Consider the following 57,671-nt stretch of genomic DNA (forward strand, 5'->3'; position numbering starts at 1 on the left):
ATGAAAAGTGTCAAACACTTTTTTACATTATTTCGTCTTACCGATTTGACCTACTGATTGGCTGCCTAATTAGGCTTGAACCCTTACTAGCTGTGCCGTGTCAGTGAGGCGGCATTATAGGGAGAACGAAGATGAGTGCAAGCGGTTTTTAATAAAAAATAAGAAAAACATCTATTTTGTTTAAATAGCAGCCACAAAGCGTCAAAAGAGAGCATTTCGCTCTCTTTTGATAGGCTTTAATCTCTCTCGATCTTAAATAAAAGCGTAGGCATCAGCAAACATGTGATCGCTTTTTGCATTTTTGTATTGGGTAAACTGTTCTCTTGCTGCTCCAGCCATATCAAAACGACCTGCAATATAAATGTCGTACGCTTCTAACGACTCGAAATCATCATTGATCGCTTGGAGTACATTGCCAACCTTACCATTCCAACTTTCATCAGCCGTTTCAACAACAGGTACAAAGTGGATGTTCTCAAATTGCTGAGCAATCTCACTCAGTTCTGTTTTTGCATAGAGTTGGTAAACGTCTTTTGCTCCCCAGTACAAATAGATAGCGTTACTTTTCTTTTGGCTAATACAGTGATCTAAAATCGAGCGTACATAGCTAAAGCCTGTTCCTCCAGCAATGAGTAGTAGAGGGCGCTCATTTTCTTTTACCCACGCATCACCGTGAGGTGCATCTATATTGACTAAACCCTTGTTGCTTAATGCCGTTCTCATTTTCTCAACCACTTCCTGTGCATAAGCATTGTGCTCGGCGGCACCAATGTGCAACTCTAGTTCACCAGAACGGCAAGGGCTGCTTGCGATAGAAAATGGACGTTTATCTTTCTCACCCATTTCTACCATGAGATATTGCCCAGCTTTAAATGCAAGAACGCTTTCAGGTTGGAGGATGATTTTATAAGTATTAGAGGCTAATGGCTCAATTGACTTTACTTTACATTGGGTGGTCATGTTTTTCCTCTGACTTACTCTGCAAAAGTAAGTACTAAGTTACTTGTTGCAAAGGCTTGGCAAGGGAATATCCAACCTTGTCGCTGCTCTTCGTCAGTCAACATCGGTTCTAAGTTATATTCCACTACACCTTCTAATTTTCTGCACATACACATAGCGCATGCACCTATTTGACAACGGTGTGGAAAAGAGATGTTCTTGTTGAGCGCAGCTTCCAACACCGTTGTACCGTCTTGCACTTCAAAAGTATCGCCTTTCGGCAGCAAGATCACCGTATAAGTCATAAAATACCTAGCTCATCCCAGAGCGAGTCTATTTTGGTGACGACCTCGTGATCTTTTTGGATTGGCGTCCCCCACTCTCGCTGAACTTCACCAGAGAGTTTGTTGGTTGCATCCAGTAGGAGCTTGGAACATTGCCCTTCATTAGTTTCTATACGATCAGTATCTCGAGACGGATCCATGCGCGTGGTTATCGCCCAAATCACATCATTCCAATCTCGGATATTCACATCATCATCACAGAGCACAACAAACTTCAGGTTTGAAAATGTCTCTAAAAATGCCCATATCTTTTTTAACAACTCTTGAGATTGACCAGCGAACGCTTTGTTCATGGATACCATCAAGAAACCATCATTAGAAAATGGCACTAAATAGATATCAACAATCTCAGAATGCTGAGCTCTAAGCTGATCCAAATGCTCAGCTTTGATCTGAGGAGCCGTTGATGGGGATGACTGTTGTCTTGTACCGTCACTCTCAACATCCCATTTAATGGTAGCATCTAAGCCCATTTTGGAGCCTAGCCCCACCACTGGAGAGGCAAAATCAAGTGAATCAATCGGTGTATGTTCGATGAATAAAGTGTCTCGGACTGGGTCCATATGTGTTGTCATTGCATTGATAACTGAATTCCAATCACGAGCATCGACTGATTCATCGCACACCACCACATATTTAGTGTACATAAACTGGCGAAGGAACGACCAAACTCCCATCATGACTCGCTTTGCATGACCAGGGTATTGCTTTTTCATCGTCACCACCGCCATTCGATAAGAACAACCTTCCGGCGGCAAATAGAAATCGACGATTTCAGGGAACTGTTTTTGGAGTATAGGTACAAACACTTCATTTAACGCAACACCAAGCACAGCTGGTTCATCAGGTGGGCGTCCGGTATAAGTGCTATGGTAGATAGGATTGCTGCGCATTGTGATATGCGTAACCGTAAAGACACGATGCTTTTCAACTTCATTATAGTAACCCGTGTGATCACCATAAGGCCCTTCGTCAGCATATTCGTTTGGATCTATGTAGCCTTCCAGCACAATTTCCGCACTAGCAGGCACATCTAGATCATTACTGAGCGATTTAACCACTTCTGTTTTACTGCCTCGTAGCAATCCAGCAAAAGCATATTCAGAAAGCGTATCTGGCACTGGTGTCACCGCGCCTAGAATGGTTGCAGGATCAGCACCAAAAGCCACTGAAACTGGGAAATTCTCTCCGGGGTGAGTGTCCATCCAATCTCTTAAATCTAGAGCACCACCACGATGCGCCAGCCAACGCATGATGACTTTGTTTTTACTGAGTTTCTGTTGGCGATAAATCCCGAGATTTTGTCGCTTCTTGTTTGGCCCTTTAGTGATCGTCAGCCCCCAAGTCAGAAGAGGAGCAACATCATCGGCCCAACAACTCATCACTGGGATTTTGTCTAAGTCAACATCGTTGCCCTGCCAAACAATCTCCTGGCAAGGAGCCTTGCGTAGTCGTTTGGTTGGCATGTTGAGCACTTGCTTAAATAAAGGCAATTTATCGATAGCATCTTTGAAGCCCTGTGGTGGCTCGGGCTCTTTGAGATAAGCCAGTAATTTGCCGACTTCCCTTAACTCTTGGACCTCTTTACGCCCCATGCCGATCGCGACGCGTTTTGCGGTGCCAAACAAGTTAGTGAGCACGGGAACCGTATAACCGATCGGGTTTTCAAATAGCAAAGCAGGACCTGCGGCACGCAAAGTGCGGTCGCTAATTTCCGTCATTTCATAATGAGGATCAATCGGGCAAGTAATGCGTTTTAGTTGGCCTGTTTTTTCCAGATGGTCAACAAATTCACGTAAATCCTTAAAGCTCATAGGCCTACTACATCGCTGATTAAACTGCAGGCAGTATAACAAAAACAACCCATTAACGATCCCCAAATTTCATAGGGTTATTGAGAGAGGGCTTGCAAAATACCACGACTTTTCACCTGAGAATTACTCACCAGTAAATCCTTTAGCCAGCGGCTGTGTCCTTGCTCGACCAAAGCAGTGGCCACTAAATTGACCTCTTCATTGATTGACATTTTGGCTATCAGAAAGTCGCGGATATCAGGACGCATGGGGCTGATGCGAACTAATGCCTTAATCGCTTGTACTTTTAAACTTGGATTTTCACTGGCGGCCATGATCTGTTTTATCGCAAATTCATCGCTTACGCCGGCTAATCGTGTGAGTTCCTGCTGAATGGAGAAATCGACCCGCATCAGCCACAGGAGTTTATAGATTTTAGGATCTTCACTAACTTGAGCTAATCGAACCATCACTTGTGTGGAAGGCAACCACCCGGTCACTGGCTCTGATGTCAGTTGCTCAGTGAGCACAGCTAAAGCACTTGGGGATAGTGTATCTAACTCGCGGATCAGTAACGTTTCGCGAATTTTTACTTGATACTGAGTCCCTGACAACCATGTTTTCAGTACTAGCTCTTGGCGCTCCGCCTTCACCAAGAAATCGAGAATGGTTTGTTCCTGCCGCCAACGCTTTAATAAACGGCTGGCTATCGCAGAAGAGTCAAAAGCTGGAGTTGAGAATTCATAGCCTTGTTCTTTTTCAACAACTTGGTAAGTGGGTGCAAGCGCTTGCTGTTCTTCAATGAAGATCACCATATTCGGCGTTAGCGCAAGATCCAACTGCTCGATTTTTTGCAGCAACAGAAAACGTGCAGCTTCTTGCGGTAATAGCGCTAAACGTTGTAATGAAAAACGCAAAGAATCAAATTCATCATGTACCGCGTACTGCAATAGCTCTGCACTTTTATGGCGAATTTGTTCTTCCTGAAGCCATTTCTGAGCTGTATCAGACGTTATTTCTATAGAGGCAGCACTTGGCCACGCACAAAATAAAAATAGCGAGAGGAGAAGCGACGACAACATTCCTTGTTGCATTTTAACCTCCTTGTAACATTTGGCCTATTGTGGAAGGTTAATGGGTCAAATGCAAACAAAAACGCCACCGATAAACGGTGGCGTTGGTCATACTAAACTTAGCGTCTATTATTGACGGCGCATCGCATCAAAAAACTCATCATTAGTTTTCGTCATCGCGAGCTTATCAATTAAGAATTCCATTGCGTCACTTTCACTCATTGGGTGAACGATCTTACGCAGAATCCACATTTTTTGTAACTCATCAGGTTTAGTAAGCAACTCTTCACGACGAGTACCGCTGCGGTTGAAGTCGATAGCAGGGAAGACACGTTTTTCCGCAATTTTACGGTTAAGGTGCAATTCCATGTTACCTGTACCTTTAAACTCTTCGTAGATAACTTCATCCATTTTAGAGCCAGTATCAACCAGTGCCGTCGCAATAATCGTTAAACTACCGCCTTCTTCTACATTACGAGCCGCACCAAAAAAGCGCTTAGGACGTTGCAATGCGTTGGCATCCACACCACCAGTCAACACTTTGCCAGATGACGGGATCACAGTGTTGTAGGCGCGAGCTAAACGTGTGATGGAATCAAGCAGGATAACGACATCTTTCTTATGCTCAACCAAACGTTTTGCTTTTTCGATCACCATTTCTGCCACTTGTACGTGGCGTGAAGCTGGCTCATCAAACGTAGAAGCAACCACTTCACCTTTCACAAGGCGTTGCATTTCCGTTACTTCTTCAGGACGTTCGTCAATCAGTAGCACCATCAACACGCAATCAGGATGGTTGTTAGCAATACTTTGCGCGATATTTTGTAGCAACATGGTTTTGCCCGCTTTTGGCGGAGCAACAATCAAACCACGCTGGCCTTTACCAATCGGAGAGGCAAGGTCTAGAACTCGTGCCGTAATGTCTTCTGTCGAGCCATTACCACGCTCCATGATCATACGTTCATTGGCATGCAGTGGAGTTAAGTTCTCAAATAAAATCTTGTTACGTGCATTATCCGGTTTGTCGTGGTTAACGGTGTTAACTTTTAACAATGCGAAATAACGTTCGCCTTCTTTTGGTGGGCGAATTTTGCCGGATACTGAGTCACCGGTGCGTAAGTTGAAACGGCGAATTTGGCTTGGTGATACGTAGATATCATCAGGGCCAGCTAAATATGAACAGTCGGCGCTACGTAAGAAACCAAAACCGTCTTGAAGAATTTCCAAGACCCCATCACCAAATATATCTTCACCACTTTTTGCGTGCGCTTTTAGGATGGAGAAGATGATGTCTTGTTTTCTTAGACGCGCTAGGTTTTCGAGGCCTAGGCTCTCACCAAGTTTCACAAGATCAGACACAGGTCTGTTCTTCAATTCTGTTAGATTCATTGTGGTGGATACTTGTTTAGTCAAAATAGGATCTATTTTCTAGTTAAGATGGATTTTGGTCTCAGGATCGACCAAGAAGTGAACACTTGTCTAATTAACGTGCGATAAACTAGCACTAAATAATAGCCTAGTCTAGAGTTTGTTTCTTTTCAAAAAAACAAAGCCGTGCATCAGAAAATGTACGGCTTTGCGATACCTGTTATAGGTTTGCGTCCAAAAACTCTTTCAATTGAGTTTTTGATAACGCACCAACTTTCGTTGCAGCGACGTTGCCATTTTTGAACAGCAGCAAGGTTGGGATGCCACGAATACCAAACTTAGGTGGAGTACCTGCGTTGTGGTCGATATTTAATTTACCGATAGTCAGTTTGCCTTCGTACTCGCTAGCGATTTCATCCAAAATTGGCGCAATCATCTTACAAGGACCACACCATTCTGCCCAAAAATCAACAAGAACAGGGCCTGCAGCTTTGATTACATCGTTCTCAAAACCATCATCTGTAAGCTGCAAAATCTTATCGCTCATCTTCCACTCCAATATGTTTTTCTGCACTGATTATAAGCTAACCAGTAAATAGATGCTCTATTGGAATGTATTTACTTTCGTATTGCAAGCTTAAGCTGATATTCTATGGCGATGAAAAAGACACATATCACAGAGCAAAAGTTCGCCGATTTGGGATTACATCCTCAAGTTGTTGAAGGATTGGAAAAAAAAGGGTTCGATTACTGTACCCCGATCCAAGCCTTGGCGTTGCCGGTACTGCTCACCGGCCAAGACATTGCAGGCCAGGCCCAAACAGGGACTGGTAAAACGCTTGCGTTTCTCGCTGCTACTTTTAACCACTTACTAACAACCCCTGAACATGAAGGGCGAAAACCGACGCAGCCGCGTGCCATTATTATGGCTCCGACTCGTGAGTTAGCGATTCAAATTTATAACGACGCCGAACCTCTGATTGCCAGTACTGGCATCAAAGCCGCGCTGGCTTACGGTGGTGAAAGCTACGATAAGCAGTTGTCTAAACTGCAAGATGGTGTCGACATATTGATCGGTACAACAGGACGTATCATCGATTTCTACAAACAACACGTGTTTAACTTGAATAATATTCAAGCAGTTGTGCTAGATGAAGCTGATCGCATGTTTGACCTTGGTTTTATCAAGGACATTCGTTTTCTGTTTCGCCGTATGCCAGAACCTAAAGAGCGCCTGAACATGCTGTTTTCAGCCACGCTTTCTTATCGCGTTCAAGAGTTGGCGTTCGAGCACATGCATAACCCTGAGCACGTGGTTGTTGAACCAGAACAAAAAACTGGCCATCGCATCCAAGAAGAGCTGTTCTACCCGTCTAACGAACATAAGATGGCGCTATTACAGACACTGATAGAACAAGACTGGCCAGATCGCGCCATCATTTTTGCCAACACAAAACACCGCTGCGACTCTATTTGGGGTCATTTAGCTGCAGATGGGCACCGTGTCGGCCTGCTAACGGGTGATGTACCGCAGAAGAAACGTGAAAAGATCCTTGAGCAATTTACTACCGGTGATGTCGACATTCTTGTTGCAACCGACGTGGCAGCGCGAGGCTTACACATTCCTCAAGTCACACACGTATTCAACTACGACTTACCTGATGACTGTGAAGACTACGTGCACCGCATTGGTCGTACAGGTCGCGCAGGAGAGAGTGGTCACTCGATTAGTTTTGCCTGTGAAGAGTACGCCATTAACCTAACCGCGATTGAAGAGTACACCGGGCACGCAGTTCCTGTTTCTGATTACGATGCATCGGCGTTGATTGAAGACTTACCACCGCCAATTCGTCTGCGTTCTCGTAATCCTCAGCAGCGCCGCACTAATAACAATGGCCCTCGTACTGGCAACCGTAAGCCACAAAGTCGTCGCCCACGTCAACCGCATCAAAGTAATAAGGGTTCGTAATCCATTTATGAGTAAAGCCGTCTCCTCGCCGCTCTACGCTGCCATCGACCTTGGGTCGAACAGTTTTCATATGCTCATCGTGCGTCATATTGATGGCAGTGTACAAACGATGGCCAAAATAAAGCGCAAAGTACGCTTGGCCGCCGGGTTAGATGATAACAACGCTCTTAGCCAAGAAGCGATGCAGCGAGGATGGGACTGCCTCAGTTTATTTGCGGAACGACTGCAAGATGTACCCGCCAGCAATATCCGTATTGTTGGCACTGCCACACTGCGTACAGCCACCAACGTTGAACTGTTTTTAACTCAAGCCAACCAAATACTCGGCCACCCCATTCAGGTTATTTCCGGTGAAGAAGAGGCGGCTACTATCTATAAAGGAGTGGCGCACACTTCAGGTGGCTTAGGACGACGCTTGGTTGTCGATATTGGTGGGGCCAGTACTGAACTCATCATTGGTGAAGGGTTCGATGCCAAAGCGTTAACCAGTTTAAAAATGGGCTGCGTCACTTGGCTTGAGCGCCATTTTAAAGACAGACAACTTAACGCGGCTAACTTTAATCGAGCGATCGATGCGGCAAAACAGACGTTAGCGCCTATCCTTGAACAATACTCACAGTTAGGTTGGGATGTGTGCGTGGGTGCCAGTGGCACAGTACAAGCGTTGCAAGAAATTATGCTAGCGCAAGGGATGGATGAGGTGATCACTCATACCAAACTAAAACGCTTGCAAAAACAAGCGATGCTCGCCGATCACTTGGAAGAGCTTGATATTGAAGGCTTAACTTTAGAGCGAGCGTTAGTTTTCCCAAGTGGCCTCTCGATTTTAATTGCCATCTTTGAACTGCTCGAGATTGAATCGATGACTTTAGCTGGCGGCGCATTGCGTGAAGGCTTAGTGTATGAAATGGTCGAAGAGCTGCGCCAAGATGACATTCGAACGCGTACCATCAATAGCGTTCAGGTGCGATATCAAATTGATGTTGACTACGCCAAGCAAGTGGCTCAACTTGCCCAATCGCTGCTCAAACAGTGTGGGGGGGAAGATTGGATTGCGGAACCGCAAGCTGAAATGCTGCTCACTACCGCTGCACAATTGCATGAAATAGGGTTAGCGATTGATTTAAAAAAAGGCGGTGAACACAGCGCCTACCTGTTACAAAACCTCGACTTACCCGGCTATACCCGTGCACAGAAACACTTTCTAGGCGAAATTGCTCGTCGTTATCGCGAGCAGCTCTCTTCATTGCCAGAGCAGTACGCTCTGTCGGGCAACAGCGCCAAACGGGTGTTACGTTTACTGCGCCTTGCCGTATTGCTCAGCCATCGTCGTAACGAGGCACTACAGCCTAAATTTACACTGCAAGCTCAAGGTGACCAACTGACTCTTCGGTTATCCGCCAAATGGTTAGCGGCCAATCCTCTCACCACCGCCGAGCTGGATATTGAAGCAAACCGTCAAAGCGACATTGGTTGGCCACTCATTATCGACCCATCATAGTTATAAGATGCAGACACATAAAAAAGCCCGAGCAGCACTTGCTCGGGCTTTGATTTTCTATCTTCCTAGTATAATAGCTTGCTACTCCACTACTGAACATTTCAACTACTGAGCATTGATCCTAACGGTTCGAAAATCAGGGTTGACCGCTGTCAGCTTCCGGATCAAGTAATTGAGCAGCACACCGTACATCGGCACAAACAGGCCTAAACTGATCACCAGTTTAAAACCATAATCGACCAAGGCAATTTCGGTCCAATGTTCAGCCATGAATGGATCGGGGCTTTGATAGAAAGCAATCGCAAAAAAAGCGACCGTGTCTAATGCATTACCAAATAACGTAGAACATGTTGGCGCAACCCACCATTGCTTCATCTGGCGCAGACGATTAAACACATGCACATCCATAATTTGCCCTAGCAAATACGCCATAAAACTGGCAATCGCAATACGCGCAACAAACAGATTAAACTCATGAAGCTGAGCAAGCCCTTGGAATTGACCTTCAAAAAATAGCACCGAGAGTGCATAAGAAACAATCAAAGCCGGTAACATCACTAAGAAAATGATTTTACGAGCCAACGCTGCACCAAAAATGCGTACAGTGAGATCCGTTGCCAGAAAAATGAATGGGAAAGTAAATGCGCCCCAAGTGGTATGTAAACCGAATACAGTAAAGGGCAACTGAACCAGATAATTGCTTGATGCGATAATGATCAAATGAAATAGCACTAAAAGTGCCAAAGCTTTGCGCTGCTGCGCAAGGGTAAAGTAACTCATTGTGTACCTTTTTAGTTTGTTTTGGGGGCGAGGGAACCCAAATCGAAGAATTAGTCTTGCATTAATTTATAGGCTTACCACGCGATCATATTCAAATCACGAGCTCAGCGGCGGGCGATTATACAGCAATAAACCCCCTCGACAAGCCTTGAAATAAGAGCAAACGTTTACCCATTGAAGAAAATATCACCGTTTTAAAATTCCCCTTTCACAGCTAAAGGCCGACCTTTTTGTTGTAGACATCCATGGGAACGTGCTACTCTTCGCCTCCATTTTTTCTGGCCTTATTTTCATTTTCTAGGATGAAACTCTCTGGGTCAGTGCTATCTTTTAACATGCTGATAGACGCAAATATCAGCATTCAATCCTAACCTAACGTGGAACAGAACAGATGGGCAAAGGTACTCTTTATATCGTCTCTGCACCCAGTGGTGCAGGCAAATCAAGCTTGATCTCTGCGATGTTGGAAACCAACCCAACCTATGCGATGAAAGTCTCTGTTTCACATACCACACGCGGCATGCGTCCGGGCGAACAAGATGGTGTTCATTACCATTTTGTACAAAAAGAGCTGTTTGAAGAGTTGATTACTAAAGGTGAATTTCTCGAACATGCTGAAGTATTTGGCAACTACTACGGCACCTCTAAGGTATGGATTGAAAATAACCTCAACAAAGGCATTGACGTTTTTCTTGATATTGACTGGCAAGGCGCGCGTCAAATACGCGACAAAATGCCGGATGCAAAAAGTGTGTTTATCCTTCCTCCTTCAAAAGAAGAATTGGAACGCCGCTTGAATGCTCGTGGTCAAGACAGTGAAGCCGTCATTGCTAAACGTATGAATGAAGCTCAAGCTGAAATCTCGCATTACACCGAATACGACTATGTCATCATAAATGATGATTTCGATGTGGCATTAATGGATTTCAGAGCTATTTTACGTGCTGAACGATTGAAGCAAGACAAGCAAGCTGCTAAATATAACAGCATGCTCAACGCGCTACTGGCGGAATAATCACCCGCTCAAACAAGGCAAAGTCTATCGCTAGTATAAACAAAGATTAGACTGTATACTTTCTCGTCATTTAAAAATTTTTAGTTAACTATTTGGAGTTCTCATGGCACGCGTAACTGTTCAAGACGCTGTTGAAAAAGTGGGCAATCGTTTCGACCTAGTTCTGATTGCGGCTCGCCGCGCTCGTCAAATGCAAACTGGCGGTAAAGATTCATTGGTGCCAGAAGAGAACGATAAGCCAACCGTTATCGCTCTGCGCGAAATCGAAGAAGGTCTTATCACGAAAGATGTGCTTGATGCTCGTGAGCGCCAAGAGCAGAAAGAGCAAGAAGCCGCAGAATTGGCCGCCGTAAGCAGCATCGCTCACAACCGTTAATTCTGCCATTCAAATTCAACAACCTTCCGGGCCTATAATTTGTATCTATTTGATAGCCTTAAAGACGTTGTCCAAGAATACCTAACAGAGCCTCAAATTGAGGCTCTGCGTCAATCTTATGTGGTCGCACGTGAAGCCCATGAAGGGCAAACCCGTTCTAGCGGCGAACCTTACATCATTCACCCTGTTGCGGTTTCTCGAATTTTGGCTGATATGCGCCTTGATTTGGAAACGCTACAAGCAGCGTTATTACATGATGTCATCGAAGATTGCGATGTCACTAAAGACGATCTTGAAGCGCAATTTGGTCACGCCGTGGCGGAATTGGTAGACGGGGTTTCTAAACTCGACAAGTTGAAATTTCGTGATCGTAAAGAAGCTCAAGCCGAGAACTTTCGTAAGATGGTGCTGGCAATGGTGCAAGACATTCGCGTTATTCTCATCAAACTTGCTGACCGCACACACAATATGCGTACCCTTGGCGCATTGCGCCCGGATAAAAAGCGTCGTATTGCCCGTGAAACGTTAGAGATTTACGCGCCTCTTGCTCACCGCTTAGGGATTCATAACATCAAGACTGAGCTAGAAGAGCTTGGCTTTGAAGCATTGTACCCAAATCGTTATCGCGTATTGAAAGAAGTGGTAAGATCCGCTCGCGGTAACCGCAAAGAGATGATCCAACGCATCCACAGTGAAATTGAAGGCCGCTTGCAAGATTTCGGTTTGAAAGCACGCGTGGTCGGCCGTGAAAAGAACCTGTTCTCCATCTATAACAAGATGAAAACCAAAGAGCAGCGCTTTCATACCATTATGGACATCTACGCTTTTCGAGTCGTGGTCGACACTGCAGATACTTGTTATCGTGCATTAGGCCAAGTTCATAGCTTGTACAAACCTCGCCCGGGGCGCATGAAAGATTACATCGCCGTGCCCAAAGCGAACGGCTACCAATCTTTGCATACCTCGATGGTCGGCCCACACGGCGTCCCAGTTGAAGTGCAGATCCGCACTGAAGACATGGAACAGATGGCCGACAAAGGTGTTGCTGCTCATTGGTCTTACAAAGGTAATGGCGAACGCACTGGCACCACCGCGCAAATTAAAGCACAGCGCTGGATGCAAAGCCTACTTGAGCTACAACAAAGCGCTGGCAACTCGTTTGAGTTTATTGAGAACGTTAAGTCGGATCTTTTCCCTGATGAAATCTACGTCTTCACCCCCAAAGGCCGCATCGTTGAGCTGCCTGTCGGGGCAACTGCGGTTGATTTTGCCTACGCGGTACACACCGATGTCGGTAATACCTGTGTTGGAGCTCGTGTTGATCGAAACCCTTATCCGTTAAGTAAATCACTGAAAAACGGCCAAACGATTGAAATCATCAGCGCACCTGGGGCTCGTCCTAATGCCGCTTGGCTCAACTATGTGGTCACGTCTCGCGCTCGTACTAAGATACGTCAAGTACTTAAAACCATGCGCCGTGAGGAATCGATCACACTTGGTAGACGTTTGCTCAATCACGCGCTGGGTGATCTTTCACTCAGTGACATCAGTGACGAGAACATTAAGCATGTGATTGGTGAGCTTAAAATGGCCACGGTCGATGATCTGCTGGCCGCGATTGGTTTAGGCGAACTGATGAGTATTGTCATTGCGCGTCGTCTGCTTGGCGATGCTGATGAGCTGACCGAAGTGGAAAGCAATGATGGCAAACCGAAAAAGAAACTGCCGATCCGCGGCGCTGAAGGTATTTTGCTCACGTTTGCTAACTGCTGCCACCCCATCCCAGACGATCACATCATTGCGCATGTATCTCCGGGTCGTGGTTTAGTGGTGCATCGTGAAACCTGCCCTAATGTTCGTGGCTACCAAAAAGAGCCGGATCGTTACATGGCGGTTGAGTGGTCTAAAGATTACGACCAAGAGTTCATCACCGAACTGAAAGTGGACATGCAAAACCACCAAGGTGCGTTAGCGGAACTGACGAATGTAATCTCGAAAACAGGTTCCAACATTCATGGCCTCTCCACCGAGGAGCGTGATGGACGTTTGTATACTGTCACTGTGCTGCTGACCACCAAAGATCGCATTCACTTAGCAAACATCATGAAAAAAATTCGTGTGATGCCTCATGCACTGAAAGTGCGACGCCGGAAAAATTAAACTATCCAAATAAATAAAACCCCTTGCGGCTAACCACTCATGGGGTTTTTTATTTTCTGACACCCTACCCCCATCTTGCATTTTAGGCGTCACTATTCAAATTAGCCGATGGCCTGCCGCTTATCGACCATTACATGATTTTATGCTGTACAAAAAAACAGTTCGATGGTTGAATAATACATAACGATACTGTTAATGAGCCCTGTTATGTCACAGCTACTGTCCGCGATTCCTCTCACCTCACTCTCTGGCGTGGGCGCTAAAGTGGCTGAAAAACTGGAAAAGGTTGGCTTAATCAGTGTGCAAGATCTGCTGTTCCATCTCCCTTTACGTTATGAAGACCGAACACGGATCTACCCTATCGCTAAATTGCATCCCGGGCTTTGGGCCGCTGTGCAAGGTAAAGTCATGGCGGTGGATACGGTTTTTGGCAAACGCAAAATGCTCACAGTAAAAATAAGCGATGGTAACGGCACCATTACGCTGCGTTTTTTTAACTTTACGGCTGGGATGAAAAACAATTTTTCTGAAGGTAAGTTAGTGCACGCTTACGGTGAAATTAAACGTGGTGGATTCGGCCTTGAAATTGTTCATCCTGATTATAAATTTTATGCTCCTCAGCAACAGCCAGATGTCGAAGCTAACTTAACACCCGTTTACCCAACAACCGATGGCCTGCGCCAACTCACGCTACGCACACTCACTGATCAGGCATTAAGTTTACTCGACAAAGCCGCCGTACAAGAATTGCTACCTGCCGGGTTGTATGATCACCAAATTACGCTCTCTGAAGCGCTGCACATCATTCACCGGCCGCCGCCGGGCATTAACCTGCAACTGTTTGATGAAGGGAAACACCCGGCGCAGGTTCGCTTAATTATGGAAGAGCTGTTGGCACAAAACCTCTCCATGTTGGCTGTACGCCATCAAGGCCAGCAAGACATCGCATTGCCACTGGCTGGGTCTGGCAAACTCAAACAACAACTGCTTGCACAACTGCCTTTCTCTCCCACTAAAGCACAAACACGTGTTGTGACAGAGATCGAAGCCGATCTGGCACAAGCTCACCCCATGATGCGTTTAGTACAAGGTGATGTGGGCTCAGGGAAAACCTTGGTCGCAGCATTAGCCGCCGCACATGCTATCGAACATGGCTATCAAGTAGCATTAATGGCACCGACGGAATTGCTGGCCGAGCAGCACGCAATTAATTTTGCCAACTGGTTTGAAGCAATGGGCATCCAAGTCGGCTGGCTGGCGGGAAAATTAAAAGGCAAAGCGAAAGAAACAGAACTGGCTCGCATTGCCAGCGGTGAGGCAAAAATGATAGTGGGTACTCACGCTCTTTTTCAAGAACAAGTTGAATTTCATCACCTTGCGCTCGTCATCATTGATGAACAACACCGCTTTGGCGTCCACCAGCGTTTAGAACTGCGTGAGAAAGGAGCGAAGCAAGGCGCGTATCCGCACCAGTTGATCATGACCGCAACGCCGATCCCACGAACTTTAGCGATGACTGCTTACGCTGATTTAGAAACCTCCGTTATTGATGAACTGCCACCGGGACGAACGCCCATTCAAACTGTCGCAATCCCAGATACAAAGCGTGATGATATCGTCGAGCGCGTACGTCATGCCTGTTTGAGTGAAGGAAAACAGGCTTATTGGGTCTGTACTTTGATTGATGAGTCTGAGGTGCTAGAAGCGCAAGCCGCCGCCGACACAGCGCAAGAACTACAACGCACTCTGCCCGATGTCAAAATCGGTTTGGTGCATGGCCGAATGAAGCCGAGCGAAAAACAAGCGGTGATGCAAGCCTTTAAAAACAATGAACTGCACTTGCTGGTTGCCACAACGGTGATTGAGGTTGGCGTTGACGTGCCGAATGCGAGCTTGATGATCATCGAAAACCCTGAGCGTTTGGGCTTAGCACAGTTGCACCAATTACGCGGCCGCGTAGGGCGAGGCTCTGTCGCCAGTCATTGCGTATTGCTTTACCATGCACCACTATCGAAAACCGCGCAAAAACGCTTGGGTGTACTGCGTGAGAGCAATGACGGTTTTGTGATTGCCCAACGAGACTTAGAAATTCGCGGTCCGGGTGAGCTGCTTGGTACCAAACAGACCGGCCTCGCGGATTTCAAAATTGCGGATTTAGTCCGTGACCAACGTTTAATTCCTGAAGTACAGCGCATTGCTCGCTACTTACACGACCATTATCCAAGCCACGCGACCGCCATTATCGATCGCTGGTTAGGAGAGAAGGACATCTACGCCAAAGCATAAGATTGTTCGTTCTGTATTCCCCTCTCCACTTACACAGCAAAGCAAACGTTTGCTTTCTTGCGTAAACCCTCTATAATTTCGCCAATTTTTTTAGTGAACTACTCACTTATCCAGTCCGAGCAGATTCTGATTAACAGCAATCACAGATGACGTGTCTGCTCCACTTAGTGCTCCCACTCAGCGAACGCTAAGACAATAACGCACCATTAGGAAAACAGTATGACTATCCACAACGCTTCGCGTAAGTCTGATTTGGTTTATCAACTCAACGATAGGCCACCGCTACCCCAAACCATTTTCGCCGCTTTACAACATTTGCTAGCCATGTTTGTTGCGGTCATCACCCCTTCGCTCATTATTTGTCAAACACTTGGTGTTTCTGCCGAACAGACCAACACCATCATCAGCATGTCGCTGTTTGCATCTGGCTTATCCTCCTTTATCCAGATCCGTACCATTGGCCCGATTGGCTCCGGTTTACTTTCTATCCAAGGCACCAGTTTTAACTTTCTTGGGCCAATTATTGGCGCAGGCTTGTCATTAAAAGCAGGTGGTGCAGATATAAGCACTATGATGGCGGCGATCTTTGGCACCATTTTAGTCGCCTCTTTTGCTGAAATCCTATTATCACGAGTGCTGCAATACGCGCGCCGCGTGATCACGCCGCTGGTGTCGGGCATTGTGGTTACCCTGATAGGCTTAACACTGGTACAAGTTGGTTTAGTTTCTATGGGTGGCGGCTATGCTGCGCTCAGCGATGGCACTTTTGGCAGCTTAGACAAACTGGCGCTGGCGGGAACCGTGCTTGGACTTATCGTGCTGCTCAACCGCTCAAGTAACCCATACATTCGCGTAGCATCGATTGTGATTGCGATGTTCGTCGGTTATATCATGGCCTACTTGATGGGGATGGTGAACACTGATTCACTGAGTGAAACTGCCCTGATTGCACTACCAATACCTATGCAGTTTGGTTTGGGTTTTGATTGGTCACTCTTTATTCCTCTGGTACTGATTTTCTTGATCACCGCATTGGAAGCGATTGGTGATATCACCGCCACTTCTGAAGTGTCGGGCGAGCCTGTCAAAGGGCCGATTTACATGAAGCGTATTAAAGGTGGTGTACTGGCTGATGGTTTGAACTCCGCGCTGGCGGCGGTCTTTAACAGTTTTCCCAACTCGACCTTTAGCCAAAACAATGGCGTAATTATGCTCACCGGGGTTGCCAGCCGTTATGTGGGTTACTTTATTTCCGCCATGCTGGTGTTGCTCGGCCTATTCCCAGGCGTGGCAAGCTTTGTACAATTGATTCCTGAACCGGTACTTGGCGGTGCAACCATCGTCATGTTCGGCACCATCGCAGCCGCGGGTGTGCGTATTATTTCCCGTGTGGATCTCGACCGCCGCGCGATTTTAATCATGGCACTGTCGTTTTCGATGGGGTTAGGCATTGCGCAAAAGCCAGAGATTCTGCAATTTATGCCCGAGTTCATTAAGAGCATTTTTTCATCCGGCGTAGCGGCTGGCGGCATCACCGCCATTTTGCTCAACTTGCTACTGCCAGAAAAATTGCCACGCGAAGAAGAAGAACTCGAAGAGCTCAAAACCAACTGATTGCATGGATGTGCCCAAAAACTTCGGTCAGCAGCCGAAAAGGCATAAACCGTAAACACAATGGGCTCAACTGAGCCCATTGTGTTATTTAGTGAATAAGCCCCTATTTGGTCGGGAAGCTCAGTTGCGCTTTGAGTCCACCTTCACTGCGGTTACTCACCACAACGCTGCCATGATGCTGGCTAACAATCCGTTTCACTATCGCCAAACCAAGTCCAGTGCCTTCACTGCCGCGCGCCGTATCACCACGCGTAAAAGGTTCAAACACTTTACTCACTTGGCTAGGATCAATACCCGGGCCATTATCCTCCACACAAACCCAAGCCATTTTGTTATCTGCGGTACTGCCCGTGCTCACCTTAACCCAACCATTGCCATAACGAATGGCGTTCACCACTAAGTTGCTCACCGCGCGTTTAATGGCGATCGCATTGCCAAAGGCTGGCTGCATTGGTAAATGCAGCGCGACATCGATTTTGATCTCGTAGCCCCCTTCGGCAGTGGCGACATCATTGGCGATCTCATTGAGATCAACGGCGGTAAAGGTCTGTTTATTGACGGGTTTAAGGTAGTCCATAAACTGACTGATGATCTCGTTACACTCTTCCGTATCACTGATGATCCCTTCGGCGAGATAACTCTCTTCTGGAGACATCATTTCCGTGGCTAAGCGAATACGAGTCAGCGGCGTACGTAAGTCGTGGCTGATCCCCGCCATCAATAATGAGCGATCCTCTTCAAGCGCTTGGATCCCTTTCGACATTTGATTAAACGCCAACGTCACCGCACGAATTTCAGAAGCGCCTTTGAGCGGCAATGGCGGCGGGTTCTCACCTCGGCCAACGGCTTTGGCGGCTTTTTCTAAGGCAATTAAGGGACGATTTTGCAGACGAATAAACAGCCATCCTCCTAAGACGATCAGTAACGCCATCACCAAACTATTGTGAAATAGTGGCGCAAAATCCTCTTTTTGCAGCTCAGAGAGAGGGATGCGTATTAATGATCCCGGAAAAGAGTCCACTTTCATCCATAAAATATAACTCTCTTTACCCAAAATCATCCGCACATCGGTCGGCGAGCCGAGCTCATTGCTCATCTCCTCGCTCATCAAATCAATGCTGATGGCATCGTGATACTCTTGGGCCATCTCACTCTCTTCACTATGAATGGTGACGCCCAACTGTTCTAACACTCGGCGGCGCTGTAAGGCGTCCATTCCCAGCTTCGATGTATTGTTCGCCGCATCGTCCAGCATTAGGTTGATCTCATGGCCCAAAATCTTATTGAACTGCTGCAAACTGGGCATCAAAGCATAGTTAAATACGGCGTAATAAGAATACACTTGGCTGGCGATCAGCAATGAAAAGAAGAGCAAAATCGATTGAGTAAAGGAACTGCGAATGCGCATAGGAAAACCCGCTATGAACGTACTATCAAAAAGGCGACAAAAAAGCTCCTGTGGGTTAACCGACAGGAGCTGATTGAAATTTAAGACTCTTTACCATCTGGAACGAAGACGTAACCTAAGCCCCACACCGTTTGTATGTAGCGTGGTTTGCTTGGATCCACTTCAAGCATGCGACGTAAACGCGAGATTTGCACATCAATCGAGCGCTCCATTGCGGAGTATTCACGCCCTCTTGCCATATTCATCAACTTATCGCGCGACATTGGCTCACGCGCATTGGTGACTAAGGTCTTCAATACGGCAAATTCACCGGAAGTGAGCGGCATCGGCTCATCGCCACGGAACATTTCGCGGGTACCTAAATTCAGGCGAAACTCACCAAATTCAACCACCGATTCTTCAGCACTTGGCGCGCCGGGGGCTTCAATCACTTGGCGACGTAGCACGGCTTTGATTCGCGCCAGTAGTTCACGCGGGTTAAACGGTTTGGGCAGGTAATCATCCGCACCCACCTCCAAGCCAACAATACGATCCACTTCGTCGCCTTTAGCGGTCAGCATTAAAATCGGCAACATGTTATTGGCGTTACGCAAGCGGCGGCAAATAGACAAACCATCTTCACCCGGTAACATCAAATCAAGCACCATTAAGTGGAAGTTTTCACGAGTGAGCAGGCGATCCATCTGTTCGCTATTGGCGACACTACGCACCAGAAAACCTTGCTCTGACAAGTAACGCTCAAGCAATGCACGTAAACGCGCATCATCATCCACCACTAAAATTTTATAGTTTTCTTGCATTTATTCGTCCACCGATGATCTAACCTTACCAGTAAACTGGCTTTGGCAAAATGTAGCACTGATTCCCCTACCGTGAGCTAAAGAATTGTTACGCTTTATTACTTTCTTAGTCGATCACTAACAATCTAATCGATAACAGAAAACGCGGCCATGCCCTTTGTCACAACGTTGGTATCATAAGTTGAGTCGATGGTGTAACGAAGGGGAGTGAGTGAGTTACTACATTTCGCACGCGCTTCAATGGATGAGTTAGAGGCTTACGCACTGAACCGCTCTTAAATATAATGAAGCCCCAGAAATCATTCTGGGGCAGTTTTAGTTTATCTACGGAGATTAAAAACCTCCGATATTTGTCACCATTGAGGCCACAATAGTTATTGTGGATTAAGACCCAACTTTTCTAATACTAACTTAAAGTTCGCTCTACGCTCCGCCAAGTTATGTACCTCGCCCGTAGAGCAGGTTGAATCTGGGCAACCACGGTTAACAATACCTGACACGTCATCAATAAACGCTGACCCTTTTAGACCACTCTCAACGTACTTTTTCAGCTCGTTGTAGTAATTCCAATCTGCGTATTGCCCACCTTCATTCGAATACGCCTGCACTGAGGTTACCCAGTAGAACAAACCAGCAATCCATTTAATTTCTTTGTTCTCTTCAGAGCTACAAATCAGACCGGGGTTGGAGCAAAAATCCATTTCAGCATATAGTGGATTTTCGGGCGGCGCTTCAACGGTTACACCATCAATGGTTTGGCCAATCGTTTCAGGGTCAACATGTGAACGTCCTAAGTAGTGGTTGAGCGTACCAAAGTTTTGACGCCCGGTGGTTTGGATAACACCGCGCCCCCACCAGCCACAGCCCTCTACGCTTTCTTGGCTGCTGCCGTCCCAAATGAACTTACCTGCTTTTTGACCAACGTAAGTCTTACACTCGTCACGCTCCCAAACTTGCTTAGACGTATCTACGTTTTCTGGAACATCGTTACAGTGGCCGTTGTTAGTCCAACGTCCTACTGCCCCGTTGACCAAGAGACCGCGCTCTTCTAGTACCGCATCAGGGGCGGCAAAAACTGGCGCTGGTGCACCGTACCATTTCGCATGTGTTAGCGCGCTCATTTCCATTTTATTATCACGCGGGCAGGAATACGCATGGTCTAAGCCCGATGCTGGGTTGACACCGTAGTCTGCGTATTTCTGACCAAGCTGACCACAACTGGCCGACATGGGATAGTCTGCAGGCGCACCGTATTTGGTTTCAGACCAATTATTTTCGTCACAGGCGTTATAACGAATAGTTTCCTGCATACTTTGTGCAAGGAATGCGGCAATCGCGACTTTGGCGTATGTGATGTTGGTTGCATCATCAACATTCTCATCCATCAACCAGAACTTGTTGCCTGCAACGCCAATGTTGTGCATCGCATTCAGACCGTCTAGGAAGTCATTCCATTTGTACACCGTTGATGGCACCCAACCATTACTTGGCGTTTCATATAGGAACGCTTCGTTATCCATCGCATTTTCAGCGTCAGCTAACTGTTGGTTCAATGCTTCGATACGAGTCAAAGAACCGTTTTCTAGCTCTTCACCAACGTAGTACAGGGGTACCTTCGCCTCTTGGTAACGCTCAATTTTTGCCGTTAGCGCTTCACTGTCTTTATCAAATTGCAGTGCAAACACGTTACTAAATGCCGCTTTCCGCAGTTGAGGTTTACTTTCACCTTGGCCCATGAAGTAGTTAGCTGTTTGCTCTGTTGGCATGTTCGTCAACATTGCTGGCGTCTTAATATAGTCTGTCACCTGCTTCACGTACTCTAATGCGTTGTGCCACTGCTCAGCTGATAAGGCCTCTGTTACGCTGGATTTAGTAAACGCAACAAAGTCTGCTTTCGTCGCCACTTCAGCGTTGTACAGCTCAAACTTGTCGAGTAATTCTGCTGTATCGCCTGATGCACTATCCCAAACTGACTGTCGACCTGAATGACTATCGTAGGCAAAATCACCAATGCTAAGAGTCCAGCCAAAAGGGGCGTTTGGTGCTAATGTTGAGAGAATAAGATGGTGAGCTTGAGCCCAACCTTTGACATCATCGCTCAAGGCTTGAATCGCATCCATATCGATTCGGTTGTCCGTTCCAGTGGAATTGACCGCACTCGTGAGGGCTTCTTTAACCGCAACGGAGCCAAAGAACTCGCCTTGATCTTGTGTTGCAAGGTCCAACACATCGCTGGTGATGATGATCGATGCTGTGTCTGCCTGCTCAGCTTGATTGATGATAGAGACAAACGCTTGCGTTAATTGCTCAACATCCGCTAATTCCTCACGATTGCTCGCTTCAATTATCAGTGTCTTCGGTGCATTAGTTGATGGGCTGGCAACCACAAACGTATTTGGCCAGCCTGCCACTTCTAAACGCACAGGATCCATTGGGTTTGGTAGTGAAAGCAGTGGCGCAGTACCAGGCTCTGAACCATCACAATTAAGATGCAAAGACCATGAGCCGTCGCTACCTGGCAAGGTTTGTGTCCAATGCGCTGCAGAATAAGCAATATTGTTATGCACCATAATGTCGCCCTGATTGGCATGATCACCGCTTGTCCAATTTGGATAAACATTAAACTCCGCACAGAGTTCATCTGGTGGAGTGACAGGCGGATCAACTGGATCCTCTGCAACCGTAAGACGAACACTCGCGCTAGAAAAAAGATTCTGAGCATCGGTGGCGATCGCATTTAAAGTGACGTCACCAGCTTGAATTGGCGACCAATCACAATCAAAACTATCCACCTCATTGGCCTCGTCGGCATTAAAAGTACAAATGGGTTGGCCATTAGCCTGCACAACCAGCGTGGATAAGTCATTATCCACGTCTGTTGCACGAACAGAAACCGAAACCTTCTCGGTAGGCTGAACCATCGCCCCGTTTACGGGGGTGATGAAACTCACCGCTGGAGCTGTAAAATCTTCTGTCACATTGGCTTCGATTGTAACAGACACCGATCGCTGTTTAATGACCTGATTACTTTTATCAAGCACCAACACCTTAATCGTCGCACTACCAGCAGCATCGGGTGTCCAACTCTGAGAGTAGTTTGTTTGACTTTGATCGATGTTTTGCAGACCTAGGTTCTGACTGTTCACCCAAAATTCCACTTTTGCGGCTAATTCGCCTTCAATACTAACTTGAATGGCCGTCTCGTCACCCGCCGTTACCAGTTGGCCTGATACAGGGGTAAGAATCGATAATTCGGTTTCGTCAGGGATGGCTGGCTGATCAGAACACTCAGTCACCTGCCAAAACCAAGAGTCCTCATTCGGAGTTTCCCATACACCAGGGCTATTTTCTGCAATAAAGCACTGATCGTTATAAGAAACAACTTGACCATTTTCAACTTGAGTTTCACCCGGAATAAAAGGAATGATATCGCCTAAATCAGGTTCTGGTTCAGGTTCTGGTTCTGGTTCTGGTTCTCCTGAACAGGCAGCACTATCCCAAAACCAAGAGCTAGCATTGGGAGTTTCCCACACACCAGGATTATTTTTGGCAATAAAACATTCTCCATTATAAGAAACCAGATCTCCATTCTGAACCTTAGTTTCACCTGGTATAAAAGTAACTATTGAATTGCTGTCAGCAGCATACAAATATCCGCTGAACATCACACTTGCCAGAACGGAAGTTATTTTATTTATTTTTTTCATTTATTTATCCTTTGGGATAAAGATGATTTAAGTAAGGCGCACGTAACAGATACGGCAACGGCACAACCACAATAAGAAGGGCATTCACAATAAGGGCATTCGATTTATGCCTATATTTAGCACGAGATACTTATTACTCGAAATGAAAAAAACTGAATAATACCGGGCATAATAATAATGAATAGATTCAGTAACTAAAATACAAAGGATAACTACATTATTATCATAACACTAATGCATCAATACCTTAAAAATGATAATCAAAGAAGATAATGGTGAGTAATAACAAACTTCACCATATATCGCCAACGGTTAAAAGAGCGAGCAACTTAAATTACGGAAAAGCTAGTCAATAATACTAGCTTTATAAATAAGATGGACAAACAGTAAAATATTTCTCATTCAATATTTTACTGTTTGAGTTTGAGAATCGGTAAAGTACTCAACTAAATTCTATTTATTGCAATGTTCTACACTTATTCCTAAGTAACTGTGCACAGTTTCGAGCACATTAGGTGGCAACTTTCACGGATGACATCGTTTGTCAGTTCGGCTCTTTATCAAAGCGGCCAAAACGATAGCGATAGCCTAAACCAAAGGCAATATCGGTGCTGTTGTTGGCATTAAACATATTTTCGACCACAGTAATTTCAATCGCTGAATGGCTCATTTGATAACGATACCCCAAAATAAACTCGGTCGATGGTTTAGAAAAGTCATCCTCCCCCGTTGAAAGGCCTTGATAGAATGAGACCTGCCCAATCAGATAATGGCGTTCTAACCACTGATATCGATAACTGGTACCCATCGACCAAGTACTCGAATGATACTGTGTTTGGCCTGGTACATTGGTCGGGTTGCGAAAGGTGATAGCCAACAGCGTATCAAGTGCATGCTTACCTCTTCGGTAGCCATAATTAAGCTGCACCGCTTGTTCAAACTCGGATAGGTTGAATATTCCATGGTGTGGATCGTTGTAATAGAGTGAAACTCCCAATGACAAACCGTGATGAGACTTATCCACCAGCTGGTACTGTAAATAACTGGTCAACGCACGGCTCAATGTTTCGCCTCGGAACGCTTCCTGATCAATGCCGTACTCTGGCATTTGAATGATGAAGCGATCGTTATCGACATCCTCACGCCCGTTTTGATCAATGCCAAACCAGTCATGAAAAGCAAGTGTTAAGCCATCTAAATGATTATTGGCAGCAAAGTTCCAACGATAATTAAACTCAACCTGCCACTTCGAAGTGAGCTGCCATTTACCGCCCATTGCAAGCTGATTCTGGTAATAATCCAAACTATAGTGGGGAGTGATCGCCCAAATGCTGGCGATAGTCGCGCTGGTGTAGAGCTCCACTTCTTCCTCTTGCATCGAAAAGCCGGAGCGAAGTTGTGCAGAAAGGCTATTGGTATGCAGTGGCGATTGTACATAGCTTTGCGCAGGCCCGTAGTCAATATCCGCCCACGCCGAGGGGATGGGAAGAGAAAAGAGAATAAACCAACAAATGCACTTACACTCAGTCATGCATACTCTCCGGCCAAAGCAACCTTTTGAATATATTAGACAATCATTAACGCTTAGTGAGTGACCATATCCCTTAATGATGATCTACCGTACACATTAAGTGTATGCGCTAATTCAGAAATATCATGAGATAGTGCTAACTTTTTCCGCAAGCTAGAGCGTTTTCAAATTCGGATTATCAAATTTTTTTTGAAAATGAATTAAGCAAGAGGCGGTTTCTTGTTTGGACTCAGTCCGTTATCTTAGCGCCATCTCGAATGTTATCTTCCCTAGGAGGGAAAAATGAATATTGTTCAAGCATCGCAAGCGCGCTATTCCACCAAAGCGTTTGACACCAACCGTAAACTGACTGAACAGCAAGTCGCTGATATTAAAGAACTGGTACGCATGAGCGCCTCTAGCGTCAATTCGCAGCCTTGGCATTTTATTTTGGCGGCTAGCGAGGAAGGCAAAACGCGTATCGCCAAAGCGGCGCAAGGTCAATTTTCCTTTAACGAACGCAAAATTTTGGATGCGTCTCACGTGATGGTGTTTTGCGCCAAAACCGATATTGATGATAACTACTTATTGACGCTGCTGGAAAACGAAGAGAAAGATGGCCGCTTTGCCAATGAAGAAGCGAAAACAGGCATGCACGGCGGACGCAGCTATTTTGTTAACTTGCATCGAGAAACGCTCAATGACGCCGAACACTGGATGCAAAAACAAGTTTATTTAAATGTTGGAACACTGCTGCTCGGAGCGGCTGCGATGGGCATTGATGCTGTCCCCATTGAAGGGTTTGATGCCGAGGTGCTCAACCAAGAGTTTGGCCTGACTGAAAAAGGGTTCACCAGCTTAGTGATTGTACCGCTCGGTTACCACAGCGAAGAAGATTTTAACGCCAAGCTGCCGAAATCTCGCTGGCCAGAGCAAACCGTCTTTACTGAGTTATAAGCCATGATCCACTTATTAGCCGAAATCAAAGCCCTTCCCGACTCAATAGAGCGAGTGCAAGCCATGCTTGAAGCGCTGCTTGAACCGAGCCGCAACGAAACAGGCTGCTGCCAATATGAGCTCTATCGTGATAACTCGATTGACGGCTTATTCTTGATGCAGGAGATTTGGTGCTCAGAGGAGAGCTTGCAACAACACCAACAGAGTGCACATTTTCAGCACTTTCAACAACAGCTTAGCGAGCAAGAGGCATTGGAATACCTACAAATCCGCCCGCTAACGTTTGTTGGCTAATGCGGGATTAACTCTCACGCTGTTTGATGGCTGTCAGTACCGCTTGTCGTTGCTGGCAGCCTTTTCCACGAATAAATTCCTGAAAAGCGCGAATGGTTGGGGTGATCAAACGTCGATCTGCGCACACGATATAAATTGGCACTGGCCCACTTTCCCATTGCGGTAAAATACGTACTAAGCGCCCATCAATAATATCCTGACTGATATCCATTAATGACTTATTGGCAATGCCTTTGCCTTTAACAGCCAATCGATGTACCACGTCACCATCGTTGCATGCGGGGTTTCCTTGCACTACCACACTTTGCGTTTCGCCCTCTCGGCTCAAAACCCACTTATTATGCAGCGTGTCGGCCAACATGTAACAAAGACAATTGTGATGTTGCAAATCGTCAGGATGGAGGATAGGTGGATGCGTTGCCAAATATTCTGGCGAAGCGCATAACACGCGCTCGTTTGATTCACACAGCGGCATTGCAACCAAATTGGAATCAGCAGGATGGCCATAACGAATCGCAATATCCATCGGGTGAGCATACATATCCGCTAAGCGATCAGAGAGATCCAGTTTAACGATGACGTTCGGGTGCAAGGCAATAAATTCATCGATCCAATCCAGCAGTAAATTGCGCCCCAAATCCGAAGGGGCACTGAGGTGCAGCTTCCCCGCTAGTTGACCGCGCGCGCATGCTATCTGATCGAGCCCTTCTTGCAACGTGGCAAGGGCTGTCTGAGTTTTGGCGAGGAAAATCTCCCCCTCTTGGGTTAAGCGCATATGACGTGTCGAGCGGACAAAGAGCGGAAACTGCACCTGCTCTTCTAAGCGGCGAATGGCGGCACTGACCGCGGCCGTGGTCAGCGATACGCTGTTGGCCGCCTTAGAAAAACTGCCTTGGCGTGCGGTTTCGACAAACAAGTTCAGATCATTGAGTGCTTTCATATTCTCCGCCTATTGGGCTATTTCCATCGCTAAAATTTCCATGACAAGTGATATTAATCGGCTGATAGGCTTGCCAACACTTTTGCGCGCTAACATCGCCGCCTTGCGCTTTACGCTGATAATGCTGTTGCAATTGCGTCAGATAACGCTGGGCAATCATTTTTTGCTCATCATTGGTCACTTGCCAGATCGATTCGCCGACCAAACTAAGGGGTGGTAATTTTGGTTCTTTGCCTCGTACTGCAGGCGGATGAATCTGCACGTTCAGCAGCTCGTAGATACGCCGATTCTCTTCCACCAGTTGTTCCTGTTGTAATCTCGCGCCCAGTGTCATCAACTGTTCACGTAAGGTGTAGCCGTGATGCACAGGACAAAGCAGAAAATCGAACGAGCGATGCGGATAACGCTCAACCAGCGCGGCAATGAATTCACTCATTAAATCACCGCCAACCCCAGCGATGATCAGTAGATGCGAGCCAGAATGGCTATCAAGCGGCAAATCGCGCACATCAAGGCAATGTGTACGCCAGCGCGGTAACGCCGCCGTTGCAGGGAAATAGCGCGTTAAATCAAGCGTCACCTTTTCAATCAACGCTGGCACAATATCAACAAAATGCACCACACTATTTGGGCTGCGCTTCAGTAACGCCGCGCCAAGCAAACCGTGATCGCAGCAGCAATCCCAAATATGATCGTAGTGACGGTTGATCTGCTGTACTAACTGCGTAAGCCGTTTTCCTAATTTCATCTTTGCCCAACCAAGCCGCATGATATAACACGCCGCCGAATAAAAAGAGTGGCGGCCATTTTACTTGGATTTGAAGAAATGTTGCAGAGAAAATAACAAACCCATCAATGAACATTTCTAGTTAACCTGTCAGTGATTTATAGTGAGCAACACTTAATCTATTCTGACAAAAGGAAATGTCATGGCAGCTCTGTTTTTCAAGTGCCTGCTTGGTGCGCTTGCCGTGTTGATCATCGCCCTGCTCTCTAAAAGCAAAAGCTTTTTTATTGCTGGTCTTGTTCCGCTGTTTCCTACCTTCGCTCTGATTGCGCATTACATTGTCGGCACCGAACGCACGATGGAAGACCTGCGCACCACCGCGTTGTTTGGCCTTTACTCGCTTATCCCGTATGCGGCATATCTGTTGGCTGTATACTACTTCAGTTATTGGTTACCTCTCACCAGTACACTGGTATGTGCCACTTTGGTGTGGTTGGCATTCGCTGCATTATTGTTAGTAAGCTGGACACGTTTAAACCCTGCGATAGCCTAAATCATCATCCCCGACGGTCATATCGATACGGGAGAAAGCCAAACGCAAGCACTACAACGTGAAGTGCTAGAGGAGCGGTGGCATTTACGCTGCACAATTTATTAAGGAAAGGCATAATGTTCGAAAGAGCTTCTTTTACTCTGTTTATTCACATTGTGGTGATCGCAGCTGTTGCGGCGAGTGTGGGAAGCCTGCTCGCCATTCCGCTTTCTGAAATGTTTATTGCCGCAGCTTTAGTCATTGTGCTGCATAAAAAACGCCTCTTATCCATTCGCGTTCCTAACGGGTTATTGTTGACGGTGCAAATTGTGCTAGGCATCAGTGTTGGGGCAACCATCAGTTTAAGTCAATTGGGCGAAACCTTAACCCTACCGGTGATTATCGGTTTGGTTTGCTGCTTAAGCTTGCAGATCGCCAGCAGCTTTCTTTGGCTCCGCAAAAGAGAAGGTTGGTCACCGTTTGAATCTCTACTCGGTGCGGTACCGGGCGCGATGGCAGCGATTTTGGTGATCAGCGAATCAAGCCAGACTCCTTCAACCAAAGTGGTTTATTCGCACTCGGTGCGCTTGATGATCCTCACGTTACTGGCCCTTTTTATCTCCAATAGCACACCCGACGCTGCCCCCGTTGAGAGCAGTTTAACGATTTACGCGTGGTTGATTTTCTTTGCGCTTGCGCTGCTTAGTCTACTGCTGGGCAAAGGCTCGACCTTGCTCGGCATTCCCGCACCCTATATGTTGGCGGCACTGCTGGTCACGGCCAGTTTCAATAGTTTTTCGACAGGCATTGCGCTACAACTTCCAACATGGATGGTGGTATTCGCCACCGCACTGCTGGGTATTTTGATTGGCGCGCGCCTTGCCGATACCACATTGCGCGAAGCCATGGCTTATTCGCGCGCAGGTGTGATGGTCACACTGATTGGTCTGCTGGTCGCCGTCGCCGTGTCTGGCTTGTTTGCGTTACTGCTGGATAAATCTTGGGTGGTATTACTTTTAGCTTGGGTCCCCGGCAGCGTAGAAGCGATGACCGCCGTCGCCCTACTGCTGGGCATGGAACCCGCGTTTGTGATGATCAACCACGCCCTACGGCTACTGCTGCTCTACTCGCTACCCGCCGTGTTGAAAAAGCCGTTAGAGGCGTTGCGAAGCAAGTGAGTGAGAAAAATGAGCGACCGAGGAATATTTTGAACCGAATACTCCGTTCACTGCCCTTTTTCATACTCAATCGAGTTAATAAACCACTCTTTGATACCAGTGGGCGTGGGCACTTGCACCTCGTCATCAACCTCTTTTTTCAGCAGAGCACGCGCCATCGGTGAATCGATGGAGATGTAATCTTTCGCGTCACCGTAAATCTCTTCTGGGCCCACAATGCGAAAGCGCTTTACATCACCCGCTTCATTTTCAATTTCCACCCAAGCACCGAAAAACACTTTCCCCTCTTGTTGAGGCGAATAATCAACTATCGTCACTTCCGGTAAAAATTTTCTCAAAAAACGAATTCGGCGATCAATTTGGCGCAGTAAACGCTTATTAAAGGTGTAGTCTGCGTTTTCAGAGCGATCCCCGAGGCCAGCAGCCCAAGTGACTATTTTGGTAATTTCTGGCCGTTTTTCATGCCAAAGATGGTCATGCTCTGCCTTTAATTTATTGTAGCCCTCACGGGTAATCAGTTTGGTCTTCAAGATCTTTTCCCATTACACACCGCCGCACATTCAAGGTAGCCGCGGGTTATACATTCATCACGATGGCTTGCTACTATACTGTCATTTTCGCTCGGCACCAACTGACTGAACTTATCTTTAGCCACCAAACTCATCTTCGGTTTTAGCGCTGCCAACGCTGAAAAATGACATCAAAATCACACGCGTGACGTGACCTCTTCGGCACAATCGGGTAGAAGGTTATCTCACTAATCTCATAACAGCGCGCCGTTAGACTAGAAATAAGTCTAACGTGCCCCAATAGTTATCCTATTCAAACCACCCTGAGTGGTGGTGCTACTGAACTACAAAAGAGAAACCACGGATGAGCCAAGCTATCTGCAAATTGATCGCACAAGAGCTAAATGTGCGTCTTGAGCAAGTGACAGCGACTGTCACACTTATTGATGACGGAAACACCGTTCCTTTTATCGCCCGTTACCGTAAAGAGGTCACGGGTGGGCTAGACGACACCCAACTGCGTACCTTAGACAGCCGTTTATCCTATCTGCGCGAGCTCGATGATCGCCGCCAAACCATTCTGAAATCGATTCAAGAACAAGGCAAACTCACCGCCGAGCTAGCACAAGAGATCAACCAAGCAGATAGTAAAACTCGCCTTGAAGATCTCTATTTACCCTACAAACCTAAGCGTCGTACTAAAGGTCAAATTGCGATTGAAGCAGGGCTTGAACCACTGGCAGACAAGCTGTGGAATGAAGCGCAAACCGACCCTGAAACCGAGGCCGCACACTATGTGAACACCGAGAAAGGGATCAGTGATATCAAAGCAGCACTGGACGGTGCACGCGCCATTATCATGGAACGCATTGCTGAAGATGCCAACCTGCTGGACAAAGTGCGCCGCCATTTGACGCGCAGTGCCGAATTGGTCTCTCGCGTGGTCGAAGGCAAAGAGCAAGCTGGGGAGAAATTTAAAGATTACTTCGCGCATAATGAAACACTCAGTAAAGTGCCTTCACACCGAGCATTGGCCATGCTTCGCGGCCGCAATGAAGGCTTTTTAAGTTTGAGCATGAATGCCGACCCAGAGCAAGAAGAGGGCGTGCGCCAATCGTATTGCGAAACGCTGATTGCACAACACTATGGCATTCACTTAAGCAGCGCCCCTGCCGATGGGTGGCGCAAACAAGTGATCAGTTGGGCGTGGCGCATTAAAGTGTCAATTCACATGGAAACCGAACTGATGGGCGCAATGAAAGAGCGTGCCGAAATCGAAGCGATTGAAGTGTTTGCCACCAACTTAAAAGATTTGTTGATGGCCGCACCGGCTGGTCCACGCGCCACTCTCGGCTTAGATCCTGGTTTGCGAACGGGTTCGAAAATTGCGGTAGTGGACGCCACGGGTAAAGTACTGGCGACCGAGACGATTTATCCGCATCAACCGCATAACCAACATGACAAATCAGCGAAAATTGTTGAGCAGTTGGTACGCCAATTTAACGTCGATTTGATTGCGATTGGTAACGGTACCGCATCGCGCGAAACCGATACTTTTGTCGCTGATGTCATTAAGCGCGGCAACCTGAAAGTGCAGAAAATCATTGTTAGCGAAGCAGGGGCCTCGGTCTACTCAGCCTCTGAGTTGGCGGCCAAAGAGTTCCCCAATATGGATGTGTCGCTACGCGGCGCGGTGTCGATTGCTCGCCGCCTGCAAGATCCACTTGCCGAGCTGGTGAAAATCGATCCGAAATCGATCGGTGTGGGCCAATACCAACACGATGTCAGCCAGTCGATGCTCGCCAAACGCTTAGATGCGATTGTTGAAGACTGCGTCAACGCAGTGGGCGTGGATGTGAATACCGCCTCTGCCGCGCTGTTAACACGCGTGGCTGGCTTGTCTAACGCACTGGCGCAAAACATCGTTGATTATCGGGATGAAAATGGACGCTTCGCCTCACGCGCTACACTGAAAAAAGTCGCGCGCTTAGGGCCAAAAGCATTTGAGCAATGTGCGGGCTTCTTACGCATTATGGATGGAAAAAATCCACTCGATGCCTCTTCGGTTCACCCAGAAGCGTATCCAGTGGTGAAAGCCATCGCCGAAAAAAACAGCAAAGAGATCAAAGCACTGATCGGCAATAGTGAATTTTTGCGCAATTTACACGCCGTCGATTACACCGACGAGCATTTTGGCCTACCGACTGTCACTGACATCATCAAAGAGCTCGATAAACCGGGCCGCGATCCACGCCCTGAGTTTAAGACCGCGACCTTTGCTGACGGCGTGACTGAAATGAAAGATCTGGAAATTGGGATGATTTTGGAAGGCGTGGTATCGAATGTGGCCAACTTTGGTGCTTTTGTCGACATTGGCGTTCACCAAGATGGCTTAGTGCATATCTCTGCATTGACTGATCGTTTCATTGCCGACCCGCGTGAAGTGGTGAAAGCGGGCGATATCGTCAAAGTTAAAGTGATGGAAGTCGATGTGCAGCGAAAACGCATTGCTCTCTCGATGCGCTTAAACGATGAGCCGGGGCAAGATAACCGCAGCCAACGCTCTGGCTCTACAAGTGGCAACACGCGTTCGCATCAAAACGGTGGCCAACCGCAACGCCGTCGTGAAGAGCCACAACAAAACGCGGCAATGGGTGGAGCTTTCGCCGCCGCCTTTGCTAAAGCGAAAAAATAGCGGCGATGCGTAACTTACTGGATAAACGAATCACAGTGAAAAGCACCTAACCACGTCGCTCATATCAGAGCCGCAAAAAACACAAATCCCCACTGCGGCCAATGCCTAAGTGGGGATTTTATTTATCGCGATAAGTCGCATTCATCGACCTACAACACCGCAATCACTTCAGAAGGCGTATTGGGTGCAACCGCGTGACCATAATAGTACTTAATTACAGTTCGCCGGCGCGCCATTTTGCCTTCGGTTATCGCAGCATCAATAATGTGTTTAGGTAACCTAAACCGCATCGTATAGCTTTTACCTTGATCCTTGCTGTAGGTGGCGAGAGCGAGCAAGTCAAACAGCCTTTCGAGCTCGCTTTTCTGCTCCTCTTGATAAGAAGTCGATGTTTCGTATTCGGTGCCAACCTCATAGCTTGGATGCTCTGAAGGGTCCCATGACGACTGTTTTCGTCTTTTATCATCCGCCTTTACCTTACGCTCAGCGTTGGTTTTAGCCAGTTCGACGGTTGGCATCACAGGGGCGCGGATCCGATTGTCACGCGCGGCCTGTTCCGTTTGCACATTAACCGATGGGGCGATAAGTGGCACACTTACGTTCGTTGGTGACACCATCATAGCCGAAACCTCCTCAGTATCGCCCGCCCCGATAGACCTGCTTTCGCTCAGCACTACTGGGTTAGACTTTATATCGACCAGATTGCTCAAACTTTTAGCAAATTTATTTTTAATTTAACATTTGCACCCAACGACTTGACGTTTCAAGACGCCGCAGATAGAGACAGCAAGCGGGCGAATCCCCATGAGAGAGATCAACGATGTGATTGAGGTGAGCCAACACAGCTGTAGCTTTAAGTAGAAAAACATTGCATGGGTATCAATGCCTTAACGTGCAAAGGCGATGAGCTGCTGGCAAAAATCGTCCAGTTCAGTGATGAACGGTGCGTGGGAGGAATTGCCAAAAATGTACTGCTCGCTATTGGGCAAGGTTTTTTGCAACTCTTGCGCCACCTTAACCGGCACCAAACCATCAAGCCGACCATATAGACGAAGCATGGGAATCGAGAGTGCTGTCAACGGCTGGCGCAAATCCACCTCCGCCAACATGACCAAACCCGCTAACAATGATTGTGGGTTCGGCGCGGGCCGTGATAACACCGCTTGTTTTAGGTATTTCACATCTTGCTTTGCCTGAGGGCTGCCCATCGCTTGCAGTGCCATAAAGCGCTCAACAGTAGCCTGAAAATCGTCCATTAACTGTTCAGTAAAGGCACTGAGCACTTGAGGAAGAATGCCACGCCACGGTTTCTGTGCCGCAAATTTGGGAGAACTCGCCACAGTGACCAATTTGCTCACATAACTTGGGTGATGCAGTGCCATATGAGTCGCCACTAACCCACCCAAAGACCAACCGACCCAAATGGCTTGTTTAGGCGCTTGCATGATTAGCGCTTGCGCGATCTCTTCTAGATCAGCGGCGTGGCTAGCAGCGCTGTGACCATAACCAGGCAAATCAACCACGTGCACACGAAAATGTCCTTTAAGCACATCGACCGCCTGCTGCCATACTGCACCATTCATCCCCCAACCGTGCACCAAGACAAGATCATCGCCCTCGCCTGAGACTTGCCAATATAACGCTGTGGCCATGCTCACAAATTCTCCCACTAAATTCACACTTCTTCGCTGAAAAAATACCGATCATACACTCACTGACTTGAAATCACGGTCAACACAAAGACTGATTCAAGTTGCAAGAGTATAACCATACTTCGTTTCACAGCTTTGGTTGAGTTATGTTATCGCATTGGGTTCAAAAAACCATCACTCGCTTGGTAAGCCGTCAGTGTCTACTGTGTCGTTTACCGATTGAAACTCACCAAACTGGGGCTTGGTGTAAGACCTGCCTAACCTATTTTTCACCGCAACCTCGCTGCCAACAGTGCGGCCTGCCAACGCTTATTACCGTGCCTCAATGTGGGCAATGTTTAGCGAATCCTCCGCCTTGGCAACGCCTATACTGTGTCGGCGACTATATTTTTCCGCTCAGTCACACCATTCATCAACTCAAATATGAAGGTCAATTTTGGCAATCTCGCCATTTGAGTGCCTTACTGACGCCACGTATCGACACTCCCGCCCCGCTCATCACCAGCGTTCCGCTGCACTGGCAACGGCGCTTAAAACGCGGCTTCAATCAAAGTGCACTACTTGCCTCTCAATTAAGTCAACAACTGGGGGCTAGCTGCGATAACCAGTTGATCAAACGCAATCGCGCAACACCCCAGCAGCAAGGGCTTTCTAAATTACAGCGCAAACAAAATCTCAAACATGCATTCACACTACGGCACCTTCCCACGCACAAGCACATTGCACTTGTTGATGATGTAGTAACCACGGGCAGCACCGTGCAGCAAATCTGTCAATTACTGCTTGAAGTCGGTGTCGAAAGGATTGATATTTACTGCATATGCCGCACTCCTGAACCTAAAGATTAACCAACACGGTTTTATTTAGCGCGTAAAAAGGACTGGATCCGCCGTGTTTCAGGAGTAGAATGGCAAGTAATAACCTATAAATTTACTCAGGTATTCGTCGTGTCAAATTCTATTATTATTACCGAAACAGCCCAAACCCATTTCGGCAAGTTGCTTGGGCAACAGCCTGATGGTACTAACATCCGAGTTTTTGTAGTCAATCCAGGCACTCAAAATGCAGAGTGTGGCGTCTCTTACTGCCCGCCAGAGGCAGTGGAAGCGACTGATACTGAAATTGCCTTTGAAGGTTTTTCTGCGTATGTCGATGAACTGAGCTTGCCGTTTTTAGAAGACGCAGAGATCGATTTCGTCACTGATAAAATGGGTTCACAACTGACACTTAAAGCTCCGAATGCGAAGATGCGTAAAGTGTCTGATGACGCAAGCCTGATTGAACGTGTGGAATATGCGATTCAAACTCAAGTCAACCCGCAGTTAGCTGGCCATGGTGGCCATGTCAGCTTGGTTGAAATCACCGAAGATGGTATTGCGATTGTCGCCTTTGGTGGCGGCTGTAACGGTTGTTCAATGGTCGATGTCACCCTCAAAGAAGGCATTGAAAAAGAACTGCTTCAACAATTTGAAGGCGAATTAACCGCGGTGCGCGATGCCACTGAACACGATCGTGGTGAGCACTCTTACTACTAGTGACTCGCTAGATGCGTGGATTACAGAAAACGAAGCCGAGATGAGATTCTCGGCTTTTTTATACTTAAAATCATTTGCCGCGCTCAAGTCCTTTTCAATTAAGGTCATTTTCTCATATAGTTAGAAAAGTCATTTGCCTTACGGGAATTAGTGTATGCCAACCAGAAAACTGCCCGAAATTTTAGCCCAAAGAACGGCAGCTCAATCGACCCTGTTTACCATCGAATCATTAGATTTACGCTTTTCTAACGGCGAACAGCGCACCTATGAACGAATGAAACCGAGCGGCCGGCATGCAGTTATGATGGTGCCAGTAACGGCACAAGGAGATTTACTGCTGGTTCGAGAGTATGCCGCTGGCACTGAACGCTATGAGCTCGGATTCCCTAAGGGTTTGATTGACCAAGGAGAAAGCCCGCAACAAGCAGCAAATCGTGAACTCAAAGAAGAAATTGGTTTTGGCGCAACCACCTTAACCCCCTTAAAAGAGGTGGTACTTGCCCCCTCTTACTTTTCGAGCAAAATGACACTCTTCTTAGCACAAGATCTATACTCAGAAGTAATGGAAGGCGATGAACCCGAACCTTTAGAGGTCATTCGCTGGCCTCTGGCCCAAGCAGAAGAGCTACTGACTCACCTCGATTTCTGTGAAGCCCGAAGCATTACCGCACTACTGCTTGCTCTGCGCAGCCTAAAATAACAAAGTAGAGCTATAGGATTGATGATGCCAACAGCCAATAATTTATCTTACTTACTGCCTGACGTAATTGAAATCGCTCGCTCTGCCGGGCAATTGATTCTCGATATCTACGAAAAGAAAAACTACGAAGCGTTCACCAAAAGTGACCACACCCCTGTCACCAGTGCCGATCTTGCTGCGCATAAACTGATCTGCGAACGACTGAGTGAACTCACGCCAGATATTCCTGTTTTGTCGGAAGAGGCGGCGGACATTAGCCTAGAAAAACGCAGCCAATGGCAGCGATACTGGTTGGTTGACCCACTTGATGGTACGCAAGAGTTTATTGCGCGCAGTGGTGACTTTGCCACCATTATCGCACTGATCGAAGAAAACCAACCAGTGATGGGCGTCGTCTATGGGCCCGTTTCTGGCGTGACCTACTACGCCTACGCAGGCAAAGGCGCATGGAAGATCCCCGACATGTCTGAAAGCTTGCGTATTGAAACACACAAGCACGAAACCGTTGGGCAATCCATCGCGATTGCGATCAGTCGCCGCCAAGATATTAACCGTATTACAAGTTGCATGAGCAGCGCATGGAATTATGAGCTAGTGCCGCTGGGCTCGGCAGCGCTGAAAGCGTGTTTAGTCGCAGAAGGTGCTGTCGACTGCTATTTGCGTCTCGGCCCAACCGGTGAATGGGATACCGCCGCCACGCAATGCATCGTAGAAGAGGCGGGCGGACGCATCCTCAACACGCAACTACAACCGCTGTCCTACAATGAGCGTGAAACGTTAGAAAACCCCAACTTTATTGTGTTAGGGGATGCTGATTTGCCTTGGAATACCATTTTACAAGTCAAGCCATAACGGCCATTACCAATAAAAATGCTGATCAATAGACTCAGCATTTTTATTGGGGGTATGAAATGATTACGGTAAAAAAACCAATTAAAGCTGGCCTTGATAATTAAACTGATATTTACCTTGGTTGTCTGGCGCTCCAATCCACTGTAATTGATCCGCCATTTCGGGTGGGAATTGCGCTTCAGGTTTAAACCATGCTTTCGCACTGTAACTCATGTCTGGTTGCAGCTGCAGGGCAAACTCACTGCTCATTTGCTCACTGTTTTGCTGACCGTTCAATGTCATCTGATTGCTTTGACATTGCAGATCTGCCACTACCGGACCAAGCGAGAGCTCTCCTAAAGGTGAGTCAACTCGGCCATGAGTCCACGCAAGTGAGCCTTCGGCAGATTCACACCACGGGCTATCATAGCGGTAATGGTTCAGGGACAACTCGACTTGCCCCTGAAAAGTCACTGGTACAGGCAGCGGAAACAGCGCCGCTAATTTATTAGCCGCGACAGAAACCACAACCTTGTCTGCATAAGGGCCAGAAAACCCCAGACCAAGATTGCCTTTGCCACGAACTCCCATATCACTACCGCGTCCAAAGCGTACCGCCACTTCAAATTTGGCCATCAGCAGTTGTGATACTTGGATGTCCCAGTTGAGATCGCCGACATTTTGCCCTTGCCAAAAGAGTTGCTGAGCACTACCAGACCACACCGTACCGTCAACACCAGTGACACGCATGACTTCGGAAGAGGAGAGTTGATTCATCACCAAGGAAGCCGGAATATGCGCGACCACACTGATGAGAAAAACCATTACAAGGAACCCGCTATAGAGCAATTTCTTTTTCACTCACCACCTCGCTTCAGTTGTAAGCGTTTTACTTCGACAACGCCACTTTGCTGAGCACGGTTGATGTCCATAAACTCGACATCGACACCTTGCTGCTCTTTTAGAAAGGCAAGCCAATCCACCAATTTAGAGAAAGGAAGTGGTTGTATCCAAACCTGCATCATTTCATCACGCGGTTGAATACGAATAAGCTCAATTTGAAAACGCTGCACACTTGATGAGATGACTTGATTGAGCGGTTGCGTCGTTGCCACCCCACCACCTTGTGCGCGCAATTGAGTAATGGCATCGGCCTTATCCGTCACCCAATTAAGCAATTGTCTTTCACTGATAATCCGGGCTTGCGCAAGCTCGGTTTTCTGATTAAGTGGCGCTAAAATGCCCCAATAAATGATCGCAACCACACACAGCGACACACCACCTAACAGTAATTTCTGTTCACGAGGGGAAAAGGCCGCCCATCGTTGTTGAAGTGCACTCAGGCTATTTTTCATGTCACTCACCTCACTGGCTTTTCAGTATGAAGGTACCATTAACTACAGAACCCGAGCGGTTTAACTGCCCTTGCTCAACCACAAACTGCTTTTCCAATTTAAGGCGCGCTTGTTCAAAGCTTTCAAAATCATTACTTTGAACTTCAAGGCGAATTTCACCCCGATTGCCATCATATTTAACACTTTGCAACTGCATGTTCGGTATGCTGCCGATACTGCTGGGCAGCTTGGACAACCACTCCAACATCGAACCGTTGGCTTCGCCGCCAGAGAGTCGAGCCGCTTCATCATTCATCAGTCTTTTCAGGTAACTGATGGTGGGTATTTTCTGTTTATCAGGGAAAACCGCGCGAAAAACACGTTCACTCTCCGCTCGATAAGCATCGGCTTGCGCTTCGTAGTGCCCAGCTTGCAAAAGATGGTGGCTGGTTGAAATTACAATCAACACCGCGGCCGCTAATGCGCATTTTTGCCATACTTGCCAATGCTTCAAAAACGAGGACTTGGTTTTAAAACTTCCCGTCAGTAAAGTCACTTTGCTCGCTATTGCTTGCTGAGTCAGCAACGCCATGACTAAATGAGGCTCGGCCTGTTGCCAATGTTGCCCTTCAGCCAATGTCAGCTCAGGGAGCGGGGTATACGCCTCTAGCGGTAAATAGTGCCCCTCTTGCTTGACCCATTCTGAAGCACTAAACAGCGTTAACCACTGCGGTTCAATGCTCACCCCCAAATACTCACCTTTACGGATTAACCATTCTTGGCCGATCTGCAGTGCCGACAATCCCTCTGATGCCGGGATAGCCAACACATCCGGTAATACCTTTTTCACGTCAAAACCCGCGGCTTTGAGCTCATCTAAGCGGGTACGCAACCAAGCACGATCCACCCCGACAACGTAAGCAGTGGAAGCGGTTTTATGCAAAATTGAAAAATGCAGCTCATCCACATCTTGTGCGATCTCATCTTCGATTAGATAAGGCAACATTGACTCTAAGCGACGAGCCGCCCCTGATGGAATCGCGACCTCAGTGAGAACTAAATCACTGGCAGCGAGCAGCACAATCGTGGCGCGTTCAGCCGCATAGCTAGAGAGCTGAGATAGCTGCTCCCATCCGGATATTTCACCGCTGGCAATCACTTCTTGCTGCTGTGTTGACCACACCAGCCAAGGTATTTCAGCGTCTTGTTGACTACTCAGCCGAACGGTCAGAAACTCGCTCACTGATCCCTCCAAAGCGACGGCGTATGACCGTTGCGGTTTCTCTATTATCACTAAACAATAAACTGCGAATACGAACTCGCGAGTCATCAACCAAGATTTGAGCATCCAGTTCAAAATAAGCACTATCGACAGCTAGGTACTGTTTCGCTTCTTCTTTCACTTTGCTCTCCACAGCAGCCAATGCGGCCTCTGCGAGAAAATTGTCTACCGAAGCCCAACCATCAAATGGTCGGCTCTCGAGTAAGTTTTTTGCATCCCCTTCACTTAAGTGCGGGCTGAACATCGCCACCAATAACTTGGCATGATCGGGTTCCAAGGTATTGATATTCAAACGCCAATCATCAGTGGGGAGAGTACAGATATAAGGCGCTATTTTATTCATTACATCACCGCTCACCTGCTGAACCGCGCGCAACTCACTGTTATCCGCAAGTAAACTATTCGCCGCCAGATAAGCAGGAGACATTGATTCATACTGGCTGTCTTCTACGCCATAAGAGGACTGCACATCTGAATCGCCATCAATATACTCCCAAGCCGAATCGGCAATCACTTCGGCTTGATAGCTGTCGACCTCAAGCTCTTCCAATAACCGTTGCAACACTTGCACTAAATAGGGTTTTTCGACACTCCCTGCCGCAGGTCTGGCTCTCGAGAGTACATTCAGGTTAAAACAAGCCTGTTTATCAAGGATGCGCCCTTTCAAAGTGCCGTAATCCAATGGATACGTTTGCTCTTTCATCGCCCAAGGTTGACTTAAGTTAATCGTTTCGTTGTCTTTGTAGCTCTGCTCGATAGCGACTTTGGCTAAAGCTTCACTACCCACACTATACCAATAGGCTTGCTGGTAACTAATTTGATTATTCGCTCTTTGAAACTGTGTGAATAAACGTTCAGACATGGTTGCGGCAATCGACACCATAATCGCCAACAACAGCAAGATAACGATTAACGCCACACCGCGTTGGGCTCGATTAGGGTGCGCCATTATTATCAGCCTCTTTGTTGGTCGAATTGATGCCACCACCAGCAGTAAGGTAGATACGCTCAATCTCGCCATAATCTTTCAGCGCCAATTTCACGGCCACCGCCTGTGGGATTTTCAAGGCATCAATCCACTCTTCACTCCATTTATCTTGGTTATAAAAGCGCAGCGATAGTGACTCAACATCATGTAACAATGGCGTGATGATCCCTTCTTGCCCTGCAGGAGTATCAGGATAACGCCACCATATACGCTCTAACACGCCCTCTTTAATTCGGTAGCCGACCTTAGTGACTTCCCCGCGTGGAAATTGCTGCTGTGGGTTATGCCAACCTAATCGAGCAAACAGCACTCCTTTTTGATCGGAGTCGAGCAAGTACTCTTTCCAAATCAGCATCTGTTGACTTGGCTCTTCACCATTGGTGCGAAATTGACGCGTTGCCATCTGCCGAAAATCGCCATCCATTAACACCATGGCGCGCTGCAATTCGTTCAAACGTTGGCTACGTTGGGCTGAAATCTCATTACTGCGCTGGACTTGGTTCAATACTTGGTAAGCACCAACGCTCAAACTAGCGAAAATAGCAATCGCCACCAGCACTTCAATCAGGGTAAAGCCTTTGCTTTGTTTATTTGGCGACATAACTTCTCACTGTCACCAAAGGTGATCCTTCTTTTTCACTAGCCACGCTGACATCAAAAGCTTTCAATAAATTATCCGCAGTGGGTACTAAAGTGACTTTCCAATACCAGGTTCGACCCGCCAATACTTCACTGCCATTTTTCGCTTGTACGTTTTTAGGAGTAAGCATCACTTGCGCCATCTGGTTATCGACCACCATGGCGGCAAACGCTTTTTCTTCCAAATAACTCACGGTATTGATGTGTTGGCTGACCGAACGGATCACACTGATGGAAGCGGTGGCAAAAATAGCCAGCGCCACCAAGACTTCTAACAGCGTCATCGCTTTTTGTTTACCCATCGATCGCATCTCCCGGAGCGAACAGCGTGATTTCCCCGTTTTCTTTCACTACCACTCGCCAGCCTTGCTCTGCATCTTGCTGATTAAGATGGATGCTCAGGACAAAAGGGGTCAGCTCACCACTCGATAAAATAAACACTTGTGGTGGTAGCTGCTTTTTCTGTTCGTTTTCATCAGCAAACTTATCGTCATCAAACAGACTGCCCGGTTTGAAGAGTCGATCATCGTTTTTCCATGCACTTCCTCCCAGCTCAAACTGGAGGGATAACCCCTCAGGCAGTTGGAGCTGTGAAGCCATTTTCTTGCTCTCTAGCGGCTGCCATCCCTTGTCCTCCATCGATAGGAAAACCAGATGCGATTTTTTTTCATCGACCCGCAAACCAAAATCTTTGCCACTGAGAATGGCTTCTTCATTACTCAGTTGTAGACGCTGATAAAGGCTCATCGCGTACTGTTTCGCATCATCGTTGTTCGTGCTAGGTAGCGTCGATATAACGGCCACAGCACTGAGCGAGAGCAGCACGAGCACCAGCAGTATTTCGAGTAGGGTAAAACCGCGTTGAGATAGCATCAGATAAATGGGGCGGCTAAGGCCGCCCTCTCTCTTATTGGAAATCTTGCATGTTCCAGTTGCCTATGTCGGCACTGGCGCCTTCGCCACCCTCTTGACCATCAGCACCTAGCGTGAAGATATCAATCGTACCGTTATCACCAGGGCTTAAGTATTGATAAGGGTTGCCCCAAGGGTCATTTGGCAAACGGCGAATATAACCGTTATCGCGGTAGTTGCGTGGCTCAGGATTCGACGGCTTGGTCACTAGCGCTTCTAAGCCTTGATCTGTCGTTGGGTACACGCTGTTGTCTAATTTATACATATCCAACGCATTTTCGAGTGCGACAATATCGGTAATCGCTTTTTGTTGGTCAGCTTTTTCTTTATTACCGAGCAAATTAGGCACCACAAAACTCGCCAAAATACCCAAAATAACCACAACTACCATCACTTCAAGCAAAGTAAAGCCCGACTGTTTATTTGTTTTTGTTCTCATTCCAATCTCCAACATAGTTTGGTCGTTATCATTGCAGAATTCAGTCATGATCAACGACTCATTAAATTATTCATTTCTAAAATCGGCATCAAGGTCGCCATCACGATAAACAGTACCAACCCAGCCATTAATGCAATCAGCGCAGGGGTAAAAATACCTAATGCGATGTTGACCGTCGATTCAAAACTCGCGTCTTGGTTATCGGCCGAGCGCGTCAGCATACTTTCGAGCTCACCACTTTGTTCACCACTGGCGATCATATGCAGCATCATCGGTGGAAATAACTTGGTTTGCTCAAGCGCTTTACGCAAGCTCGACCCTTCGCGAACATTGTCAGCCGCCAACAACACTTGTTGCTTAACGTATTTATTGGACATCACATCCACCGCCACACGCATCCCATCCAAAATAGGAATCGCACTGGAGGTACAAATAGACAAAGTTCGCGCAAAACGCGCAGTATTGAGACCGCGAGTGATTTTGCCAATCAACGGCATGCCGATGATTTTTTTATCCCACTTCAACCGCAAATTCGGCTTGCTTAGCAACCATCGGACGAGATAAATCAAGATCACCAATAGCACCAGCAATTGGACACCCCAATGCTGGATAAAATCACTTGAGGAGAGTAAAAATTGAGTCGACTTCGGTAATTCTTGCCCCATTTGGACAAATTGCCCGACGATTTTAGGCACCACAGCCGCCAGCAAAAAAGCCACAATACACACCGCGAACACCACCAACACCACTGGATAAATCATCGCTTGTTGTAACTTGGAACGCATTTTTTGGCGATTCTCAGCATAGTCCGCTAAACGCTCAAGCACCGAATCCAAATGACCAGATTTTTCGCCCGCTTCAACCATCGAACGAAACAGGTCATCAAAGATGTGTGGATAATCACCTAAGCTGTCTGACAAGGTATAACCCTCGGTCACTTTCGAACGAACAGCGGCCAACATGGTGCGAATACGCGGCTTTTCCGATTGTTCAGATACCGCTTTCAAACACTCTTCCAATGGCATGCCTGACTGCACTAAAGTGGATAACTGGCGAGTAATGAGCGCTAAATCCGGTGTACTGATACCGCGCTTAAAACTCAAAGGCGATTGCTCACGCTGAGCCGCTTTCGCTTGCGTCTCAATGAGTTCAATCGGTATAAGCCCTTGCTCTTTTAAGCGCTGGCGAACCTGCCGAGCATGGTCCCCCTCAATAACACCCTTTTTTTGTTTGCCTTTGGCGTCGAGCGCTTTATATTCAAATGCCGCCATTATGCTTCCTTCGTCACTCGCATCACTTCTTCAAGTGAGGTAATGCCTTTCAGCACTTTATCAAGCCCGTCATCACGAATGCTCGGTGTTTTCGCCCGCACCGCTTTTTCAATCGCTTGCTCTCCGGCTTCGCTATGAATTAAGGCTTGTACCTCATCATCAATCAGCAACAATTCATGTATACCCGTTCGGCCTCGATACCCTTTGTGATTGCATTTGTCACAGCCCTTCGGACGATACAGTGTCAGCGACTCTTTTTTCTTACAATTGAACAGTTTTTTCTGCTCATTGTCTGCTTGGTAGGCCTCTTTGCAATCTGGACATAAGGTACGCACTAAGCGTTGTGCCAATACGCCAAGCAGCGATGATGAGATCAAAAAGGGTTCAATTCCCATATCGCGCAAACGTGTTATCGCACCGATGGCGGTATTGGTGTGCAAAGTCGACATCACCAAGTGTCCGGTTAAAGACGCTTGCACCGCAATCTGCGCGGTTTCTAAATCACGAATTTCCCCAACCATGACCACATCCGGGTCTTGACGCAAAATAGCACGTAATCCTCGCGCGAAAGTCATGTCCACTTTAGGATTGACTTGAGTTTGGCCGATACCATCAATATCGAACTCAATCGGGTCTTCCACGGTTAAAATGTTACGCTCGTTGCTGTTGAGTTCTTGCAGGCCAGCGTACAAGGTGGTGGATTTTCCTGAACCGGTTGGGCCCGTCACCAAAATAATGCCATGCGGTCGTTTGATTAATTGACGGAAGCTTTCGTGGTTGGCTGCCGTCATTCCTAGACTGTGCAGATCTAAGCGCGTGGCGTTTTTATCTAGCAAACGCATCACCACACGCTCACCGTGAGATGAAGGCATGGTTGACACGCGAACATCGACCGCTCGGCCGCCAATGCGCAATGAAATGCGTCCATCTTGTGGTACACGTTTTTCAGCGATATCAAGCTTAGCCATTACTTTGACGCGTGAAACCAGCAACGGCGCTAATTTACGACTCGGCGCTAACACTTCACGCAGTACCCCATCGACACGAAAACGAATCGACAAGATTTTCTCAAAGGTTTCAATGTGAATATCCGACGCGCCCTCTTTGATCGCTTCGCCAAGCATGGCGTTGATCAATTTGATGATGGGCGCATCGTTTTCTGACTCTAACAAATCTTCATTTTGTGGCAGCTCTTCGGCTAATGAGAAGAAATCATCACTGTCAGCACCAATATCTTCCATTAATTGTCGCGCTTCTGACGAGTCTCGTTGGTAAGCTTGGGTTAACTTACTTTCAAACTCGGCCAGTGAAATTTCAACCAAGTTGAGCGGCTGTTTCACGACTCGTTTCACTTCGACTAATGATTCGATAGCCAGCGGTGCGACATAAAATAACGTCGGCAGCTCGTTGTCTTCTACCAGCTCTAATACCAATTTAAAACGATTGGCAAAGCTAAACGGTAAACGACGGTAGTGAGGTTGCGACAAAACTTCGGTCATTGCTGTTTTTCCATTTGTTCGATAAAGGCTTGTACTTCCGCAGAATGAGTACGGTCATCACCAAACTTAGGCAGCACAGGAATATTGTCGTTCGCCATCAACTTCAAACCGCGATCAGCGTTATAGAGCTGCTCTGCACGAATGTAGTTGTACTTACGCTGAGTGATGCCATCGGCCGTCATGCCATCACGAATGATGGTCGGCTTAATAAAGACCATCAGGTTTTTCTTCTCAACTTGGGTACTGGTCGATTTGAACAAATAGCCTAAAACCGGTATATCGCCTAATAGTGGGACTTTGGATTCACTTTCGACCGCGCGCTCATCAATCAACCCCCCCAGAACTAACATTTGCCCGTCTTGAATGATGACCGATGTGTTTAATTGACGCTTTGCAAAACGCACATCGACGGCACCATTCGCTCCTAATACGTTGGATACCTCCTGTTCAATTTTCAGTTGAACTGAGTCGCCTTCGTTGATTTGTGGTACCACTTTCAGCTTGATACCGACCTCTTTGCGTTCTACGGTTTGGAAAGGATTATCGTTATTTGCGCCCGCGCTCGAACCCGTCAAAACAGGCACCTCTTCGCCCACGATGAAGGAGGCTTCTTCATTATCCATCACCGTAATACTCGGTGATGACAAGATGTTTGAGTTGGAGTCACTCGACACGGCGCTGATAAGGGCCGTCCAGTCGCCCATCACTAAGCTCAGCGCTGCACCATTGACCGCACCGAGCGCTGACGCCAAAGTAGAGTAATCCCCTTTGGTGGTGGTGTTTTCATTACGCAAGAAAGTACCATCAGGATTATAAACCGCTTTACTGGTGGTGGTATCTTTGGCTTCTTCTAAACCAATCATTACCTTACCGATTGGCGCGCCCGCGTTGCCATACTGAATCACAGAACCGTTGTCGAGTGAGCCCCATTGCACGCCTAAGTTGATGCCATCCCCTTCGGCCATTTCAACAATCAGCGCTTCAATCAATACCTGAGCGCGACGAATATCCAACTGCGCAACCACATCTTCTAGTTCTTTCATGATGTCTTGTGGAGCGGTAACAATTAAGGAATTGGTCGGTGCATGTGCTGAAATCATCACTTCGGTGCGTTGTGAACTTTGCCCTGTTTTTTGCCCAGACTGTTTTTCAGCCTGCAAGTTGTCAGACACCCCTTTCAGCACATCAACCAAATCTTCCGCTTTCGCATTCTTAAGATAAATGACGCGGTTATTGCCTCTGGTCGCCATCTCGACATCAAGCTGAGTGATCAATCGCTTTAGGCGTTCACGGACTTTAGGATCACCTGAGATCAAAATCGAATTGGTACGATCATCGGCCACCAGCTTAGGCTGCAAAAACTCTGGGGTATTTTTAGCATCCGTAGTTTTGTTTAATGCCTCCACAATACGCACCATTTCAGCGGCAGATGCATTACTTAGTTCCACCACTTCGATGTCTTTGTCACCAGCTTGGTCAACTCGTTTGATGATATCGGCTAAACGGTTGACGACCGCAGCACGACCTGTAATCAAAATGATGTTCGCCGGATCATAATGCACTACGTTGCCCGCTCCTGCGTTATCGATCAACTGACGCAACAAAGGTGAAAGCTCTCGTACCGAAACATTCCGCACTGCAACAACGCGCGTGATCACGCTATCACCGTTCTCTTTTCCTTCATCGCCAACGACGGGAATCGCAGACGTTTTGGCATCTTTCGACTTGATCACTTTGAGCACGCCGTTGTCCATCTCCACCACGGCAAAACCATACACTTCTAATACATTCAAAAAGAAGCTGTAGTATTGCTCTTCATTAAGCGTGTCATAGCTGCGGACATCGACTTTCCCCCGAACTGAAGGATCAACAATGATTGTTTTTTCAAGATTACGGCCCACGATATTGATGAATTCTTGAATATCGGTGCCTTTAAAGCTGGCACTAAAATCGTTTGCCATGGCTAACGGCGATGACAACAAGCCACCCATCAATAACCACGTCGTTTTGTTTAACCAATGCTTCACGTCTTACTCCCTAAACTCATGCTCATGCATCAGTCTGTCTAAAATTGGATATAAATGTCATGGGATTGCCCGTCTCTTTCGACTGTTAAGTTCATTTCGGTTAACTCAGAGACTGACTGAAAAATCTTATTCATGGCGTCCGGGTCCGTTAAATCCTGACCGTTTAACGCGATTGCGACATCGCCATCTTGTAGCCCTACCGACTCAAACAACTCAGGAGATTGCCCAGGGCTCACTCGGTATCCAAGCACTTTGTCATCACGTTTCACTTGCGACAAGCGTACATATTTAAAGATTTCTTGCGGATTGCTGGCAATAGCGGCGCGAATGTCATCCAACTTTTCTTCTGCAGACGCTGGGTTATTACCACGCACATTCGACGCAACAACGCGCTCAGGCGTTGCTACACTCGGTTTATGATAGTCAATTCCATCCAACATCAAGGTTTCATCGCGCCCTGAGTTGTCAATAATGACGCGATCATTGAACACCGCTTTCAATTTGACACGGGTTCCTTCAATGACTTCGTTAACACCATAGGTCGCTTGGCTACCACGATTTGCGATTACCGCTAGACTCTTACTCGGTTCATTGCTCGCCACCACTCCAACCAATAATAAGCTAAGGCTGGTTTTAGGTGCATCTTTGACCACAGGCTGTGCGGCTTCGACCTTCTGCTCGCTATAGCGACCAAATAAACTTCCTTGTTGTAAAGAAGAGAGATCAAGCGAACGCGCCGCATTCGGCGTTGATGCGATTGCTCTTGGAGACCAAGGCGTTATATCAACCGCGTTTTGCTGAATCAGCCACACCATTTTTCCTAGAATCCAAGCCGACGTGACCAGCAATACTAAGGTAAGAAATTGGCTGATTTGTTTCTGCCATTGCGGTATTTTTTGTAGCAAACCTGCTTGCCATAAGCGAGATGAGGTCATACTGCTAAAATCGATTCGCCTCAAAAGATGTCCTTACTGATATTTTCTTACTTCAACCGTGATATTTCACATTCATGAGCCGTTAGCCAGACGAAAACCGGCGGATTGGCCTCAAACTATACTTCCATTTCATTTAAACTATGCTTCCATTTAAATGGAACAGATACATAAGACCGCGAAGATCGCGCTACAAAAACACATTAATATATCATAGGAGACATTCTCGTCATTTTTACTGACATTATTTTGTCGGGTAGCTTGAAAATCTGGAACCAAAACACCATTGTAAAGGCCATAAAACGTACAAGACTAACTCCCTTTGAGGCACATTTGTAGTATGAGTTCTGCGACAGAGCAAATAAGATTGGATAAATGGCTATGGGCAGCACGATTTTATAAAACGCGGTCGATCGCACGCAGTATGGTCGATGGTGGTAAAGTCCATTATAATGGCCAACGCACCAAGCCAAGCAAAATTGTCGAGCTTGGGGCAACGATTACCTTGCGCCAAGGCCAAGAAGAGAAAATCGTCACTGTGATCAATCTGTTAGGGCAAAGGCGCAGCGCGCCAGAAGCACAAACCCTGTATTCGGAAACCGCAGCAAGCATCGCCAAACGTGCCCATCATGCCGAGCAACGTAAGCTCAACGCACACAACCCAAGCCCCGAACGCAGACCAGACAAAAAAGAGCGTCGTGACATCATTAAATTTAAACATCAATAAAAGCTGGACCATGTTCCGAGGAAATAGCTAAATGGCAAATAACATTTTAAATCGCTACTTATTTGAAGATCTATCCGTACGTGGCGAGTTGGTACAATTAGACGACGCGTATCAACACATCCTTTCGAGCCAGGAATATCCAGCCCCAGTACAAAAACTTTTGGGCGAACTGCTCGTCGCAACGACCTTGCTAACCGCAACGCTGAAGTTTGAAGGCTCAATTACCATGCAATTGCAAGGCAATGGCCCAGTTTCCTTAGTCGTTATCAATGGTGATAATGAACAGAAAGTGCGTGGTGTCGCACGCTGGAAAGGCGATATTGCCGATGATGCCGACCTACACACTTTGATGGGTAAAGGTCATTTAGTTATCACTATCGAGCCCAAGAAAGGCGAGCGCTACCAAGGTGTGGTCGGTTTAGAGGGTGATAACTTAGTGGAAGTGCTGGAAGGTTACTTCATCCGCTCTGAACAGTTGAAAACACGCCTTTGGATACGCATTGGTACGCAAGATGGAAAAGCCTGTGCCGCTGGCATGTTACTACAAACTATTCCAGATGGAACGGGTACGCCCGATGATTTTGAGCACTTAGAGCAGTTAACTAACACCGTAAAAAACGAAGAGCTGTTCACCTTAGAAGCCACTGATCTGTTGTATCGCCTGTATAACCAAGAGAAAGTTCAGTTGTTCACCCCACAACCCGTGGAATTCCATTGTGGTTGTTCACGTGAACGCAGTGGGGCGGCCATCATCACAATAGGCAAAGAGGAAATTTACGACATTTTATCGTCTGAAGGATCCGTTTCTTTACATTGTGATTACTGTGGCACCAACTACTCATTTGAAGAGGCTGAGATCGCAACACTCTACGCACAAGCCTCCTCAGGAAGCGACACAATTCATTAATTTGCATGAATTAACAAGCACGAAGAAAACGTATCAGAGCCAGCTTTATGCTGGCTTTTTTTGTGATCAAAACCCAGTAAAATCAAGCCTTAAACAAACAGAATGGCGTACTTATTTTTTTAAAAGTATTAATCTTATTGATCTAGCGCAAAGGTTTGCGTACGCGATAAAATAGTTGCGCCAATATGTGACGGGACACCTAAAACCACAGGAGTGTCATGGGCAATTTTTGAACTGTGTCCCTGTTTTATCCCCCACCCGTTGCTAGCATGGTGAGCAGATAACAATTACAAACATTATTACAAAATCCCTACAAAATCTCTTACAAGGAGCACCTATGACCGTTATGGAACATACAAAGGCTGCACAACTAGACCTGACCAAATACGGAATAACCAACGTAGTCGAAGTGGTTCGCAACCCAAGCTATGAACTGTTATTTGCCGAGGAAACTCGCCCAGACCTTGAAGGCTACGAAAAAGGCGTCGTCACTGAACTTGGCGCTGTTGCCGTTGATACTGGCATTTTTACAGGCCGCTCACCAAAAGATAAATTCATTGTCAAAGATGACACCACACGCGATACCCTATGGTGGACATCTGAACAAGCGAAAAACGATAACAAGCCGATTAACCAAGAAGTATGGAATGATCTAAAAGCACTAGTGGGTCGTCAACTATCCGCTAAACGTCTATTCGTTCTTGACGGTTACTGTGGTGCCAACGCAGATACGCGCCTTTGCGTGCGCTTCATTACTGAAGTGGCGTGGCAAGCGCACTTCGTCAAAAACATGTTCATTCGCCCAACAGAAGAAGAGCTAGCTAACTTCGAACCTGATTTTGTGGTCATGAATGGTGCCAAATGCACCAATGACAAATGGCAAGAGCAAGGCCTGAACTCAGAAAACTTCACTGTGTTTAACTTAACGGAAAAAATGCAGTTGATCGGCGGTACTTGGTACGGCGGTGAAATGAAGAAAGGGATGTTCGCAATGATGAACTACTTCCTTCCACTGCAAGGTATTGCTTCAATGCACTGCTCAGCCAACATGGCTAAAGATGGCGATGTGGCGATTTTCTTTGGCCTATCTGGCACAGGAAAAACCACACTCTCTACCGATCCAAAACGCGCGTTAATCGGCGATGACGAGCACGGCTGGGATGATGATGGCGTGTTTAACTTTGAAGGAGGTTGCTACGCGAAAACCATCAAGCTCTCCAAAGAAGCCGAGCCTGACATCTACAACGCGATCCGCCGTGATGCGCTACTGGAAAACGTCACAGTACGTAGCGATGGTTCGATTGACTTTGATGATGGTTCTAAAACCGAGAATACTCGTGTTTCTTATCCTATCTACCACATCGAAAACATCGTTAAGCCTGTATCGAAAGGTGGTCACGCCAATAAAGTGATCTTCCTATCCGCGGATGCATTTGGTGTGCTTCCACCAGTCTCTAAATTGACTCCAGAACAAACCAAGTATCACTTCTTGTCTGGCTTTACGGCAAAACTAGCGGGTACTGAACGTGGCATCACCGAACCAACACCAACCTTCTCAGCCTGTTTTGGCGCAGCGTTTTTAACGCTCCACCCAACACAATATGCCGAAGTGCTGGTAAAACGTATGGAAGCAGCTGGTGCTGAAGCTTATCTAGTCAACACTGGTTGGAACGGCAGCGGTAAACGCATCTCGATTCAAGATACCCGCGCCATCATTGACGCTATCTTAGATGGTTCGATTGAGAAGGCAGCAACCAAGCATATTCCAATCTTCAATCTTGAAGTACCAACCTCACTACCTGGTGTGAACCCAACCATTCTCGACCCACGCGATACTTACGTGGATCCTCTACAATGGACAAGCAAAGCCGAAGATCTCGCCTCGCGCTTTATCAATAACTTTGCCAAGTATACTGATAACGCAGAAGGTAAAGCATTAGTGGCCGCAGGCCCACAACTCGACTAAAACTGATAAGTCAGTAGCAAGCCCCTTTGATAAGGGGCTTTTTTTGTTGCTGCGTGAGGTAATTTGTTTCACTCTGTCGCAGGTAACGATTTACGAGTAAGGACACCATGAACAAGGCTTTGGCATTGCTGATTGCGATCATCGCGCTATTTCTCACTTTCATGCTGGGTATGTTTGCACTGCTACATACCTCTTATGCTACTCCCGTTGCTCAAACTCTCGTTGAACGGCTTTCGAAAGGAAACGTGACGTTTCAATCTCTTCAATACCAGTATCCTTTGCATTTTCAGTTCAACCAATTAACACTGCGGCAAAATAAGCAGCACATCCCGATAGAGCAAGCCGATATTTGGCTCAGCCCACAGCTCATTCGCGACCAAAAAATCGCCGTTGATAGCGTGCTACTTAGTGGTATCAGTCTACAAAATGGCCTTCCTACCGATTTGCGATCATGGCCCATTTCGGTGAGCCAAATCGCGCTCAATCACGCCGACATCGCCCAACAAGGTTGGCTAGCGCGCGGTGTTAACCTACAGATTAAAAATCCACATTGGCCGGATGCTCCAACAGCTCTGCCTTTCGGCGAGATACAACTCTCAGCCGAACAATTTTATTGGCAAGGAGAAGCGCTGAATAACCTACTGCTCGATATGGATTACAAACCTGCCAACAGCACCGTCTATGGGCTCTCGTTGTCATGGCGCGGCGCGGCTATTTCAGGTCAAGCCGAGCAGTATCCTCAAGGTTGGTCGCTGATCAATATGACACTGGAAAAACTCAATATTAGCCGAGATATGAGTCATTCCTTGCGCCAATCGGGTTGGTTTCAGCTCTTTGACAAAATAGACCATATCAATAGCTTAGATATTTTAAATAGTCAGATCGAGCTTGCGGATATCAGCTTGCGTAACGTCGATATTTCGCTGGAGAACATTTATCCACACAGCAATATTTGGCAGCAGCAACAAGGTAAATTATCGCTGCGAGCCGACGATGCAACTTGGCTAGGTCAGCAGTGGGTGGAGCCGACCTTTAGCCTGCGCACCGAGCCGGGTAAACTGATTATTGAGGATTTTAGTAGTGAATTTAAGCAAGGTGATATTCAATGGGCGGGTGTTATCACCCCAACCTCAGCATCGCTGCAACAGCTCACTATTCGCGGTGTAAAATGGGTGAGCGAAAGCAAAGATGATTTTACGTCTCTGAGCCAGCATTGGCCGTGGGTTGATAACCTCACCATCGAGCAACTCACCATCGCCAATAGCCAACTCATTCAATTATTTGCGCCACCTTATTGGCAATTGTCTGGTGTCCATGCCAAAGGGAAGCAGTTAACTCTCGTAAAAGAAAAACGCTTGGGATTGTGGCAAGGCACGCTCAATATCAGCGCAAACAGCGCCAGCTACGATTCACTATTGAGCACGCAAAGCGTCGTTGAGATGCGCAGCGAGCAAGGCCAATGGTACCTAGATCGTTTATTCATGCCGTTAGAAAACGGCTATATCGATGCCACTGCGCGTTGGAATTTCCAAACGTTAAGTCAGCCTTGGCAAACCAACATTCATGCCGATGGGCTACCGCTAGCGGTGCTCAATAAAGTCACCCAGCTTCCCTTTACCATAGAGGGTCTCAGTGAATTGGAAGCGCAGGTCAACGGCCTCGCCGGAGACTACGCCACCTTCGCCCACACCCTCACAGGTGAAGCAACGCTCAATATTCGACAGGGCATATTAACGCTAAGCGATCCTGAGCAAAACCTCAGCCATGAGCCGTTTACGCTCGAAGGTTTAGTCATTCACTCAGACAGAGGGCGGATGATGATTAATACAACGCCGCTGGTTGGAAAGACGCTCAAGGCAAACCTTGATGGTCACGTGGATTTGGTCAAGTTGGAGAAAGGACAACTTAACCTTAACCTCCAACAGATGTGCCGTGAGATGCACTTCGAACTGCTCCACAACACACAGCACACCATCTATTCGTGTGATCCAGAAACCGACACTTACTCAGCCAATGATGCGGCGGCTAACAATGCCTTGTAATTGGGGATCAACATATAGGTTCCCGTAAATTCAACGGCGGGTTTACCGCCACTGGTGATAGTGACATTGACGACGATACGCGCTTTACGTCCACTGGCTAAACGATCTAAATCGCCACTGATGCCATCCAATGAAGTGAAGGCTAAAGGGTTATGCACCACAGGGTGACGATAGCGGATGCGGCTATCAACCAAAACAATATCGCCATTCAGGCTTCGCTCACGCATCAGCAACCATGCCATTCCCCATCCGGTCAAGGTGGCAAGGGTAAATGCCGAGCCTGCAAATAAGGTGTTGTGTGGGTTCAAATTCGGATTGAGCTGAGCGCTGCACTCAAATTGGTAGCCCGTATATTGAGTCACCTTAATGCCCATTTTTTCGCTGATAGGAATGTGCGTGGCCCAGCGTTCTTGCAGTTCAGTACACCATTCAGGTTTGCGAATCACATTGGCCATGGGATCGAGCGGTTTGACCATTTGTTGATGTCGAACCGGACCGCGTTCATCATTGAGCGAGCCCCGGCGTTCAAAGCCGTTCTTTTCATAAAATGCAATCGCATCTTCACGGGCGCTACAGACTAGGCGCTTTGCACCTTCTTGACGAGCCAGCGACTCTAGCGCCACCAGCACCAAAGAGCCCATACCTTTATTGCGACGGCTACTTTTAACCGCCATATAGCGAATTTGCCCTTCGCAATCTGGCGTAATGTACAAGCGACCAATGGCAATCGGTCGGTTACGACCATCGACAATCATCCTGTGGTGACTCATGCCATCATACTCATCGCGCTCCGAGCCGATCGGTAGATGCCATGGCTCACGCAGCATTTGCCAGCGAAAATGGTAGTATTTATTCAGTTGGTTGTCGGTACTTGGCGTAATCAGTTTAAACATTTGGTTATCCCTAAATCACAGCCTCTCATACTCCGCATGATCCCAACGAAGGAGGCTCTATCCATTTCTTTATTAAACCTGAAGCCAGAATGTCACTGGGCCATCATTAATCAGCGAGACTTTCATATCTTGTGCAAAGCGGCCACGCTGAGTTGGCAAAATGTGCTCACACAAATCCGAAAAGTAATCATACAGACGCTCAGCATCAGCAGGGTGTGCACCTTTTGAAAATCCGGCACGCGTCCCTTTTTTGGTATCGGCTGGCAATGTAAATTGAGACACCACTAAAACCTGACCGTTCACTTGTTGCACGTTCAAGTTCATTTTTCCCTCTTCATCTTCAAACACGCGGTACTGAGTCACACGTTCGACTAGACGTTTGGCCTTTGCCTCATCGTCATCTCTTTCGACCCCAAGTAGCACCAGTAAGCCTTGATTGATTTCGCCAACCACTTCCCCATCAACACGTACCGCCGCTTCACTCACTCTCTGGATCAACGCTATCACTCTGATTTCCCTTTATCATTTGCTCGGAGATAGGCAATGAGTTTAGCATTTCTTGCTCATTGCTCCAGTGCTCTTTTTCACCCAAAGTCGCCGTCACCTCCGCCCCAACGAGCACAATCATCCAGCATAAGTAGACCCACACAAACAGAATAGGGATCGCCGCCAGTGCGCCGTAAATCAGTTGATAGGAGGGAAACTGAGTAATATAAGCAGCAAACCCTTTTTTACTGAACTCAAATAAAATAGCCGCCACCATTGCCCCGACCAAGGCGTGTGAAAGATGCACTTTTTTATTCGGCACCAGCAGGTACAAACCGACAAAAGCAGAGAATGACAAAATAAAAGGTAGCCAGCGCAGCAACAAATTATAAGCACCAGAGAGTGCTTCGCTGTCAATAATCTTGAGTGAGGTAATATACGAGGTTGCCGCAATACTCGCGCCGACTAAAATTGGCCCGAGCGTAAGAACCATCCAATACATTGAAAAAGAGAGCACCATGCGCCGTTTATTTTTAACTCGCCAAATGTAGTTCAAATTCTTGTCAATATTGGAAATCAGCATTAAAGCTGCAACGAATAAAAATGCCCCGCCCACGGCCGTCATCTTACCTGTATTCGCGATAAATTCGAGCAACGCCTCTCGCACTACATCGCCTGCGGCAGGCACAAAATGGGTGATCACAAAATCTTGAATAACCATACCGACATTGGCAAAAATAGAAAATGAGGAGAGAATTGATAACAGCACGGTAAGCATAGGTACGATCGACAACAACGTGATATAAGCCAAATAGCCCGCATTAACATTGACGCGGTCATGATCCATCCGGCTGAGTAAATAACGCGTAAACAGTAAACATTGTTTGCCAAGCTTTTTGATTTTCAAATGCCTTCTCCCTGCTTATTTTTATCATCAATCACCATTCTATACCTAAAACTGACTATATTGCAGATAAGCAAAGGGCGAGAAGTACACTCCTCGCCCTTAGATTAACTCGTTAACTTATACCATGACGGTATTAGCCACGGCTTGCACGTTTACGATCATTCTCAGTCAAATGACGTTTACGGATACGAATGCTCTGTGGGGTCACTTCCACTAGTTCATCGTCGTCAATAAACTCAAGTGCTTGCTCAAGTGTAAACTTGATTGCAGGTGACAATACTTGCGCTTCATCAGTACCAGAAGCACGAACGTTTGTCAGCTGTTTACCTTTCAAGCAGTTCACTGTTAGGTCGTTAGAACGGTTGTGGATACCGATCACTTGGCCTTCGTACACTTCATCTGCGTGCTCAGTAAATAGGCGACCGCGCTCTTGTAGGTTGAACAGAGCGTAAGTCAACGCTTTACCTGTCGCGTTAGAGATCAACACGCCGTTGTTACGTTGGCCAATGTTACCGCCTTTGTGTAGGCCGTAATGATCAAACGTATGGTAAAGCAAACCTGAACCTGAGGTTAAGGTCATGAATTCTGTTTGGAAACCAATCAAACCGCGAGAAGGCATCATGAAATCAAGACGCACACGGCCTTTGCCGTCTGGAGTCATATTCGTCAGCTCACCTTTACGCAGGCCGATTTTCTCCATCACGCCGCCTTGGCTCTCTTCCATCACATCGATTGTTACGGTTTCGAACGGTTCCATTTTCTGGCCGTCTTCTTCCTTCAAAATAACTTCAGGACGAGAAACTGCAAGCTCAAAGCCTTCACGACGCATGTTCTCAATCAGGATTGATAGGTGAAGTTCACCACGACCTGAAACGCGGAAGCGATCTGGGTTGTCGGTTTCTTCAACACGCAATGCTACGTTATGAACAAGCTCTTTTTGCAGACGCTCAAGGATATTACGTGAAGTCACGTATTTACCTTCTTTACCTGCAAACGGTGAAGTATTGACTTGGAAAGTCATGGTCACTGTCGGTTCATCAACGGATAGCGGCACCATGGCTTCAACACAGTTTTGGTCACAAATGGTGTCTGAAATTTTCAGTTCACCTAAACCTGTTACCGCAATGATGTCGCCAGCGTTAGCTTGTTCAACTTCGTTACGCTCAAGGCCAAGATAGCCCAGAACTGTACCAACTTTACCGTTACGTTTCTTACCATCAGCGCCGA

52 protein-coding genes (1 of these 52 running past the window's edge) are annotated in these 57,671 nt (G+C 47.0%); 20 read left to right on the forward strand and 32 right to left on the reverse strand.

Annotation, left to right across the window (positions count from 1 at the left end; all coding sequences use genetic code 11):
* Positions 1–252: 252 nt before the first annotated feature.
* From fre to trxA, 6 genes are all read right to left on the reverse strand, one after another.
* Positions 253–960 (reverse strand): NAD(P)H-flavin reductase, encoded by a 708-nt coding sequence (fre, locus tag DD616_RS04250; RefSeq protein ID WP_088731505.1) that lies wholly within the window; start codon positions 958–960, stop codon positions 253–255.
* 14 nt (positions 961–974) lie between these two features.
* Entirely contained in the window at positions 975–1,244 is a 270-nt protein-coding gene (locus DD616_RS04255) for a 2Fe-2S iron-sulfur cluster-binding protein (protein WP_013855397.1), read from the reverse strand.
* The gene (gene ubiD / locus DD616_RS04260; RefSeq protein WP_208871990.1) at positions 1,241–3,097 is read right to left on the reverse strand and encodes a 4-hydroxy-3-polyprenylbenzoate decarboxylase; all 1,857 of its coding nucleotides are present in this window, start codon (positions 3,095–3,097) and stop codon (positions 1,241–1,243) included. The genes DD616_RS04255 and ubiD overlap by 4 nt, the downstream gene beginning before the upstream one ends.
* A gap of 77 nt (positions 3,098–3,174) precedes the next feature.
* Positions 3,175–4,170: a hypothetical protein gene (locus DD616_RS04265; protein ID WP_208871991.1), complete on the reverse strand. Its 996-nt coding sequence runs from the start codon at positions 4,168–4,170 to the stop codon at positions 3,175–3,177.
* 108 nt (positions 4,171–4,278) lie between these two features.
* Positions 4,279–5,538, reverse strand: coding sequence for a transcription termination factor Rho (gene rho / locus DD616_RS04270; RefSeq protein WP_010319292.1), 1,260 nt, complete (start codon positions 5,536–5,538; stop codon positions 4,279–4,281).
* A gap of 199 nt (positions 5,539–5,737) precedes the next feature.
* Positions 5,738–6,064, reverse strand: coding sequence for a thioredoxin TrxA (gene trxA / locus DD616_RS04275; RefSeq protein ID WP_010319293.1), 327 nt, complete (start codon positions 6,062–6,064; stop codon positions 5,738–5,740).
* A gap of 111 nt (positions 6,065–6,175) precedes the next feature.
* Between trxA and rhlB the strand changes: the two genes are divergently transcribed.
* Together rhlB and gppA are read left to right on the forward strand one after the other, a co-directional pair.
* Entirely contained in the window at positions 6,176–7,486 is a 1,311-nt protein-coding gene (rhlB, locus tag DD616_RS04280) for an ATP-dependent RNA helicase RhlB (protein WP_026027733.1), read from the forward strand.
* Positions 7,487–7,493: 7 nt separating this feature from the next.
* Positions 7,494–8,987 (forward strand): guanosine-5'-triphosphate,3'-diphosphate diphosphatase, encoded by a 1,494-nt coding sequence (gppA, locus tag DD616_RS04285; protein ID WP_019281051.1) that lies wholly within the window; start codon positions 7,494–7,496, stop codon positions 8,985–8,987.
* 105 nt (positions 8,988–9,092) lie between these two features.
* Here the strand turns inward: gppA and DD616_RS04290 are convergent, their stop codons facing one another.
* Positions 9,093–9,767: a 7-cyano-7-deazaguanine/7-aminomethyl-7-deazaguanine transporter gene (locus tag DD616_RS04290; protein ID WP_208871992.1), complete on the reverse strand. Its 675-nt coding sequence runs from the start codon at positions 9,765–9,767 to the stop codon at positions 9,093–9,095.
* A 391-nt stretch (positions 9,768–10,158) separates the two neighbouring features.
* On the opposite strand from DD616_RS04290, the gene gmk reads away from it, so the two are divergent.
* The 5 genes from gmk to DD616_RS04315 all read left to right on the forward strand — a co-directional run bounded on the left by gmk (position 10,159) and on the right by DD616_RS04315 (position 17,218).
* Entirely contained in the window at positions 10,159–10,782 is a 624-nt protein-coding gene (gmk, locus tag DD616_RS04295; RefSeq protein WP_017044367.1) for a guanylate kinase, read from the forward strand.
* A gap of 103 nt (positions 10,783–10,885) precedes the next feature.
* Entirely contained in the window at positions 10,886–11,158 is a 273-nt protein-coding gene (gene rpoZ / locus DD616_RS04300) for a DNA-directed RNA polymerase subunit omega (protein WP_013855406.1), read from the forward strand.
* Positions 11,159–11,197: 39 nt separating this feature from the next.
* On the forward strand, positions 11,198–13,318 hold the full coding sequence (gene spoT, locus DD616_RS04305) for a bifunctional GTP diphosphokinase/guanosine-3',5'-bis pyrophosphate 3'-pyrophosphohydrolase (protein ID WP_017045712.1): 2,121 nt from the start codon (positions 11,198–11,200) through the stop codon (positions 13,316–13,318).
* A gap of 207 nt (positions 13,319–13,525) precedes the next feature.
* Complete coding sequence (gene recG / locus DD616_RS04310) at positions 13,526–15,604, forward strand: ATP-dependent DNA helicase RecG (RefSeq protein WP_208871993.1); 2,079 nt, start codon at positions 13,526–13,528, stop codon at positions 15,602–15,604.
* Between the two features lie 219 nt (positions 15,605–15,823).
* The gene (locus DD616_RS04315) at positions 15,824–17,218 is read left to right on the forward strand and encodes a uracil-xanthine permease family protein (protein WP_047688004.1); all 1,395 of its coding nucleotides are present in this window, start codon (positions 15,824–15,826) and stop codon (positions 17,216–17,218) included.
* A gap of 103 nt (positions 17,219–17,321) precedes the next feature.
* On the opposite strand, the gene envZ is transcribed toward DD616_RS04315, so the two are convergent.
* From envZ to DD616_RS04335, 4 genes are all read right to left on the reverse strand, one after another.
* On the reverse strand, positions 17,322–18,626 hold the full coding sequence (envZ, locus tag DD616_RS04320; RefSeq protein ID WP_013855410.1) for a two-component system sensor histidine kinase EnvZ: 1,305 nt from the start codon (positions 18,624–18,626) through the stop codon (positions 17,322–17,324).
* A gap of 80 nt (positions 18,627–18,706) precedes the next feature.
* A complete protein-coding gene (gene ompR, locus DD616_RS04325; RefSeq protein WP_010319303.1) occupies positions 18,707–19,426 on the reverse strand; it encodes an osmolarity response regulator transcription factor OmpR in 720 nt (239 codons plus the stop codon).
* 374 nt (positions 19,427–19,800) lie between these two features.
* Entirely contained in the window at positions 19,801–23,133 is a 3,333-nt protein-coding gene (locus DD616_RS04330) for a cellulose-binding domain-containing protein (protein WP_208871994.1), read from the reverse strand.
* Positions 23,134–23,677: 544 nt separating this feature from the next.
* On the reverse strand, positions 23,678–24,664 hold the full coding sequence (locus DD616_RS04335) for a DUF3187 family protein (protein ID WP_208871995.1): 987 nt from the start codon (positions 24,662–24,664) through the stop codon (positions 23,678–23,680).
* A 282-nt stretch (positions 24,665–24,946) separates the two neighbouring features.
* Here DD616_RS04335 and nfsB point away from each other — a divergent pair, with 282 nt between their 5' ends.
* Together nfsB and DD616_RS04345 are read left to right on the forward strand one after the other, a co-directional pair.
* Positions 24,947–25,600 (forward strand): oxygen-insensitive NAD(P)H nitroreductase, encoded by a 654-nt coding sequence (gene nfsB, locus DD616_RS04340; protein ID WP_088731492.1) that lies wholly within the window; start codon positions 24,947–24,949, stop codon positions 25,598–25,600.
* A gap of 3 nt (positions 25,601–25,603) precedes the next feature.
* Entirely contained in the window at positions 25,604–25,894 is a 291-nt protein-coding gene (locus tag DD616_RS04345) for a putative quinol monooxygenase (protein ID WP_013855414.1), read from the forward strand.
* Positions 25,895–25,901: 7 nt separating this feature from the next.
* Here the strand turns inward: DD616_RS04345 and DD616_RS04350 are convergent, their stop codons facing one another.
* Entirely contained in the window at positions 25,902–26,834 is a 933-nt protein-coding gene (locus DD616_RS04350; RefSeq protein WP_013855415.1) for a LysR family transcriptional regulator, read from the reverse strand.
* Positions 26,818–27,582 (reverse strand): tRNA (adenine(22)-N(1))-methyltransferase, encoded by a 765-nt coding sequence (locus tag DD616_RS04355; RefSeq protein ID WP_228209216.1) that lies wholly within the window; start codon positions 27,580–27,582, stop codon positions 26,818–26,820. The genes DD616_RS04350 and DD616_RS04355 overlap by 17 nt, the downstream gene beginning before the upstream one ends.
* 181 nt (positions 27,583–27,763) lie before the next feature.
* Between DD616_RS04355 and DD616_RS04360 the strand changes: the two genes are divergently transcribed.
* Both DD616_RS04360 and DD616_RS04370 read left to right on the forward strand, forming a co-directional pair.
* Entirely contained in the window at positions 27,764–28,114 is a 351-nt protein-coding gene (locus DD616_RS04360) for a GlpM family protein (protein WP_208871996.1), read from the forward strand.
* A gap of 116 nt (positions 28,115–28,230) precedes the next feature.
* Positions 28,231–29,271, forward strand: coding sequence for an AbrB family transcriptional regulator (locus tag DD616_RS04370; RefSeq protein ID WP_194663707.1), 1,041 nt, complete (start codon positions 28,231–28,233; stop codon positions 29,269–29,271).
* Between the two features lie 47 nt (positions 29,272–29,318).
* Here DD616_RS04370 and greB read toward each other — a convergent pair whose 3' ends face one another.
* The gene (greB, locus tag DD616_RS04375; RefSeq protein ID WP_010319306.1) at positions 29,319–29,801 is read right to left on the reverse strand and encodes a transcription elongation factor GreB; all 483 of its coding nucleotides are present in this window, start codon (positions 29,799–29,801) and stop codon (positions 29,319–29,321) included.
* 343 nt (positions 29,802–30,144) lie between these two features.
* On the opposite strand from greB, the gene DD616_RS04380 reads away from it, so the two are divergent.
* Positions 30,145–32,475 carry a Tex family protein gene (locus DD616_RS04380; RefSeq protein WP_208871997.1) on the forward strand — a complete coding sequence of 777 codons (2,331 nt, stop codon included), beginning with the start codon at positions 30,145–30,147 and terminating at the stop codon, positions 32,473–32,475.
* A gap of 149 nt (positions 32,476–32,624) precedes the next feature.
* On the opposite strand, the gene DD616_RS04385 is transcribed toward DD616_RS04380, so the two are convergent.
* Together DD616_RS04385 and bioH are read right to left on the reverse strand one after the other, a co-directional pair.
* Positions 32,625–33,095 carry a hypothetical protein gene (locus DD616_RS04385; protein WP_026027513.1) on the reverse strand — a complete coding sequence of 157 codons (471 nt, stop codon included), beginning with the start codon at positions 33,093–33,095 and terminating at the stop codon, positions 32,625–32,627.
* Between the two features lie 267 nt (positions 33,096–33,362).
* A complete protein-coding gene (gene bioH / locus DD616_RS04390; protein ID WP_208871998.1) occupies positions 33,363–34,127 on the reverse strand; it encodes a pimeloyl-ACP methyl ester esterase BioH in 765 nt (254 codons plus the stop codon).
* Between the two features lie 146 nt (positions 34,128–34,273).
* Between bioH and DD616_RS04395 the strand changes: the two genes are divergently transcribed.
* From DD616_RS04395 to cysQ, 4 genes are all read left to right on the forward strand, one after another.
* Positions 34,274–34,975, forward strand: coding sequence for an amidophosphoribosyltransferase (locus DD616_RS04395; protein ID WP_013855424.1), 702 nt, complete (start codon positions 34,274–34,276; stop codon positions 34,973–34,975).
* A gap of 99 nt (positions 34,976–35,074) precedes the next feature.
* The gene (nfuA, locus tag DD616_RS04400) at positions 35,075–35,662 is read left to right on the forward strand and encodes a Fe-S biogenesis protein NfuA (protein ID WP_013855425.1); all 588 of its coding nucleotides are present in this window, start codon (positions 35,075–35,077) and stop codon (positions 35,660–35,662) included.
* Between the two features lie 154 nt (positions 35,663–35,816).
* Positions 35,817–36,362, forward strand: coding sequence for an ADP compounds hydrolase NudE (gene nudE, locus DD616_RS04405; RefSeq protein ID WP_064624176.1), 546 nt, complete (start codon positions 35,817–35,819; stop codon positions 36,360–36,362).
* Between the two features lie 24 nt (positions 36,363–36,386).
* Positions 36,387–37,214: a 3'(2'),5'-bisphosphate nucleotidase CysQ gene (gene cysQ, locus DD616_RS04410; protein WP_010319313.1), complete on the forward strand. Its 828-nt coding sequence runs from the start codon at positions 36,387–36,389 to the stop codon at positions 37,212–37,214.
* 81 nt (positions 37,215–37,295) lie between these two features.
* On the opposite strand, the gene DD616_RS04415 is transcribed toward cysQ, so the two are convergent.
* The 12 genes from DD616_RS04415 to gspC are packed head-to-tail and all read right to left on the reverse strand — an operon-like array spanning position 37,296 to position 48,519.
* Complete coding sequence (locus DD616_RS04415; RefSeq protein ID WP_170895681.1) at positions 37,296–38,054, reverse strand: type II secretion system protein N; 759 nt, start codon at positions 38,052–38,054, stop codon at positions 37,296–37,298.
* Positions 38,051–38,548, reverse strand: a complete 498-nt coding sequence (locus tag DD616_RS04420) for a type II secretion system protein M (RefSeq protein ID WP_013855429.1) — start codon at positions 38,546–38,548, stop codon at positions 38,051–38,053. The genes DD616_RS04415 and DD616_RS04420 overlap by 4 nt, the downstream gene beginning before the upstream one ends.
* A gap of 10 nt (positions 38,549–38,558) precedes the next feature.
* Positions 38,559–39,770, reverse strand: coding sequence for a type II secretion system protein GspL (gene gspL, locus DD616_RS04425; protein WP_208871999.1), 1,212 nt, complete (start codon positions 39,768–39,770; stop codon positions 38,559–38,561).
* A complete protein-coding gene (gene gspK / locus DD616_RS04430; RefSeq protein WP_017048718.1) occupies positions 39,739–40,758 on the reverse strand; it encodes a type II secretion system minor pseudopilin GspK in 1,020 nt (339 codons plus the stop codon). Before gspK ends, gspL begins: the two co-directional genes overlap by 32 nt.
* Positions 40,745–41,398, reverse strand: a complete 654-nt coding sequence (gspJ, locus tag DD616_RS04435; protein ID WP_094149171.1) for a type II secretion system minor pseudopilin GspJ — start codon at positions 41,396–41,398, stop codon at positions 40,745–40,747. Before gspJ ends, gspK begins: the two co-directional genes overlap by 14 nt.
* On the reverse strand, positions 41,385–41,747 hold the full coding sequence (gene gspI, locus DD616_RS04440; RefSeq protein WP_013855433.1) for a type II secretion system minor pseudopilin GspI: 363 nt from the start codon (positions 41,745–41,747) through the stop codon (positions 41,385–41,387). Before gspI ends, gspJ begins: the two co-directional genes overlap by 14 nt.
* Positions 41,731–42,309, reverse strand: coding sequence for a type II secretion system minor pseudopilin GspH (gspH, locus tag DD616_RS04445; RefSeq protein ID WP_013855434.1), 579 nt, complete (start codon positions 42,307–42,309; stop codon positions 41,731–41,733). The genes gspI and gspH overlap by 17 nt, the downstream gene beginning before the upstream one ends.
* Before the next feature lie 34 nt (positions 42,310–42,343).
* Complete coding sequence (gene gspG / locus DD616_RS04450) at positions 42,344–42,787, reverse strand: type II secretion system major pseudopilin GspG (protein ID WP_010319321.1); 444 nt, start codon at positions 42,785–42,787, stop codon at positions 42,344–42,346.
* A gap of 50 nt (positions 42,788–42,837) precedes the next feature.
* Positions 42,838–44,058, reverse strand: coding sequence for a type II secretion system inner membrane protein GspF (gene gspF / locus DD616_RS04455; RefSeq protein WP_017045694.1), 1,221 nt, complete (start codon positions 44,056–44,058; stop codon positions 42,838–42,840).
* Entirely contained in the window at positions 44,058–45,557 is a 1,500-nt protein-coding gene (gene gspE / locus DD616_RS04460) for a type II secretion system ATPase GspE (RefSeq protein ID WP_019282846.1), read from the reverse strand. Before gspE ends, gspF begins: the two co-directional genes overlap by 1 nt.
* A complete protein-coding gene (gspD, locus tag DD616_RS04465) occupies positions 45,554–47,584 on the reverse strand; it encodes a type II secretion system secretin GspD (RefSeq protein ID WP_094164430.1) in 2,031 nt (676 codons plus the stop codon). Before gspD ends, gspE begins: the two co-directional genes overlap by 4 nt.
* 38 nt (positions 47,585–47,622) lie before the next feature.
* Entirely contained in the window at positions 47,623–48,519 is an 897-nt protein-coding gene (gspC, locus tag DD616_RS04470) for a type II secretion system protein GspC (RefSeq protein ID WP_231140402.1), read from the reverse strand.
* Between the two features lie 337 nt (positions 48,520–48,856).
* On the opposite strand from gspC, the gene hslR reads away from it, so the two are divergent.
* The 4 genes from hslR (at position 48,857) to DD616_RS04490 (ending at position 54,158) form a co-directional block, all read left to right on the forward strand.
* Entirely contained in the window at positions 48,857–49,243 is a 387-nt protein-coding gene (gene hslR, locus DD616_RS04475) for a ribosome-associated heat shock protein Hsp15 (protein WP_026028320.1), read from the forward strand.
* Between the two features lie 31 nt (positions 49,244–49,274).
* Positions 49,275–50,150 (forward strand): Hsp33 family molecular chaperone HslO, encoded by an 876-nt coding sequence (hslO, locus tag DD616_RS04480; protein ID WP_013855441.1) that lies wholly within the window; start codon positions 49,275–49,277, stop codon positions 50,148–50,150.
* Between the two features lie 337 nt (positions 50,151–50,487).
* Positions 50,488–52,116: a phosphoenolpyruvate carboxykinase (ATP) gene (gene pckA, locus DD616_RS04485; RefSeq protein WP_013855443.1), complete on the forward strand. Its 1,629-nt coding sequence runs from the start codon at positions 50,488–50,490 to the stop codon at positions 52,114–52,116.
* A 107-nt stretch (positions 52,117–52,223) separates the two neighbouring features.
* Positions 52,224–54,158, forward strand: coding sequence for an AsmA family protein (locus DD616_RS04490; RefSeq protein WP_208872000.1), 1,935 nt, complete (start codon positions 52,224–52,226; stop codon positions 54,156–54,158).
* Here the strand turns inward: DD616_RS04490 and DD616_RS04495 are convergent.
* The 4 genes from DD616_RS04495 to typA all read right to left on the reverse strand — a co-directional run.
* On the reverse strand, positions 54,119–55,051 hold the full coding sequence (locus DD616_RS04495; RefSeq protein WP_017048711.1) for a bifunctional GNAT family N-acetyltransferase/hotdog fold thioesterase: 933 nt from the start codon (positions 55,049–55,051) through the stop codon (positions 54,119–54,121). The genes DD616_RS04490 and DD616_RS04495 overlap by 40 nt on opposite strands.
* Positions 55,052–55,123: 72 nt before the next feature.
* On the reverse strand, positions 55,124–55,558 hold the full coding sequence (dtd, locus tag DD616_RS04500) for a D-aminoacyl-tRNA deacylase (RefSeq protein ID WP_013855445.1): 435 nt from the start codon (positions 55,556–55,558) through the stop codon (positions 55,124–55,126).
* Entirely contained in the window at positions 55,530–56,444 is a 915-nt protein-coding gene (locus DD616_RS04505) for a virulence factor BrkB family protein (protein WP_170901343.1), read from the reverse strand. The genes dtd and DD616_RS04505 overlap by 29 nt, the downstream gene beginning before the upstream one ends.
* 133 nt (positions 56,445–56,577) lie before the next feature.
* A protein-coding gene (typA, locus tag DD616_RS04510; protein WP_010319743.1) for a translational GTPase TypA crosses the window boundary here: on the reverse strand, positions 56,578–57,671 show its 3' portion. 730 nt of this gene lie beyond the right edge of the window; only the last 1,094 of its 1,824 coding nucleotides appear in the window; its start codon lies beyond the right edge, outside the window; its stop codon occupies positions 56,578–56,580.

This window comes from Vibrio anguillarum (assembly GCF_003390515.1).
Lineage (GTDB): Bacteria > Pseudomonadota > Gammaproteobacteria > Enterobacterales > Vibrionaceae > Vibrio > Vibrio anguillarum.

Excerpts from the sequence above, each read along its gene's own strand:
- trxA (WP_010319293.1), bottom strand. The coding sequence starts at position 6,064 with ATGAGCGATAAGATTTTGCAGCTTACAGATGATGGTTTTGAGAACGAT.
- hslO (WP_013855441.1), top strand. The coding sequence starts at position 49,275 with ATGGCAAATAACATTTTAAATCGCTACTTATTTGAAGATCTATCCGTA.
- DD616_RS04255 (WP_013855397.1), bottom strand. The coding sequence starts at position 1,244 with ATGACTTATACGGTGATCTTGCTGCCGAAAGGCGATACTTTTGAAGTG.
- rhlB (WP_026027733.1), top strand. The coding sequence starts at position 6,176 with ATGAAAAAGACACATATCACAGAGCAAAAGTTCGCCGATTTGGGATTA.
- gspE (WP_019282846.1), bottom strand. The coding sequence starts at position 45,557 with ATGACCGAAGTTTTGTCGCAACCTCACTACCGTCGTTTACCGTTTAGC.
- gspI (WP_013855433.1), bottom strand. The coding sequence starts at position 41,747 with ATGCGATCGATGGGTAAACAAAAAGCGATGACGCTGTTAGAAGTCTTG.
- DD616_RS04495 (WP_017048711.1), bottom strand. The coding sequence starts at position 55,051 with ATGTTTAAACTGATTACGCCAAGTACCGACAACCAACTGAATAAATAC.
- bioH (WP_208871998.1), bottom strand. The coding sequence starts at position 34,127 with ATGGCCACAGCGTTATATTGGCAAGTCTCAGGCGAGGGCGATGATCTT.
- gspF (WP_017045694.1), bottom strand. The coding sequence starts at position 44,058 with ATGGCGGCATTTGAATATAAAGCGCTCGACGCCAAAGGCAAACAAAAA.
- DD616_RS04350 (WP_013855415.1), bottom strand. The coding sequence starts at position 26,834 with ATGAAAGCACTCAATGATCTGAACTTGTTTGTCGAAACCGCACGCCAA.
- DD616_RS04420 (WP_013855429.1), bottom strand. The coding sequence starts at position 38,548 with ATGAAAAATAGCCTGAGTGCACTTCAACAACGATGGGCGGCCTTTTCC.
- DD616_RS04345 (WP_013855414.1), top strand. The coding sequence starts at position 25,604 with ATGATCCACTTATTAGCCGAAATCAAAGCCCTTCCCGACTCAATAGAG.
- gspC (WP_231140402.1), bottom strand. The coding sequence starts at position 48,519 with ATGACCTCATCTCGCTTATGGCAAGCAGGTTTGCTACAAAAAATACCG.
- DD616_RS04490 (WP_208872000.1), top strand. The coding sequence starts at position 52,224 with ATGAACAAGGCTTTGGCATTGCTGATTGCGATCATCGCGCTATTTCTC.
- nfsB (WP_088731492.1), top strand. The coding sequence starts at position 24,947 with ATGAATATTGTTCAAGCATCGCAAGCGCGCTATTCCACCAAAGCGTTT.
- gspK (WP_017048718.1), bottom strand. The coding sequence starts at position 40,758 with ATGGCGCACCCTAATCGAGCCCAACGCGGTGTGGCGTTAATCGTTATC.
- DD616_RS04380 (WP_208871997.1), top strand. The coding sequence starts at position 30,145 with ATGAGCCAAGCTATCTGCAAATTGATCGCACAAGAGCTAAATGTGCGT.
- envZ (WP_013855410.1), bottom strand. The coding sequence starts at position 18,626 with ATGCGCATTCGCAGTTCCTTTACTCAATCGATTTTGCTCTTCTTTTCA.
- nudE (WP_064624176.1), top strand. The coding sequence starts at position 35,817 with ATGCCAACCAGAAAACTGCCCGAAATTTTAGCCCAAAGAACGGCAGCT.
- gmk (WP_017044367.1), top strand. The coding sequence starts at position 10,159 with ATGGGCAAAGGTACTCTTTATATCGTCTCTGCACCCAGTGGTGCAGGC.
- DD616_RS04335 (WP_208871995.1), bottom strand. The coding sequence starts at position 24,664 with ATGACTGAGTGTAAGTGCATTTGTTGGTTTATTCTCTTTTCTCTTCCC.
- DD616_RS04290 (WP_208871992.1), bottom strand. The coding sequence starts at position 9,767 with ATGAGTTACTTTACCCTTGCGCAGCAGCGCAAAGCTTTGGCACTTTTA.
- DD616_RS04330 (WP_208871994.1), bottom strand. The coding sequence starts at position 23,133 with ATGAAAAAAATAAATAAAATAACTTCCGTTCTGGCAAGTGTGATGTTC.
- hslR (WP_026028320.1), top strand. The coding sequence starts at position 48,857 with ATGAGTTCTGCGACAGAGCAAATAAGATTGGATAAATGGCTATGGGCA.
- DD616_RS04315 (WP_047688004.1), top strand. The coding sequence starts at position 15,824 with ATGACTATCCACAACGCTTCGCGTAAGTCTGATTTGGTTTATCAACTC.
- recG (WP_208871993.1), top strand. The coding sequence starts at position 13,526 with ATGTCACAGCTACTGTCCGCGATTCCTCTCACCTCACTCTCTGGCGTG.
- rho (WP_010319292.1), bottom strand. The coding sequence starts at position 5,538 with ATGAATCTAACAGAATTGAAGAACAGACCTGTGTCTGATCTTGTGAAA.
- gspH (WP_013855434.1), bottom strand. The coding sequence starts at position 42,309 with ATGCTATCTCAACGCGGTTTTACCCTACTCGAAATACTGCTGGTGCTC.
- DD616_RS04395 (WP_013855424.1), top strand. The coding sequence starts at position 34,274 with ATGTTATCGCATTGGGTTCAAAAAACCATCACTCGCTTGGTAAGCCGT.
- DD616_RS04385 (WP_026027513.1), bottom strand. The coding sequence starts at position 33,095 with ATGATGGTGTCACCAACGAACGTAAGTGTGCCACTTATCGCCCCATCG.
- fre (WP_088731505.1), bottom strand. The coding sequence starts at position 960 with ATGACCACCCAATGTAAAGTAAAGTCAATTGAGCCATTAGCCTCTAAT.
- cysQ (WP_010319313.1), top strand. The coding sequence starts at position 36,387 with ATGCCAACAGCCAATAATTTATCTTACTTACTGCCTGACGTAATTGAA.
- rpoZ (WP_013855406.1), top strand. The coding sequence starts at position 10,886 with ATGGCACGCGTAACTGTTCAAGACGCTGTTGAAAAAGTGGGCAATCGT.
- DD616_RS04370 (WP_194663707.1), top strand. The coding sequence starts at position 28,231 with ATGTTCGAAAGAGCTTCTTTTACTCTGTTTATTCACATTGTGGTGATC.
- gppA (WP_019281051.1), top strand. The coding sequence starts at position 7,494 with ATGAGTAAAGCCGTCTCCTCGCCGCTCTACGCTGCCATCGACCTTGGG.
- DD616_RS04355 (WP_228209216.1), bottom strand. The coding sequence starts at position 27,582 with ATGAAATTAGGAAAACGGCTTACGCAGTTAGTACAGCAGATCAACCGT.
- pckA (WP_013855443.1), top strand. The coding sequence starts at position 50,488 with ATGACCGTTATGGAACATACAAAGGCTGCACAACTAGACCTGACCAAA.
- ubiD (WP_208871990.1), bottom strand. The coding sequence starts at position 3,097 with ATGAGCTTTAAGGATTTACGTGAATTTGTTGACCATCTGGAAAAAACA.
- DD616_RS04360 (WP_208871996.1), top strand. The coding sequence starts at position 27,764 with ATGGCAGCTCTGTTTTTCAAGTGCCTGCTTGGTGCGCTTGCCGTGTTG.
- ompR (WP_010319303.1), bottom strand. The coding sequence starts at position 19,426 with ATGCAAGAAAACTATAAAATTTTAGTGGTGGATGATGATGCGCGTTTA.
- DD616_RS04265 (WP_208871991.1), bottom strand. The coding sequence starts at position 4,170 with ATGCAACAAGGAATGTTGTCGTCGCTTCTCCTCTCGCTATTTTTATTT.
- gspG (WP_010319321.1), bottom strand. The coding sequence starts at position 42,787 with ATGAGAACAAAAACAAATAAACAGTCGGGCTTTACTTTGCTTGAAGTG.
- gspJ (WP_094149171.1), bottom strand. The coding sequence starts at position 41,398 with ATGTCGCCAAATAAACAAAGCAAAGGCTTTACCCTGATTGAAGTGCTG.